This is a genomic window from Novosphingobium capsulatum NBRC 12533 (assembly GCF_001598375.1).
GTDB lineage: Bacteria > Pseudomonadota > Alphaproteobacteria > Sphingomonadales > Sphingomonadaceae > Novosphingobium > Novosphingobium capsulatum.
In genome coordinates, this window is record NZ_BCYV01000008.1 from 1 (window position 1) to 57671 (window position 57671).

General features: G+C 66.2%; 51 protein-coding genes and 1 tRNA gene. 38 read left to right on the top strand and 14 right to left on the bottom strand.

Going from position 1 to position 57671, the window contains the following annotated elements; translation table 11 throughout:
* Positions 1-28: 28 nt before the first annotated feature.
* Both SCA01S_RS06995 and SCA01S_RS07000 read right to left on the bottom strand, forming a co-directional pair.
* Positions 29-883 (bottom strand): bifunctional 5,10-methylenetetrahydrofolate dehydrogenase/5,10-methenyltetrahydrofolate cyclohydrolase, encoded by an 855-nt coding sequence (locus tag SCA01S_RS06995; RefSeq protein WP_022677267.1) that lies wholly within the window; start codon positions 881-883, stop codon positions 29-31.
* A gap of 462 nt (positions 884-1345) precedes the next feature.
* Positions 1346-2983 carry an NAD(P)/FAD-dependent oxidoreductase gene (locus tag SCA01S_RS07000; protein ID WP_062784338.1) on the bottom strand — a complete coding sequence of 546 codons (1638 nt, stop codon included), beginning with the start codon at positions 2981-2983 and terminating at the stop codon, positions 1346-1348.
* A 52-nt stretch (positions 2984-3035) separates the two neighbouring features.
* On the opposite strand from SCA01S_RS07000, the gene SCA01S_RS07005 reads away from it, so the two are divergent.
* From SCA01S_RS07005 to SCA01S_RS07095, 19 genes are read left to right on the top strand one after another with little or no spacing between them, the layout of a single operon-like run.
* Entirely contained in the window at positions 3036-4277 is a 1242-nt protein-coding gene (locus tag SCA01S_RS07005) for a dipeptidase (protein WP_062784340.1), read from the top strand.
* A 46-nt stretch (positions 4278-4323) separates the two neighbouring features.
* Entirely contained in the window at positions 4324-4545 is a 222-nt protein-coding gene (locus tag SCA01S_RS07010; protein ID WP_062784342.1) for a hypothetical protein, read from the top strand.
* Positions 4542-5894 (top strand): AtzE family amidohydrolase, encoded by a 1353-nt coding sequence (locus SCA01S_RS07015; RefSeq protein ID WP_062784344.1) that lies wholly within the window; start codon positions 4542-4544, stop codon positions 5892-5894. Before SCA01S_RS07010 ends, SCA01S_RS07015 begins: the two co-directional genes overlap by 4 nt.
* Positions 5895-5902: 8 nt before the next feature.
* The gene (locus SCA01S_RS07020; protein ID WP_412103038.1) at positions 5903-7216 is read left to right on the top strand and encodes an NCS2 family permease; all 1314 of its coding nucleotides are present in this window, start codon (positions 5903-5905) and stop codon (positions 7214-7216) included.
* Between the two features lie 8 nt (positions 7217-7224).
* On the top strand, positions 7225-8160 hold the full coding sequence (locus tag SCA01S_RS07025; protein ID WP_084390863.1) for a 5'-methylthioadenosine/S-adenosylhomocysteine nucleosidase: 936 nt from the start codon (positions 7225-7227) through the stop codon (positions 8158-8160).
* Positions 8161-8168: 8 nt separating this feature from the next.
* The gene (locus tag SCA01S_RS07030; protein WP_062784348.1) at positions 8169-9758 is read left to right on the top strand and encodes a gamma-glutamyltransferase family protein; all 1590 of its coding nucleotides are present in this window, start codon (positions 8169-8171) and stop codon (positions 9756-9758) included.
* Positions 9752-10984, top strand: a complete 1233-nt coding sequence (locus SCA01S_RS07035) for an allantoate amidohydrolase (protein WP_062784350.1) — start codon at positions 9752-9754, stop codon at positions 10982-10984. The genes SCA01S_RS07030 and SCA01S_RS07035 overlap by 7 nt, the downstream gene beginning before the upstream one ends.
* 43 nt (positions 10985-11027) lie before the next feature.
* Positions 11028-12221 (top strand): pyridoxal-phosphate-dependent aminotransferase family protein, encoded by a 1194-nt coding sequence (locus tag SCA01S_RS07040; RefSeq protein ID WP_084390864.1) that lies wholly within the window; start codon positions 11028-11030, stop codon positions 12219-12221.
* Positions 12218-13114, top strand: coding sequence for an allantoinase PuuE (gene puuE, locus SCA01S_RS07045; RefSeq protein ID WP_062784354.1), 897 nt, complete (start codon positions 12218-12220; stop codon positions 13112-13114). Before SCA01S_RS07040 ends, puuE begins: the two co-directional genes overlap by 4 nt.
* Positions 13111-13491, top strand: coding sequence for an oxalurate catabolism protein HpxZ (hpxZ, locus tag SCA01S_RS07050; protein WP_062784356.1), 381 nt, complete (start codon positions 13111-13113; stop codon positions 13489-13491). Before puuE ends, hpxZ begins: the two co-directional genes overlap by 4 nt.
* Positions 13488-13928 (top strand): 2-oxo-4-hydroxy-4-carboxy-5-ureidoimidazoline decarboxylase, encoded by a 441-nt coding sequence (gene uraD, locus SCA01S_RS07055; RefSeq protein WP_062784358.1) that lies wholly within the window; start codon positions 13488-13490, stop codon positions 13926-13928. The genes hpxZ and uraD overlap by 4 nt, the downstream gene beginning before the upstream one ends.
* Positions 13925-15379, top strand: a complete 1455-nt coding sequence (locus tag SCA01S_RS07060) for an NAD(P)-binding domain-containing protein (RefSeq protein ID WP_062784360.1) — start codon at positions 13925-13927, stop codon at positions 15377-15379. The genes uraD and SCA01S_RS07060 overlap by 4 nt, the downstream gene beginning before the upstream one ends.
* The gene (uraH, locus tag SCA01S_RS07065) at positions 15376-15702 is read left to right on the top strand and encodes a hydroxyisourate hydrolase (RefSeq protein ID WP_062784738.1); all 327 of its coding nucleotides are present in this window, start codon (positions 15376-15378) and stop codon (positions 15700-15702) included. The genes SCA01S_RS07060 and uraH overlap by 4 nt, the downstream gene beginning before the upstream one ends.
* Before the next feature lies 1 nt (position 15703).
* On the top strand, positions 15704-17140 hold the full coding sequence (gene xdhA, locus SCA01S_RS07070; RefSeq protein WP_062784362.1) for a xanthine dehydrogenase small subunit: 1437 nt from the start codon (positions 15704-15706) through the stop codon (positions 17138-17140).
* Entirely contained in the window at positions 17133-19451 is a 2319-nt protein-coding gene (gene xdhB / locus SCA01S_RS07075; RefSeq protein ID WP_062784364.1) for a xanthine dehydrogenase molybdopterin binding subunit, read from the top strand. The genes xdhA and xdhB overlap by 8 nt, the downstream gene beginning before the upstream one ends.
* The gene (gene xdhC, locus SCA01S_RS07080) at positions 19448-20401 is read left to right on the top strand and encodes a xanthine dehydrogenase accessory protein XdhC (RefSeq protein ID WP_062784366.1); all 954 of its coding nucleotides are present in this window, start codon (positions 19448-19450) and stop codon (positions 20399-20401) included. The genes xdhB and xdhC overlap by 4 nt, the downstream gene beginning before the upstream one ends.
* Positions 20394-21716 (top strand): guanine deaminase, encoded by a 1323-nt coding sequence (gene guaD / locus SCA01S_RS07085; protein ID WP_157088883.1) that lies wholly within the window; start codon positions 20394-20396, stop codon positions 21714-21716. The genes xdhC and guaD overlap by 8 nt, the downstream gene beginning before the upstream one ends.
* Positions 21709-22725 (top strand): adenosine deaminase, encoded by a 1017-nt coding sequence (locus tag SCA01S_RS07090; protein ID WP_062784368.1) that lies wholly within the window; start codon positions 21709-21711, stop codon positions 22723-22725. Before guaD ends, SCA01S_RS07090 begins: the two co-directional genes overlap by 8 nt.
* Positions 22706-23818: a nucleoside hydrolase gene (locus SCA01S_RS07095; protein WP_084390841.1), complete on the top strand. Its 1113-nt coding sequence runs from the start codon at positions 22706-22708 to the stop codon at positions 23816-23818. The genes SCA01S_RS07090 and SCA01S_RS07095 overlap by 20 nt, the downstream gene beginning before the upstream one ends.
* Positions 23819-23833: 15 nt before the next feature.
* Here SCA01S_RS07095 and SCA01S_RS07100 read toward each other — a convergent pair whose 3' ends face one another.
* Entirely contained in the window at positions 23834-24355 is a 522-nt protein-coding gene (locus SCA01S_RS07100; RefSeq protein ID WP_062784372.1) for a phosphoribosyltransferase, read from the bottom strand.
* A 93-nt stretch (positions 24356-24448) separates the two neighbouring features.
* The gene (locus SCA01S_RS07105) at positions 24449-25366 is read right to left on the bottom strand and encodes a LysR family transcriptional regulator (RefSeq protein ID WP_062784374.1); all 918 of its coding nucleotides are present in this window, start codon (positions 25364-25366) and stop codon (positions 24449-24451) included.
* Between the two features lie 167 nt (positions 25367-25533).
* Here SCA01S_RS07105 and SCA01S_RS07110 point away from each other — a divergent pair, with 167 nt between their 5' ends.
* From SCA01S_RS07110 to SCA01S_RS07140, 7 genes are all read left to right on the top strand, one after another.
* Positions 25534-26655, top strand: a complete 1122-nt coding sequence (locus tag SCA01S_RS07110; protein ID WP_062784376.1) for a purine-nucleoside phosphorylase — start codon at positions 25534-25536, stop codon at positions 26653-26655.
* Positions 26639-28243: an adenosine deaminase family protein gene (locus SCA01S_RS07115; protein WP_062784378.1), complete on the top strand. Its 1605-nt coding sequence runs from the start codon at positions 26639-26641 to the stop codon at positions 28241-28243. Before SCA01S_RS07110 ends, SCA01S_RS07115 begins: the two co-directional genes overlap by 17 nt.
* 96 nt (positions 28244-28339) lie before the next feature.
* Complete coding sequence (locus SCA01S_RS07120) at positions 28340-30832, top strand: TonB-dependent siderophore receptor (protein WP_062784380.1); 2493 nt, start codon at positions 28340-28342, stop codon at positions 30830-30832.
* A gap of 56 nt (positions 30833-30888) precedes the next feature.
* On the top strand, positions 30889-32028 hold the full coding sequence (locus SCA01S_RS07125) for a purine nucleoside permease (RefSeq protein WP_245652480.1): 1140 nt from the start codon (positions 30889-30891) through the stop codon (positions 32026-32028).
* Positions 32025-33392 (top strand): 8-oxoguanine deaminase, encoded by a 1368-nt coding sequence (locus SCA01S_RS07130; RefSeq protein ID WP_245652481.1) that lies wholly within the window; start codon positions 32025-32027, stop codon positions 33390-33392. Before SCA01S_RS07125 ends, SCA01S_RS07130 begins: the two co-directional genes overlap by 4 nt.
* Positions 33393-33422: 30 nt before the next feature.
* Positions 33423-34790 carry a uracil-xanthine permease family protein gene (locus SCA01S_RS07135; RefSeq protein WP_062784746.1) on the top strand — a complete coding sequence of 456 codons (1368 nt, stop codon included), beginning with the start codon at positions 33423-33425 and terminating at the stop codon, positions 34788-34790.
* Positions 34791-34896: 106 nt separating this feature from the next.
* Positions 34897-35943: a Rieske 2Fe-2S domain-containing protein gene (locus SCA01S_RS07140; RefSeq protein ID WP_062784748.1), complete on the top strand. Its 1047-nt coding sequence runs from the start codon at positions 34897-34899 to the stop codon at positions 35941-35943.
* A 15-nt stretch (positions 35944-35958) separates the two neighbouring features.
* Here the strand turns inward: SCA01S_RS07140 and SCA01S_RS07145 are convergent.
* Positions 35959-36046: transfer RNA gene (locus SCA01S_RS07145), tRNA-Ser, on the bottom strand.
* Positions 36047-36254: 208 nt separating this feature from the next.
* Between SCA01S_RS07145 and SCA01S_RS07150 the strand changes: the two genes are divergently transcribed.
* From SCA01S_RS07150 to SCA01S_RS22120, 9 genes are read left to right on the top strand one after another with little or no spacing between them, the layout of a single operon-like run.
* Positions 36255-37316 carry a lytic murein transglycosylase gene (locus SCA01S_RS07150; protein ID WP_084390842.1) on the top strand — a complete coding sequence of 354 codons (1062 nt, stop codon included), beginning with the start codon at positions 36255-36257 and terminating at the stop codon, positions 37314-37316.
* The gene (locus SCA01S_RS07155) at positions 37300-38343 is read left to right on the top strand and encodes an SPOR domain-containing protein (RefSeq protein WP_245652482.1); all 1044 of its coding nucleotides are present in this window, start codon (positions 37300-37302) and stop codon (positions 38341-38343) included. The genes SCA01S_RS07150 and SCA01S_RS07155 overlap by 17 nt, the downstream gene beginning before the upstream one ends.
* 39 nt (positions 38344-38382) lie before the next feature.
* Positions 38383-39567 carry a D-alanyl-D-alanine carboxypeptidase family protein gene (locus SCA01S_RS07160; protein ID WP_245652483.1) on the top strand — a complete coding sequence of 395 codons (1185 nt, stop codon included), beginning with the start codon at positions 38383-38385 and terminating at the stop codon, positions 39565-39567.
* Complete coding sequence (gene tmk, locus SCA01S_RS07165; protein ID WP_062784382.1) at positions 39564-40214, top strand: dTMP kinase; 651 nt, start codon at positions 39564-39566, stop codon at positions 40212-40214. Before SCA01S_RS07160 ends, tmk begins: the two co-directional genes overlap by 4 nt.
* Positions 40193-41173, top strand: a complete 981-nt coding sequence (locus SCA01S_RS07170) for a DNA polymerase III delta subunit-related protein (protein WP_062784384.1) — start codon at positions 40193-40195, stop codon at positions 41171-41173. Before tmk ends, SCA01S_RS07170 begins: the two co-directional genes overlap by 22 nt.
* A 17-nt stretch (positions 41174-41190) precedes the next feature.
* Positions 41191-42759, top strand: a complete 1569-nt coding sequence (metG, locus tag SCA01S_RS07175; protein WP_062784386.1) for a methionine--tRNA ligase — start codon at positions 41191-41193, stop codon at positions 42757-42759.
* A complete protein-coding gene (locus tag SCA01S_RS07180; RefSeq protein WP_062784388.1) occupies positions 42759-43544 on the top strand; it encodes a TatD family hydrolase in 786 nt (261 codons plus the stop codon). The genes metG and SCA01S_RS07180 overlap by 1 nt, the downstream gene beginning before the upstream one ends.
* Complete coding sequence (locus SCA01S_RS07185) at positions 43541-44308, top strand: MBL fold metallo-hydrolase (protein ID WP_062784390.1); 768 nt, start codon at positions 43541-43543, stop codon at positions 44306-44308. The genes SCA01S_RS07180 and SCA01S_RS07185 overlap by 4 nt, the downstream gene beginning before the upstream one ends.
* A 21-nt stretch (positions 44309-44329) precedes the next feature.
* Positions 44330-44506 (top strand): hypothetical protein, encoded by a 177-nt coding sequence (locus SCA01S_RS22120; RefSeq protein WP_157088884.1) that lies wholly within the window; start codon positions 44330-44332, stop codon positions 44504-44506.
* A gap of 77 nt (positions 44507-44583) precedes the next feature.
* Here SCA01S_RS22120 and SCA01S_RS07190 read toward each other — a convergent pair whose 3' ends face one another.
* Positions 44584-44910, bottom strand: a complete 327-nt coding sequence (locus SCA01S_RS07190; protein WP_062784392.1) for a transcriptional regulator — start codon at positions 44908-44910, stop codon at positions 44584-44586.
* Positions 44907-45353: a hypothetical protein gene (locus SCA01S_RS07195; RefSeq protein WP_062784393.1), complete on the bottom strand. Its 447-nt coding sequence runs from the start codon at positions 45351-45353 to the stop codon at positions 44907-44909. Before SCA01S_RS07195 ends, SCA01S_RS07190 begins: the two co-directional genes overlap by 4 nt.
* A 143-nt stretch (positions 45354-45496) precedes the next feature.
* On the opposite strand from SCA01S_RS07195, the gene mazG reads away from it, so the two are divergent.
* Positions 45497-46315, top strand: a complete 819-nt coding sequence (mazG, locus tag SCA01S_RS07200; RefSeq protein ID WP_062784395.1) for a nucleoside triphosphate pyrophosphohydrolase — start codon at positions 45497-45499, stop codon at positions 46313-46315.
* Here the strand turns inward: mazG and hflX are convergent.
* The 7 genes from hflX to dusB form a co-directional block, all read right to left on the bottom strand.
* Positions 46277-47614, bottom strand: a complete 1338-nt coding sequence (gene hflX, locus SCA01S_RS07205) for a GTPase HflX (RefSeq protein WP_062784397.1) — start codon at positions 47612-47614, stop codon at positions 46277-46279. The genes mazG and hflX overlap by 39 nt on opposite strands.
* Positions 47611-48201 carry an RNA chaperone Hfq gene (hfq, locus tag SCA01S_RS07210; protein ID WP_022678471.1) on the bottom strand — a complete coding sequence of 197 codons (591 nt, stop codon included), beginning with the start codon at positions 48199-48201 and terminating at the stop codon, positions 47611-47613. Before hfq ends, hflX begins: the two co-directional genes overlap by 4 nt.
* A 217-nt stretch (positions 48202-48418) precedes the next feature.
* A complete protein-coding gene (gene ntrX / locus SCA01S_RS07215; RefSeq protein ID WP_022678473.1) occupies positions 48419-49804 on the bottom strand; it encodes a nitrogen assimilation response regulator NtrX in 1386 nt (461 codons plus the stop codon).
* A 56-nt stretch (positions 49805-49860) separates the two neighbouring features.
* Positions 49861-52128 carry a sensor histidine kinase gene (locus SCA01S_RS07220; RefSeq protein ID WP_022678474.1) on the bottom strand — a complete coding sequence of 756 codons (2268 nt, stop codon included), beginning with the start codon at positions 52126-52128 and terminating at the stop codon, positions 49861-49863.
* A gap of 74 nt (positions 52129-52202) precedes the next feature.
* A complete protein-coding gene (locus SCA01S_RS07225; RefSeq protein WP_062784756.1) occupies positions 52203-53648 on the bottom strand; it encodes a sigma-54-dependent transcriptional regulator in 1446 nt (481 codons plus the stop codon).
* 4 nt (positions 53649-53652) lie between these two features.
* Positions 53653-54771: a two-component system sensor histidine kinase NtrB gene (locus SCA01S_RS07230; RefSeq protein ID WP_022678476.1), complete on the bottom strand. Its 1119-nt coding sequence runs from the start codon at positions 54769-54771 to the stop codon at positions 53653-53655.
* Entirely contained in the window at positions 54768-55784 is a 1017-nt protein-coding gene (gene dusB / locus SCA01S_RS07235; RefSeq protein WP_062784399.1) for a tRNA dihydrouridine synthase DusB, read from the bottom strand. Before dusB ends, SCA01S_RS07230 begins: the two co-directional genes overlap by 4 nt.
* Positions 55785-55912: 128 nt before the next feature.
* Between dusB and SCA01S_RS07240 the strand changes: the two genes are divergently transcribed.
* Positions 55913-57088, top strand: a complete 1176-nt coding sequence (locus SCA01S_RS07240) for a bifunctional 2-C-methyl-D-erythritol 4-phosphate cytidylyltransferase/2-C-methyl-D-erythritol 2,4-cyclodiphosphate synthase (protein ID WP_062784401.1) — start codon at positions 55913-55915, stop codon at positions 57086-57088.
* Positions 57085-57666, top strand: coding sequence for a hypothetical protein (locus SCA01S_RS07245; protein ID WP_062784403.1), 582 nt, complete (start codon positions 57085-57087; stop codon positions 57664-57666). The genes SCA01S_RS07240 and SCA01S_RS07245 overlap by 4 nt, the downstream gene beginning before the upstream one ends.
* The last annotated feature ends 5 nt before the right edge of the window (positions 57667-57671 follow it).

The window sequence follows — 57671 nt, forward strand, 5'->3', positions numbered from 1 at the left end:
CCTCTTCAGAGGAGGGGGCTTTTTACGGTCATGCGTGCCGTGCGGCCTGCACCGTGTTGCTCAGCAGGCAGGCGATGGTCATCGGCCCGACGCCACCGGGCACCGGCGTGACGGCACGGGCATGGGCCATTTCGTGCGCGGCGCAATCGCCCACCAGGCGCGTAGTACCATCGGCCTGGGCCACGCGGGTAATGCCAACGTCAATCACCACCGCGCCCGGCTTGATCCAATCGCCCTTGACCAGTTCCGGCGCACCGGCGGCGGCCACCACGATATCGGCCTTGCGCACGATATCGGGCAGGCCCTGGGTGGCAATGTGGGTGACGGTGACGGTGCACTCGCGCTCCAGCAGCAGCATGGCCACCGGCTTGCCGACGATGTTGGACTTGCCGATGACCACGGCATCGAGCCCGCGATAGTTGTCGATCACCGTATCGAGCAGCATCATGCAGCCCAGCGGCGTGCAGGGCACCAGGCCGCCGGTGCCGGTGGACAGGCGCCCGACATTGACCGGATGGAACCCATCCACGTCCTTGGCCGGATCGATCGCGTCGAGCACCTTGCCGGCATCGATCTGCGCCGGCAGCGGCAACTGCACCAGGATGCCATGCACCGTGGCATCGGCATTGAGCGCGGCGATCAGGGCGAGCAGGTCTTCCTCTGCGGTATCGGCGGGCAGGCGATGCTCGATCGAATGGATGCCGACCTTGGCACACTGGCTGATCTTGCGCCCGACATAGACCTCGCTGGCCGGGTCATTGCCGACCAGCACCACGGCCAGGCCAGGAGCGCTGTGGCCTGCAGCCACCATCTGCGCCACCGCCTCTGCCGTCGTGACCGACAGTGCGCGGGCGATTGCCTTGCCATCGATGAGCGTTGCCATGTTCTCTCCCTTGACAGTTTGCCAATGCGGCTTGGTGCAGCACGCGCTCCTATCGCAAACATTGTATGTGTTGCATACAAATTTCGCCATCTCGCGCAGGCTACGGACAAAAAAAGGGCCGGTCGGAAATCCGATCGGCCCGGGAAGTTTTGGGAGAGGATGCCTGAAAGGCCTTATCTGGATGACCCAATCGCCGCGGCGAGGCAAATGCGTTTCACGCAACGCAACATGCATTTAATGCAATTCACTTCCTTGAAAACGCTGGATTGACAGCGGCGGCCAAGCAGAATCCCTGAAAATGCAAACGATTTTATGATTTTGCAGCGCAGCGCTGTCAGACCGCGATCCAGCCCAGAAAAAATACCAATCCAAAATGCATTGGTATGCATCTGTGGCCGCAACTGGCCGCAACGGCCTTGCAGGATGGCTCCTGCCGTCGCGCACCGTCGCCAAGGCCGCGAATCACCCGGCCAAAAGGTCCTGCGCCAGCGCTTCTGCCGCGCGAATGCCGTCGACCGCCGCCGAAAGAATGCCGCCGGCATAGCCAGCGCCTTCGCCTGCCGGATAGAGCCCCCGGGTATTGAGGCTTTGCAGATCCTTGCCGCGGGTGATCCGCACTGGCGAAGACGTGCGCGTTTCCACCCCCGTCATCACCACATCGGGATGATCATAGCCCGCCATCTGCCGACCGAAGACGGGAAGCGCCTCGCGCAGCGCGTCGGTGACGAAATCGGGCAGGCATTCTTCCAGCGCGGTTAGATGGACGCCCGGCTGATAGGATGGCACGATGCTGCCGAACGCGCTGCTGGGCTTGCCGGCCAGGAAATCGCCCACCTTCTGGCCCGGCGCCTGATAGTTCGATCCGCCGGCCACGAAGGCCCGCTCTTCCCAATGGCGTTGCAGCGCAATGCCGGCCAGCGGATGGCCGGGGAAATCGCGCTCGGGCGTGATGTCCACCACCAGGCCTGAGTTGGCGTTGAATTCGGCGCGGGAATATTGGCTCATCCCGTTGGTCACCACGCGGCCTTCCTCGCTGGCGGCAGCGACCACGCGGCCGCCCGGGCACATGCAGAAGCTGTAGACCGAACGCCCATTGCTGCACTGGTGCGCCAGGGCATAGGCCGCCGGCCCCAGGATGGGATGCTTGGCACAGGCGCCATAGCGGGCCTGGTCGATCAGGCTTTGCGGATGCTCGATCCGCACGCCGATGGCGAAGGGTTTGGCCTCGATATGAACGCCGCGCTGATACAGCACTTCGAACGTATCGCGCGCCGAATGGCCGACCGCCATGATGACGCGGCGCGCGGGCAGGTATTCACCGTTGGACAAGTGCAGGCCGGCAAGGCGGCGCTCGCCGGCGGCGTCGGTCTCGACCGCAAAATCGTCCACCCGCGTGCCAAAGCGGTATTCGCCGCCCAGTTTCTCGATCGTCTCGCGCATCGACATGACCATCGTGACCAGGCGGAACGTGCCGATGTGGGGGTGCGCCTCGGTCAGGATATCATCGGGCGCGCCGGCTTTCACGAACTCCACCAGCACCTTGCGGCCCAGGTGGCGCGGGTCCTTGATCCGGCTGTAGAGCTTGCCATCGGAAAAGGTGCCGGCGCCGCCTTCACCGAACTGCACGTTGGATTCCGGCGTCAGCACCGATTTGCGCCACAGCGCCCAAGTGTCCTTGGTGCGTTCGCGCACGGCCTTGCCACGCTCGATGATGATCGGGCGCAGGCCCATCTGCGCCAGGATCAGCCCGGCCAGCAGGCCGCACGGGCCAGCACCGATCACCACCGGGCGCTCGCCTTCGCCCGCCAGCCACCCTTCGGGCGCGCGCACGGGAAAACGATAGGAGGTATCGGGCGTGGGGCGTACGTGGTTGTCGCCAGCCAGGCGGACAAGCACTTCGGCCTCGTCCTGCGGGCTGAGCGTGACGTCAACCGCATAGACCAGCTGGATGGCATTCTTGCGGCGCGCATCGTTGCCGCGCTTGGCCACGGCATGGCGCAGGATCTGCGCTTCGCCCACGCCAAGGCGCGCGGCAATCGCCGGCAGCATGGCTTCGGGGGCGTGGTCGAGCGGCAGCTTGAGTTCGGTAAGACGCAACATGGGGTGCGCCTCTACCCCTTGCGCCGTCAGAGGGAAAGCCGGATGAAGGGCCATGCGCTTCCTCCCCCTCGCGTTCGCTCCGCTTGCCGCCCTGCTGGCCTTGCCGGCCATGGCCGATGCCCCTGTGCCCACCAAGGCAGAGCGCACGCTGCACGAACGCCTGCTGACGCTCGATACCCACCTCGATACGCCGGCCTCGCTGGTCTTGCCGGGGTGGTCGATCGTGCAGCGCCACAGCGCCGGCGATGATTATACCCAGGTTGACGTGCCGCGCATGGTCGCGGGCGGGCTCGATGGTGGGTTCTGGGCGATCTATACGCCGCAGGGACCGCTCGATCCGGCCAGCACGCGCGCCGCGCGCGATTATGCGCTGCGCCGTGCCGTGGCGATCCACGCGATGGTCGCGGCCCATCCCCAGGACTTTGCCCTGGCAGACCGCGCCGCCGACGCCGCGCAGATCGCCGCCGGTGGCCGCCGCGTGGTCTATCTGTCGATCGAGAATGCCTGGCCGCTGGGCGATGATCCCACGCTGCTCCAGGCGTTCTACGCGCTGGGTGTGCGCATTTCCGGCTTTGCCCATTTCAAGACCAACCAGTTTGCCGACAGCAGCACCGACACGCCCAAGTGGGACGGGCTGAGCCCGGCAGGGGTGCAACTGCTGGCGGAAATGAACCGCCTGGGCGTGGTGCCCGATCTTTCGCACAGTTCCGACGCCGCGCTCGACGATGCGCTGCGCCTGTCAAAGACGCCGATCATCCTGACCCATTCGGGCTGCAAGGCGGTCTATGACCATCCGCGCAATATCGACGACGCGCATTTGCGCGCGCTGGCAGCGCAGGGTGGCGTCATCCAGATCAACTCGGTCTATGTCAAAAAGCTGGTGCAAAGCCCGCAACGCAAGGCCGCGCTCGATGCGCTGGAGCAACGCTTTCCCGAAGACCGCGTGTTGAGCGCGGCAGAGCGGGCCGATTACCTGGCCCAGCGCCACGCAATCGACCGGCAGTGGCCCGAAGTGCGCGCCAGCTTTGACGATGTGATGGCCAACCTGTTGCACGCCCTGAAAGTGGCGGGTGTCGATCATGTCGGCATCGGGCTGGATTGGGACGGCGGCGGCGGGGTGGCAGGCCTTGATGACGTGGCGGATCTGCCCAAGCTGACGTCTGCACTGCTGCATGCCGGCTATAGTGAGGCGGACGTGGCCAAGATTTGGTCGGGCAACGTGCTGCGCGTGCTGGCCGCTGCGCAAGCGGAGGCTGCGCGCGAACAGGCAACGGCCGGCACCACCCTGCGCTAATTTTTGCAACGATCCGTTCCGATCATTGCGTTGGATCGATAGGGGGGTGGCAGCTATCATCGCCACCGACATGGCCGATCCCGTCCCGAACCACCGCGCCGCAGCGCCGCACGACGCCCAAGCGCTGCCCCGTACCGAGGCAGAGGCGCAAGCCCGCGCCGGGCAAGACGGGTGGCAGATTCCGGCGCCGTGCCTGCCCGGCGTTATGGCGAATCTCGCGCTGCTGGCGCGCCATGCCGCGATCTTTGCCGGGGACGACCACGCATGATCGCAGCATTGGAGCAGGCGGCGGCAGTGCGCGCCGGGCGCGTCCGCGCGGTCGATCTGGCGCAGACGGCGCTTTCGCGCCTGGCGGCCGATCGCCATGTTGCGGTTACCCGCCTGCTGCCCGCCCGCGCGCTGGACGAAGCCGCGCGGATCGATGCCCAGGTGGCGCACGGGATCGATCCCGGCCCGCTCGCCGGGGTGCCCTATGGCGTCAAGGATCTGTTCGATGTGGCGGGTGAGGTAACCACGGCCGGTTCGGCGGTGCGTACCCATGCCGCGCCGGCCACCAGCGATGCTGTGGCGATCACGCGCTTGCGCGATGCCGGCGCCGTGCTGGTGGCGACGCTGAACATGGACGAGTTCGCCTATGGCTTTGCCACGATCAACGCTCACCATGGCACCACGCGCAACCCGCACGATCCCACGCGCCTGGCGGGGGGATCATCCGGCGGATCGGCGGCGGTGGTGGCAGCCGGGCATCTGGCCTTTGCCCTGGGATCGGACACCAATGGTTCGATCCGCGTGCCGGCCAGCCTGTGCGGGCTTTATGGGCTGAAGCCCACGCATGCCGATCTGCCGTTGGACGGCACCTTTCCCTTTGCCCACAGCTTTGACGACATCGGCCCGTTTACCGACAACCTGGCCGATCTGCGCGCGATCTGGATGATCCTGTCAGGCGATGCCGACGCCGCGCCCTTGGCGCCGCCGCGTGTGGGCATGCTCGGCGGCCGCTTTGCCGAAAACCTAAATCCGGCACAGCGCATGGCGATCGCCGCTGTCGTGGGGCAGGGGCCGTGCCTCACCTTGCCCGATCTGGCGCGGTATCGTTCGGCGGCGTTCCTGATCACGGCCTATGAAGGCGGCGCCCTGCATCGCGCCGATCTGGCGCGCGTCGCGATGGAGTATGATCCGGCGGTGCGCGATCGGCTGATTGCCGGCAGCCTGCTGCCCCGCGCGCTCTATGATGCGGCGCAGGCGTTGCGGGCGCAGGCGCGGGCCGATATCGACGCGCTGTTCGAAGCGCAGGGCGTGGATGTGCTGGTCGCGCCCGCCGCACCCTGCGTCGCGCCGCTTATCGCCGATCCACGCATCCTGATCGATGGCGCCATGATGCCGGCGCGGGCCGATCTGGGTATTCATACCCAGCCGATCACTTTTCTGGGGCTGCCCGCGTTGTGCGTGCCCTTGGCGCGGCCCGGGCAATTGCCGCTGGGGCTGCAACTGATCGGCAGGCGCCATGGCGAAACGGCTCTTTTCGCGTGTGCACAAATGCTGGAAGAACAGGGCGTGGTCGGGGCAACCGCGCCGGGGGCACTCGCGCCACAAGAATTCGCAGGGGAACGGCAATGACAGGTGGCATGGCGCAACGGATCGGCGCCTATTTCGATTTTTCCGGGCGCGGCACGAACCTGCGCACCGAAGTGGTGGCGGGGGCCACCACGTTCCTGACCATGGCCTATATCGTGCTGGTCAATCCCTCGATCCTGGGCCAGGCGGGCATGCCGGTGGCGGCCGTGGCGGCGGCCACCTGCTTTGCCGCGGCCTTTGCCTCGATCCTGATGGGGTTTGCCGCCAATACGCCGCTGGCCCTGGCACCGGGCATGGGCCTTAATGCCTATTTCGCGTTCACCGTGGTGGGGCAGATGCACGTGCCGTGGCAGGTGGGCCTGGGCTGCGTGATGATTTCGGGGCTGGTGTTCCTGATCCTGACACTGACCGGCGTGCGCCAGTTGATCGTTGCGGTCATTCCCAACTATCTGTTTGCCGCCGTTGCCGGCGGGATCGGCCTGTTCATCGGCTTTATCGGCCTCAAGGATGCGGGCATTGTCGTGGGCAATCCCGCCACACTGGTGGCACTGGGCGATCTCAAGAGCGCGGGGCCGGCACTGGCGCTGCTCGGGCTGCTGATCATCGGCGTGCTGTCGGTGTGGAACGTGCGCGGTGCCATGCTGCTGGGCATCGTTGCCACCACGCTGGTCGGTTGGTTTGCCGGCATGGTTCACGTGACGCCGCAGCCCTATTCGCTCGATGCGCTGACGGCGACTGCCTTCAAGCTCGATCTGCCCGGCGTGCTCAAGCTGTCGGGCGGGGTGGTCGAGATTGTCTTCGTGTTCCTGTTCGTCGATCTGTTCGACAATATCGGCACGCTGGTGGCGGTGACCAAGCGCGCCGGCCTGATGGACAAGGCCGGGCGCATTCCCGGCCTCAACCGCATTCTCATCACCGATGCCGTCGCCACCATGGTAGGCGCGCTGGCCGGCACCAGCACGGTGACGTCATACGTTGAAAGCGCGGCCGGCGTGCAGGCTGGCGGGCGCACGGGCCTGACCGCGATCGTCACCGGCGTGTTGTTCTTCGCGACGATGTTCGTGGCGCCCTATGCCCAGCTCGTGCCGCTAGCGGCCACCGCCCCGGCGCTGATCATCGTGGGCGGCCTGATGCTGCTGCCGCTGACCGAGGTGGAATGGGAAGACCCGATGGCGGCGATCCCGGCATTCCTGACCGTGGCGATGATCCCGCTGACCTTCTCGATCGCCAATGGCCTGGCGCTGGGCATTACCGCCCATGCCGTGTTGACCCTGCTGCGTGGCCGGGCGCGCAAAAGCGACTGGTTCCTGTTCGTGCTGGCGGCGCTGTTCGTCGCCCGCTTCGTGTGGATGGGGGCAGCGTGATGCGGCGGATGAAAACGATCCTGGCAGCGGCTGCTGCGCTGCTCGCCCTGCCGCAGGCGGCCCACGCCACGGCCACTGTGCTCGATCCCACGCCGCGCACGCTGGTGCTCACCGCCTATGCCCCGGAATGGGAAGCCATGGCGGCGGTGATCACCCATGGCCGCCGGGTGAAGATCAACGATCGCGAGATCGTGCTGGGTACGCTGGCCGGGCGCCCGGTGATCCTGATGTCCAGCGGCGTCAGCATGGTCAACGCGGCGATGAACACCCAGCTGGCGATCGACCATTTCAAGGTCAAGCGCGTGGTCTTTTCCGGCGTGGCTGGCGGGGTGGACCCGGCTCTCAACATCGGGGACGTTGCCGTGCCCGAACACTGGGGCCAGTATCTGGAAGTGATGTTTGCCCGCCAGACCGATCACGGCTGGCAGACCCCGGCGCCGAGCCCGGCCGGCGCGCCGGAAAACTGGCAGTTCATCTTTCCCAATGGCACGCGCGTGGGCAATGCGGCGCAGCCTGCCGCCAACCACATCCTGCTCGACGCTGATCCCGCGCTTGTCGCGCTGGCCCGCAAGGTGACGGCCGGCCTCACGCTCAAGCGCTGCGTGGCGCCTTCGGCCGGGATGAGCGCAGAGGCCAAGCTGTGCCTGCCGCATGATCCCAAGGTTGAGGTGGGCGGCACCGGCGTTTCGGCCGGCGTCTATGCCGACAATGCCCAGTTCCGCGAATACCTGTTCCGCGCCTGGCATGCCCGCCTGCTCGACATGGAAAGCGCCGCGGTGATCCAGGTGGCCTATGCCAACCGCGTGCCGGCGATCGTGTTCCGCTCGCTGTCTGACCTGGCGGGAGGGGACGCCGATCGCAACATGGAATACGTGTTCGATCACCTCGCATCGGTGAACGCGGCCACCGTGGTGCGCGCGTTCGTTGCCGGCCTGCCGGATTGAGCGGCGCCATGGCACGAACTCTTCATACAGTCCGCGGACGTGGCGGCATCGTTACCGCGCCGCATTACCTGGCCGCAGAGGCCGGCCTCGCTGTGCTGAAAGACGGCGGCAGCGCCGCGCAGGCGACGATCACCGTCGCCGCGACGCTCGCTGTCGTCTATCCGCACATGACCGGGATCGGTGGCGATGGCTTCTGGCTGATCCGCGAAAACGACGGGCGCGTCCATGGCGTGCATGGCGTGGGCGGCGCGGCGCAAGCTGCTGATCTGGCGCTTTATGCCGGGCATGCTACGGTGCCGTGGCGTGGGCCGCTGGCGGCGAATACCGTGGCGGGCACGCTGTCTGCCTGGCAGGCCGTGCTCGCCAGCGAACCGGCGCCACTGCCGCTCAGCCGCCTGCTTGCCCCGGCCATTGCCCATGCCGAAGCTGGCGTGGCTGTCACTGCCGGCCATGCCGCGCTGGCCCTGGCCAAGGGGCCGGAACTGCGCGCGCAGCCTGGCGCCTACGCGGCCACGTTCGAGCCAGACGGACGCCCGCTGAATGAGGGCGAGGTGCTGCGCCAGCCCGCCCTGGCGCAGACACTGCGCCGCCTGGCCGAGGCGGGGATCGAAGATTTCTACACCGGCGCGCTCGGCGATCTGGTGGCGGCCGATCTTGGCGCGTTGGGTAGCCCGGTGGGCGCCGCAGACCTGGCCGCCCATCGCGCGCTGCGGCCTGCGCCGCTCTCCGTGGCGACCCAGGCCGGGCGACTTTACAACAGCGCGCCGCCCACGCAGGGTATCGCCTCGCTGCTGATCCTGGCCCTGGCGGAACAGGCCGGCTGCGGCCCTGGCGAAAGCTTTGGCCATGTCCATACGCTGGTGGAAGCGACCAAGCAGGCCTTCCTGTGGCGTGACGCGCACTGCGGCGATGCGGCCTATATGGCGCGTGATGCGCAAGGCCTGCTCGATGATGCCGACGCACGCGCCGCGATGGCCGCGCAGATCGATCCGGCCCGTGCGCTGCCCTGGCCGCAGCCTTCGCAATGGGGCGATACCTGCTGGTTTGGCGCGGCCGATGCGCAGGGGCAGGTGGTCTCTGCCATCCAAAGCACCTATTTCGAATTCGGCTCCGGCCTGGTGCTGCCGCAGACTGGGATCACCTGGCAGAACCGGGGCGCCTCTTTCCGCCTGGCCGAAACCGGCTGGAACGCCCTCAAGCCTGGGCGCAAGCCGTTCCATACGCTCAACCCCGCATTGGCCGAACTGACCGACGGACGCGTCATGGCCTATGGCACGATGGGCGGGGAAGGGCAGCCGCAGACCCAGGCCGCCGTGTTCTCGCGTCATGTCTGGCACCGCATGGACCTGCAGGAGGCCATATCGGCACCGCGCTGGCTGCTGGGCCGCACCTGGGGCGAGGACAGCACCACGCTCAAGATCGAGGATGGGTTCGATCCGGCCGTCTATGCCGCGCTGGAGCAAGCCGGCCATGTGGTGGAGCGCGTCGGCCCGCTGACCGCGATGATGGGCCATGCCGGCGCGGTGGTGCGCGAGGCCGATGGCGCGTTGTATGGCGCGACCGATCCGCGCAGCGACGGGGGCGTGGCCGCATGGTGAGCAGTGGCGGGATGCGCGCGGTGGAGCGCTGCCAGGCCTTGGGCCAGGCACCCTTTTCCGACATGGCCGGCGGGCTTTATCGCGGGTGGCTGTCCCCCGCGCACCGCGCCAGCGTGACACAGCTTGCCGCGTGGATGGCAGAGGCAGGCATGACCACCCATGTCGATGGCGCAGCCAACCTGATCGGGCGCTATCCCGGCACGGGCAACGGGCCACCGCTGATTATCGGCAGCCACATCGACAGCGTGCGCGATGGCGGCGTCTATGATGGTCCGCTTGGCGTGATGCTGGGCATCGAATGCGTCGCCGCGCTTCATGCCGCCGGCCGCCATATGCCCTTCGCGATCGAGGTGATCGCCTTTGGCGACGAGGAAGGCAGCCGCTTTCCCGCCGCGATGTTGACCAGCAAGGCACTCGCCGGCCTGCTCGATACGGTGCCCGACATGGCCGATGCCCAGGGCGTCACGCTGGCGCAGGCGCTGGGCGAATGGGGCCTTTCCCCGCAAACCCTGCGTGCCGCGCGCCATCCCGGCGCCTTGGCCTATCTCGAGGCGCATATCGAGCAGGGACCGGTGTTGGAAGCCGAGGGGCTGGCGCTGGGCGTGGTGACTGGCATCGCCGCGCAACTGCGCTACGAAGTGACGGTCATGGGCCTGGCCGGCCATGCCGGCACATCGGCCATGCCGCTGCGCCGCGATGCGCTGGCAGGTGCGGCCGAGATGATCCTGGCGATCGAGCGTATCGCCCAGGCCGACGCCAGCGATCTGGTGGCCACGGTGGGCCGGATCGAGGCAGCGCCTGGCGCGGCCAACGTGATCGCCGGGCAGGTGCGCTTCACTATCGATGTGCGCGCTGGTGAGGCCGTGCGGCGTGACCGCGCGGCGGCGGCCATCCTGGCCGAGATCGCGACGATCGCGGCGCAGCGCGGCCTGGGCGTCAGCCACCGCCTGATCCACGATCTTCCGCCTTCGCCCTGTGATTCGGCGCTGATGGAGCAGTTGGAAGCCGCGCTGGTGGCCGCCGGCCATCCGCCGCGCCGCCTGGTTTCCGGTGCCGGTCACGATGCCATGAACCTCGCGCATCTGGCCCCCACGGCCATGCTGTTCATCCGCTGCCGCGACGGCATCAGCCACAACCCCGCCGAGCATGTGGAACCGGCCGACGCGCAAGGCGCCTTGGCGGTGATGCTGGGCTTTATCGACAATCTGGGAGCGTCCTGTGCTTGATCCCCTGCTTTTTGGCGAAATCGACCCGCCGCAGCGCCTGTTGATGGGGCCTGGGCCGGTCAATGCCCACCCGCGCGTGTTGCGCGCGATGAGCGCCGATCTGCTGGGGCAGTTCGACCCGGAAATGACCGGCTACATGAACCAGGTCATGGCGCTCTATCGCCCGGTCTTCGGCACGCAGAACCGCTGGACGATGCTGATCGACGGGACCGCCCGTGCCGCGATCGAGGCATCGCTCGTCAGCCTGATCCAGCCCGGCGAAACCGCCTTGGTAATCAATTTTGGGCGCTTTGGCCTGCTCTTGCAGGAAATCCTGCTGCGAATTGGCGCGCGCTTCGAAACGGTGGACGCGCCCTGGGGCGAAGTCGTCCCGGCAGAGGCGATCCGCGCGGCAGCGAAACGGGTACAGCCGCGCCTGATCTGCACCGTGCATGGCGATACCTCAACCACCATGGCCCAGCCGCTGGACGATATCGGCGCGATCGCGCGCGAGGTGGATGCGCTGGTCTATGTCGATGCCACGGCCACGCTGGGCGGCATGGAGATTGCCGCCGATCGCTGGGGCGCCGACGTGATCACCGGTGGCCTGCAGAAATGCCTGGGCGGCCCATCGGGCAGTGCGCCGATCACCGTGTCCGATGCGGCGGCGCAGGCGATCTTTGCCCGCCGCCACGATGAAAAGGGCATCCGCGCTGCCAATGCGGTGGATGGCGCGGGGCCGCGCATCCCGTCGAACTATTTCGACCTGGCGATGATCATGGATTACTGGAGCGAAAAGCGCCTCAACCATCATACCGAGGCGACGACCATGCTGTATGGTGCCCGCGAATGTGCACGGGTGGCGCTGGGCGAGGGGCTCGACGCGCGCTTTGCCCGGCACAAGGCGGCGGGCGCCGCGATGAGCGCGGGCCTCCGCGCCATGGGCCTGACGCTGTTTGGCGACGACGCGCACCGCATGACCAACGTGACCGGCGTCTATATCCCGCAAGGCGTCGATGGCGAGGCGGTGCGCGCCATGATGCGCGAGCAGTTCGAGATCGAGATCGGCACTGCGTTCGGCCCGCTGATCGGCAAGATCTGGCGCTTGGGCGCGATGGGTTACAACGCCATGAAGCACAAGGTGCTGATCACCCTGGCGGCGCTGGAAGCCTGCCTTGCCGCCCAGGGCGTGGCCTTGCCGATGGGGGCGGCCGTGCCCGCAGCGCTCGCGGCCTGGGACGAGGTAATGGCGGCATGACGCGCGATCTGATCGGCCATGGCCCGGTGCCGCCAGCGGCCAACTGGCCCAGCGGCGCGCGCGTCGCGGTGAACTTTGTCATCAACTATGAAGAGGGCGCGGAAAACTGCGTGCTCAACGGGGATGCGCTGTCCGAAGGGTTCCTGTCAGACATGGTCGGCGCCGCGCGTCATCCCGGTCGGGCCATGGCAATGGAAAGCCTTTATGAATATGGCAGCCGAGCCGGGTTCTGGCGGCTGCACCGCCTGTTTGCCGAACGCGGCGTGCCGGTGACGGTGTTCGGCGTGGCGGCGGCCATGGCGATGAACCCGGCAGCGGTCGACGCCATGCTGAACGCCGGGTGGGAAGTGGCCAGCCACGGCTATCGCTGGATCGATTACCAGGACGTGGCGGCAGAGGTAGAGGCCGCGCACATCGCGCAGGCCATCGCCATTCATACCCAGCTGACCGGCAGCCGCCCGCTGGGCTGGTATCAGGGCCGCACCAGCCCCAACACCGCGCGCCTCGTCGCGCAGGAAGGCGGGTTTGTCTATGATGCCGACAGCTATGCCGACGACGTGCCCTATTGGGACGCCAGGCACGGCCGGGCGCAGCTGATCGTGCCCTACAGCCTTGATGCCAACGACATGAAGATGGTCGCGCTCAATGGTTTTACCGAGGGCGAGCAGTTCTTCCGCTATCTGCGCGATACCTATGACCAGCTTGCCGAAGAAGGTGGGCGGATGATGAGCGTGGGCCTGCATGGGCGCATTGCCGGGCGGCCGGGCCGGGCGCGGGCGGTGGCGCGGTTTGTCGATCATGTCATGGCCGATGGGCGCGCGTGGATCGCCACGCGGCTCGATATCGCCCGCCACTGGATCGCTACCCACCCTTATGTGGAGCAACCGGCATGACGATCAACGATCCCCTCCTGCTGGCCGAGGTGGAGGCTGCCTTTGCCGCCTATGAGCGCGCGCTGATGGCCGATGACATTCCGGCGATGGACGCGCTGTTTCACGATGCCCCCACCACCAACCGCTTTGGCGTGGGCGAAGTGCTCTATGGCATCGACGCGATCCGCGAGTTTCGCAAAGGGCGCGGCGGATCGCCGCAACGCCGCCTGGGGCGCGTGGCGATCACCGTCTATGGCGATGGTTTTGCCACAGCCGACGCCGAATTCTTTCGCGAAGGGTCTGAACGGCGCGGCCGGCAGAGCCAGGCCTGGGTCAAGTTTGCCGATGGCTGGAAAGTCGTGTCGGCCCATGTCAGCCTGGAAGGGAACAGCCATTGACCGCCCTGTTCGAGCATTCGCCCTGGGTTGAGGAACGCGCCGATGCCGCGCCAGCGTCGGGCGATCGCCATGCCGATCTGATGGCGGTGGTATATGCCGCCACGCGTGAAGAGCAGCTTGCCCTGATCCGCGCGCACCCCGAACTGGCCGGCAAGGCGGCGATCGATGGCACGCTCACGCAGGCTTCGGCCGCCGAGCAGGCCTCGGCCGGGCTCGACCGGCTGACCCCGGAGGAATTCGCCCGCTTCCACGCGCTCAACGCTGCCTATCGCGCCGCGCACGCCATGCCGTTCATCATCTGCGTGCGGCTAACCGACAAGGCCGGCATCCTGGCCGCTATGGCGGCGCGAACGCAGCACGACACCGATACCGAAATCGCCACGGCGCTTGCCGAAATCGGCAAGATCACCCGGCTCCGATTGGAGGACATGGCATGACCGACCTGCACGCGATCGATACCCAGGCGCTTGCCGCGCTGGAAGCCGAACTGGCACGCCAATTGGCGCTGGTCGATTGCTTCGGCCCGGACTGGACCCGCCCGCGCACGGCACCGCAGGGCCATGTCTATGACGTGGTGATCGTGGGCGGCGGGCAGAGCGGCCTGGCCACCGCGTTCGGGCTGCGGCGCGAGCGGATCAACAACATCCTGGTGCTCGACGAGAATCCGGAAGGGTTTGAAGGGCCATGGGAAACCTATGCCCGGATGATCACGCTGCGCACGCCCAAGGGGCTGACGCCGATCGATTATGGCATTCCGGCTTTGACGCCGCAGGCCTGGTTTAGCGCGTGTTTCGGCGCAGCGGCATGGGATGCGCTCGACAAGATCCCGCGCGGAGTGTGGATGGAATATCTGCGCTGGTATCGCCGCGTGCTCAACCTGCCGGTGCGCAACAGCGCCAAGGTCACGGGAATCACGCATGTGGGCGACGGCCTTTATAGCGTGGAACTGGGGGATGGAAGCACAGTGCTGGCCCGCAAGGTCGTGCTGGCCACCGGCATTCAGGGCGGCGGGGAATGGCACACGCCGGACATGATCCGGCAGAGCCTGCCGCGCCAGGCCTATGCCCACACCAGCGAGCCGATCGATTTTTCGCGTCTGCAGGGCAAGCGCATTGGCGTTCTAGGTGGCGGCGCCAGCGCGTTCGACAATGCCAACTGGGCGCTGGGCGAGGGCGTAGGCGAAGTCCACGTGTTCATGCGCCGCAGCGTTTTGCCGCGCATCAACCCGATCCGCTTCATGGAGCGTGTGGGCTTCACCGCGCGCTATCCCGCGCTGTCTGACGCCGAAAAGTATCGCGCGATGGCGGCATTCCTGTCGCACAACCAGCCGCCGACCAACGATACGTTCAACCGCGCGGCAAGCTGGCCGGGCTTTGCCCTGCATCTGGCCAGCCCGTGGGAAAGCGTCGCCTATGAAGACGGGCAGGTGATTGTGACGACGCCACACGATCGCTTTGCCTTCGACTTCGTGATCCTGTCGACAGGTCTCGTTTCAGACCCCCGCCTGCGGCCTGAACTGGCCGCACTGGCGCCGCACATCGCGCTATGGGGCGATGTCGTGGCCGTGCCCGACGGTGAGCGTAACCCGCTGATCGACGCGCATCCCTACCTCGGGCCTGCGTTCGAGTTCACCCCGCGCCACGCGGCCGATGCGCCGCTGCTGCACGGGCTGTTTGCATTCAACTATTCGGCGCTGATCAGCCTGGGGCTGTCCGCTTCGGCGCTGTCGGGGATGAAGAACGCGCTGCCCCGCCTGGTGCGTGGCATCGCCGACCAGCTGTTCCTGGACGACCGCGAGGAACTGCTCGCGCAATTCGTCGCCTATGACGAGGAAGAGTTCGTGGGCCAATGGCCACGCCCGGCCTCTGTGGCGGAGGCAGCGGCATGACGACGCTATCCACCCATGTGCTCGACACCACGAGCGGCCGCCCGGCGCAGGGGATGCGCGTGATGCTGTGGTCGGCAGACAGCCTGCTGGCCGAGGGCGAGACCGACGCTGATGGACGCCTGCGCGATTTTCCCGCGCTGGAGCAGGGCGCCTATACCCTGGCATTCCACGTCGCCGACTATTTCCGCGCGCAGGGCGCAGAACTGCCCGATCCGCCGTTTCTCGATGTCGTGCCGATCCATTTCGGGGTGAGCGTGCAAGGGCATTATCATGTACCCTTGCTGGCCTCGCCCTATGCCTATTCCACCTATCGGGGCAGCTGACATGGCGTTGCGCTTTGTCTGCGATGGTCAGTTGGTAGAGCTCGATGATGTCGCGCCCGGCGACACCGTGCTCGATTTCATGCGCGGGCGGGCCGGCAAGACCGGCACCAAGGAAGGGTGCGGCGAGGGTGATTGTGGCGCCTGCACCGTGCTGGTGGGCACGCCGCTGGCGCGCGAGGATCGGCTGATCTGGCGCGCGGTCAATGCCTGCATCCAGTTCCTGCCAATGCTGCATGGCAAGGCGGTGTTGACTGTGAACGGGCTCGGAACCGGACTCAACCCGTTGCAGCAGACCATGGCCTGCAACGGCGCATCGCAATGCGGGTTCTGCACGCCCGGCTTCGTCATGTCGCTCCATGGCCGCGCGATTGGCGCGGTGGGGGCAGACCTGCCGGTGGGCGACGTGCTGGCCGGAAACCTCTGCCGCTGCACCGGCTATGGACCGCTGCTGGACGCTGGCGCACAGCATGCGCAGTTGGCGCAGGACGATGCCGCGCTGCTCGCCCTGCTGCGCCAGGTGGCGGTAGCCGGGCCGGCTTGCGGCCAAGCGCGGCTGCCCGATGGCGGCACGGCGCGCTGGTTCATTCCCGACAGTGCCGATGCCCTTGCCACGCTGCTGGCACAATATCCCGAGGCGCGCATCGTCGCCGGTGCCACCGACGTGGGCCTGTGGGTGACCAAGAAGCTGATCGATCTCGAAACGGTGATTTTCGTGGGCGACGTCGCCGAACTCGGCACGATCGCGGAAACCGACCAGGGCCTGACGATCGGCGGCGCGGTGCGCTATGCCGATGCCCACGCGGCGCTGGCCCGGCTCAGTCCCGATCTGGGCGAACTGGTAAGGCGCATCGGCGGTTTGCAGGTGCGCAACGCCGGCACCATCGGCGGCAATATCGCCAATGGCTCACCGATCGGCGATGGCCCGCCAGCGCTGATCGCGCTAGGCGCCATGCTAACGCTGCGATCGGTGCGCGGGCGGCGGACCATGCCACTCGACGATTTCTTCATCGCCTATGGCCAGCAGGACCGCAGCCCCGACGAATTCGTCGAAAGCCTGTTCATTCCGCGCCCCGGCCCGCAGGATATCATACATATTTCCAAGCTTTCGAAACGCTTTGACAGCGACATCTCGGCCGTGTGCGGTGCCTTTTGCCTGCGCGTGGAACAGGGCGTGATCACCGCTGCGCGCGTGGCCTTTGGCGGCATGGCAGCCACCCCGCGCCGCGCACACCAGGCCGAGGCGACATTGACCGGCGCGCCCTTTGCGGCAGAGACGATCGCCGCTGCGGCCGAGGCGATCCGTAGCGATTTCGCGCCGCTGAGCGATGTGCGCGGCAGCGCGGCCTATCGGCTGGAAGCGGCCGGCAATCTGGTGTGGCGCCTGTGGCATCAGGCCCAGGGTTTGCCGGTCCGCGTGCAGGAGGTGGCCCATGGCTGACACTCTGACACGCCCACCCGCCGGCCCGGTAGTCGGCATGGGCCAGCGCCACGATAGCGCGCATCTGCACGTCGCGGGCCAAGCGCGCTATATCGATGACGAGCCGGAACTGCCCGGTCTGCTGCACCTGGCATTCGGCACATCGACCAAGGCCCGCGCACAGATCGTGGCGATGGACCTTGCCGCCGTGCGCGCGGCGCCGGGCGTAGTCGCGGTCTATACCGCCGGCGATATTCCCGGCGCGAACGACGTTTCGCCCGTGGCCGGGGACGATCGCCTGCTGGCGCAGGACGAGGTGGTATGGCTCGGCCAGCCGGTGTTCCTGGTCGCGGCAACCAGCCGCCGCGCGGCGCGCCAGGCCGCCCGCCTGGGCAAGATCACCTATGCCGCGCAAGAGCCGATCCTGACGGTGGAACAGGCGCGCGCGACGCAGAGCCTGATCGAGCCGACCCAGCGCATGGCGCGGGGCGATGCAGCAGCCGCGCTTGCCGCCGCGCCGCATCACCTGGCCGGGCAACTGACCATGGGCGGGCAGGATCACTTCTATCTCGAAGGGCAGATTGCGCTCGCCCGGCCACTCGAAGACGGCCAGATCCACGTGCTGTCGTCCACCCAGCATCCCAGCGAGGTGCAGCATCTTGTCGCCCACCTGCTCGGTCGGTCTTCGGCCGATGTCACGGTAGAGGTGCGGCGCATGGGCGGCGCGTTCGGGGGCAAGGAAAGCCAGGCCGCGCTCTATGCCGCCGCCGCTGCGCTCGTGGTGCATCACACCGGCCGCCCGGCCAAGTTTCGCGCCGATCGCGACGATGACATGGTCCAGACCGGCAAGCGCCACGATTTCGTGGTGGATTACGAGGTCGGCTTCGATGGCGAGGGGCAGATCGAAGGCCTGCAGTTGCGCCTTGCCTCGCGCTGCGGCGCCACGGTCGATCTCTCGCCGGCGATCAACGACCGCGCGATGTTCCATGCCGATAACTGCTATTTCCTGCCGGCGGTGGAAATCGTTTCGGAACGACTGAAGACCAACATGGTCTCGGCCACCGCGTTTCGCGGCTTTGGCGGGCCGCAGGGCATGCTGGCGATCGAGCGGGTGATGGATGCCGTTGCCGGGCACCTCGGCCGCGATCCTCTCGCGGTGCGTGTCGCCAATCTCTATGGCCCCGGGCGCGACGTGACGCCCTATGGCATGGTCGTGGCCGACAATATCGCGCCAGACCTGATCGCGCGGCTGCGGGCAGAGGCCGGGTATGACGAGCGGCAGGCGGCCGTTGCGCGGTTCAACGCCGCAAGCCCGATCCTCAAGAAAGGGCTCGCGCTCACCCCGGTGAAATTCGGGATCAGCTTTACGACCACCCACCTCAACCAGGCGGGCGCGCTGCTGCACGTCTATGCCGATGGCTCGATCCAGATCAACCATGGCGGCACCGAGATGGGCCAGGGCCTCTATACCAAGGTGGCGCAGGTGGTGGCGCAGGCCTTTGGTGTGGGGCTGGACCAGGTGCGGATCACCGCCACGCGCACTGACAAGGTGCCCAATACCTCGGCCACGGCGGCCTCTTCGGGGGCAGATCTCAACGGTATGGCCGCGCTCGATGCGGCGCAGACGATCCGTTGGCGGCTCGCCGAATTCTGCGCGCGGACCTTTGGCGGCGCGGCGCAAGACGTGGTCTTTGCCGATGGGCAGGTTAGCGCCGGCGGCGAGACGATCCCGTGGCCGGTGCTGTGCCGCCGCGCCCATATGGCGCGCATCTCGCTCTCGTCCACCGGCTTTTACGCCACACCGGATCTGCATTATGACCGCGCGGCACACCAGGGGCAGCCGTTCTATTACTTTGCCTATGGCGCGGCGCTGGTCGAAGTGGTGATCGATACGCTGACCGGCGAACACCGCGTGCTGGCCGCCGATATCCTGCACGATTGCGGACGATCGCTGAACCCGGCGATCGACAAGGGGCAGATCGAGGGCGGCTTCATCCAGGGGCAGGGCTGGCTGACCAGCGAGGAACTGGTCTGGAACGACGAGGGCGCGCTTTTGACGCATGCGCCGTCCACCTACAAGATCCCCACTGCCAACGACCGGCCCGTTCGCCTGACCGTGGCCCTGTGGGACGGCGCCAACCACCGGCCGACGATCCATCGCTCCAAAGCGGTGGGAGAGCCGCCGTTCATGCTGGCCAACGCCGTATTCTCCGCGCTGGGGGCCGCGATTGCCGCCTGCAACCCGGCGGCGGGCTGGCCCACGCTCGATGCCCCCGCTACGCCCGAACGCATCCTGGCCGCGCTGGCGCGGCAGCGGGGCACGGCATCATGATGTGGTGGGACATGGCGCGCGGCTGGGCGCAGGAAGAGCCGCTGGCGATGATCACCGTCCTGGCGTGCGAAGGATCGGCGCCGCGCGGGCCGGGCACGCGCATGCTGGTCAGCGCCACGCGCGCCTGGGGCACGATCGGCGGCGGCGCGCTGGAATTCCAGGCGCAGGAACAGGCGCGCCGCGTGCTCGAACTGCCGGCCGGCGCCTGGCGCATCCAGGATTATCCGCTCGGCCCGCTGCTGGGCCAATGCTGTGGCGGGCGGGTGCGGCTGCTGGTCGAACACCTCGACGCGCAGGGCCTGGCGCCCTTGCAGGGCATGGCCGAGGGCGCGCTGCTGGTCAGCCATTTCGGCGCCGGACGGATTGACCGGCACTGGATCGCCGAAGGCCAACCCACCGCGCTTTCCGCGCGGGGCGAGCGGCCCACAGCCGGCACTCGCATCCTCGAGGCAGTGGGGCAGTGGCGGCGGCCGGTCTATCTGTTTGGTGCAGGCCACGTCGGCCAGGCGATTGCGCGGCACGTGGCCGGCCTGCCGTTGCGGCTGTGCTGGTTCGATACCCGGCCGATGTTCGAAAGCCTGGACGGTGTCACCATCGTGCCGGAAGACACGATCGCCACCTGCGTGACCGAGGCACCGGCGGAGGCGGCGATCGTGATCCTGACGCATGACCATGCGCTCGACTATCAGTTGACCCGCGCCGCGCTGCAGCGCCAGGCGCGTGGCTATGTCGGCCTGATCGGCTCGGCCACCAAGCGGGCGCGCTTCGTGTCGCGTCTCCAAGCCGAAGGCCTGGATGCAACCACGCCCGGCCGGCTCACCTGCCCGATCGGCATGAGCGGTATCACCGGCAAGGAGCCGGACGTGATCGCGATTGCGGTCTTGGCACAGCTTCTTCAATTGCCGCAGGAAGCGGCAGAAAAGAAAGAGAAAGTTTCGATCCTTGGGTAACCTGCGCGCCTTTCGTGGCGAAGTCCTGAGCGTGGGCGATGATCCGCTGCACGCGCCCGATGCCGTCGCCTACCACGCCGATGGCCTGTTGGTGGTGGAAGACGGGATCATCGTCGCACGCGGCGATCATGCCAGGTTGGCTGCGCGTTTTGCCGATGTGCCGGTGACGCCGATCGCAGGCCTGATCGTGCCCGGCTTCATCGATGCCCATGTGCACTATCCGCAAATGGATCGCATCGCATCGCACGGCGAACAGCTGCTCGATTGGCTGGAGCGGCACATCTTCCCCGCCGAAAAAGCCTTTGCCGATCGGGCGCATGCCGATGCCCTGGCCACGGTGTTCCTCGACGAACTGCTGCGCCATGGCACGACATCGGCGCTGGTCTTCCCCACCGTCCACGAAGGTTCGGTCGATGCGCTGTTCGAAGCAGCGCTGGCCCGCAAGATGCGCGTGGCGTCGGGCAAAGTGCTGATGGACCTCGGGCCCGATGGCCTCAAAGACACCGTGGAAAGTGCCCGCCACGAAACCGAGGCGCTGATTGCGCGCTGGGCGGGCCGGGGGCGCTTGTCCTATGCCATCACCCCGCGCTTTGCGCTGACCTCGTCCGACGCGCAACTCGCCATGGCCGGCGCGCTCCTCGCCGCGCATCCCGATGTGCTGCTCCACACCCATCTGGCGGAAAACCGCCACGAGTGCGCGGCGGTGGCAGCCCGCTTTCCCCATGCCAGCGATTACCTCGACGTGTATGACCGCTTTGGCCTGGTGGGCGAACGCAGCGTGTTTGCCCACGGCATCCACCTGTCAGACGCCATGTGCACGCGCCTGGCGCAAAGCGGGGCGGGCATTGCCGTTTGCCCATCCTCCAACCTGTTCCTGGGATCGGGCTTCTTTCATTTTGGCCAGGCAGACCGGCACGGGGTAAAGCTGGGCCTGGGCACCGATATTGGCGCCGGCACCAGTTTTTCCATGCTCTACACCCAGGGGCAGGCCTATCAGGCGGCCTTGGCGCGCGAAGAACGGCTCGATCCGTTCCGGGCGCTCTACCTTGCCACGGCGGGCAGCGCGCGGCTGCTGCATATTGCTGACAAGGTGGGCGCCCTGGCGGTGGGGCAAGAGGCAGATTTCGTGGTGCTGGATGCGGCAGCAACCCCGTTGCTGGCACGGCGCTGCGCCGGGGCGAGCCTGGCTGAGCGGCTCTTTGCCATGCAGATCCTGGGGGATGACAGGGTGGTTGCGCAAACCTGGATCATGGGCGAATGCGCGTGGGACAAGCGCGCCGCCCCCGCGCGCCAGGAAGGAGCATTGTGTGGTTGATCTTGAAGCCTTTGTGCGCGGCCTGCCAAAGGCGGAACTGCACCTGCACATCGAAGGCAGCCTTGAACCGGAACTGATGTTCGCCCTGGCCAAGCGCAATGGCATCGCGCTGCCCTATCCCAGTGTTGAGGCAGTGCGCGCGGCCTATGCCTTTTCCAACCTCCAGGATTTCCTCGATATCTATTACGCCGGCGCGGGCGTGTTGCAGACCCGGCAGGATTTCCACGATCTGGCCATGGCCTATTTCGATCGCGCGGCCGCCGATGGCGTACGCCATGCCGAAATCATGTTCGATCCGCAGACCCATACCGATCGCGGCGTGCCCTTTGCCGAAGTGATCGAAGGCCTGCTTTCGGCCAAGGCCGAGGCGCAGGCCCGCCATGGCATGACCAGCGCGCTGATCATGAGTTTCCTGCGCCATCTCTCGCAAGATGCGGCCTTTGCCACGCTGGCCATGGCCGAACCCTGGCTGGACCAGATCACGGCCGTAGGGCTTGATTCCTCGGAAGTGGGGCATCCCCCGCGCAAGTTCGAGCAGGTCTTTGCCGCCGCTGCCGCCAAGGGCCTCAAGCGCGTGGCCCATGCAGGGGAAGAAGGCCCGCCGGCCTATGTGCACGAAGCGCTGGACCTTTTGCATGTCGACCGTATCGATCACGGCAACCGCGCGCTGGAAGACGAAGGCCTGGTCGCCCGCCTGGCCGCGCAGGGCATGACGCTGACGGTGTGCCCGCTGTCGAACCACAAGCTGTGCGTCGTGGAAGACCTGGCTGATCATCCGCTCGATCGCATGCTGGCCCTGGGCCTTGCGGCCACGGTCAATTCCGATGATCCGGCCTATTTTGGCGGTTACGTGGTCGACAACTACCTCGCCGTGGCGCGGGCGCGCGGCCTGTCGAATGAACAACTGACGCAGCTGGCGCGCAACAGCTTTGCTGGGTCATTCCTGCCGCAAGAAGTGATTGCCGGCCATATCAAGGATATCGATGCCTATGCTGTTGCAGCGCATTAAGCAGGGCGCGGCGCGCCTTTTGGCAGCAAGCGTGCTGCTGCTGGTGGCCAGCGCCGCCCACGCCGCGCCGGAGCGCCGCAAAGTGATCATCGACGATGATGGCTTTGGCCTGATGCAGGTCATGCTGCTGTCAGCGCCCGATGTGGAGGTGCTGGGCCTGACCACGGTGTCTGGCAATGCCTGGGCCAACCGCGTGACGGCGCAGGCATTGCGCGGGCTGGAATGGATTGGCCGCACCGATGTGCCGGTGGTGGCGGGCGCCACGTTTCCGCTGCTCAATTCCGAGGTAGCGACCGAGCGATGGGAGCAGACGCACGGGCCGCTGGTGTTCAAGGGCGCGTTCATGAAGCGCTGGGTAGAAGATACGCAGCAAACGCCGCCGCCCTATCACGGCCCGTTCGATGCCGTGGACCTGCCCGGCGGCAACCCCAAAACCCATGCCACCGACGAGATCGCCGCCAATTTCCTGATCCGCATGGTGCACAAGTATCCCGGCCAGATCACGATCGTTGCCTGCGGGCCGATGACCAACCTGGCCCTGGCGCAACGGCTCGATCCCGCCTTTGCCGGCCTGGCCAAGGAACTGGTCTACATGGGCGGCAGCCTTGCCCCGCGCCAGGTGCTGAACAACCGCGCGGCGGCCGATTTCGCCCGTGAGTTCGTCAACAATCCGCGGCGCGAGTTCAACATCCGCTTCGATCCCGAAGCGGCCAGCATCATGGCGCGATCGCCCTGGCGCAAGATCACCATGGTGCCGGTCGATCCGTCGACGGCGACGCAATTGAGCCCGGCCCTGATCGCCAGGCTGGGCCAGGCTGCGCGCCCAGGTGTCGATCGCTTCATCAAGCAGTTGGAGCCGGGCTTTCCGCTGTGGGATGAAATCGCTGCCGCCGTCTGGCTCGATCCCGCCGTGGTTGCCACGCACCGCCGGCTGTGGATCGATTTCGAAAGCCAGCAAGGCGCCGGCTATGGCGACACGTTGAGTTGGGACGAAGCCTATCATCCCGGCCTGGGTGAACAGGCGCAGGACGTGGTGCTGGCGATCGACGTGCCGAAAATGGAAACGATGCTGGCGCGCCTGGTGGGCAAGTAGACCAGGCGGCCGAGGTCAGGCCAGGCGCTCGGGCACTTCGTTGGCCTGGCCGGTGAGGGTTTCGGTGGTCGCGACCGCTTCCCACGGGAACACGAACCAGCGCTTGTCGGTGGTGCGATCGATCGTCTGCACCGCATAGTCGACCGTTTCCTGCGACACCGCGTTGTTGATCATCACGGCAAAACGCAGATTGTCTTCCACCGTGTCGTGCGCGCGGAGCAGGCGGCGGACCTGGGCAATGGTGCGGCCGGAATCGTTGATGTCATCGATGATCAGGATGCGCTGGCCGGCCTTGGTCATCGTGGCCAGTTTGACCAGAAGTTCGTCGGCAAAGCCGGGAACCTTGGCGGACTGGTCGATCGACAGCATCGGCACGTTGAGAATCTGGCTCATGTAAACCGCCGGTACCAGGCCGCCGCGGCCGATGCCGACGACGAAATCCGGCTTCCAGTCACCCGTGCCCACGGTTTGCGACAGCGTACGCACGATCGCCAGGAAATCCTCATAGGCGATGTAATCGAAAACCGGCTGGGTCATGGCGCATGTCCGCGTGGAAAGGGGAAGGTCTGGTGGCGGATGCCTGCCGATGCGGCGGCCCCCGATTCGAAGAAGCCGCCCTTACAGGCTTGCTCAACTCGGGTCCATATAGTCCAGCGCGGCAAAGCTGTTCTGGATTTCCTGCAGCACGACATCGGCGGCATAAGACGTTGCGCGGGAGGTAGCCGTACACAGCGCCAGCGTCATCGGCTTGAGCACCGGATCGGTGAGCGGCACGAACGCCAACTGGCCGGCGCGCACTTCGTTGGCGACGTCGAGCGAGGTCAACAGGCCGATGCCGACCCCTTCGAGCACCAGAGAGGTGATCATCTGGATATTGTCCGACGAAGACTTGCGATCCAGCGGCATCTTCGATGTTCCGGCCAGCACCTGGACCTGCTGGGCCACCGCGAGTGGCGGGGCGGGCAGGATCATCGGCATGCCGGCGCAGGCGGAAAACCGGGCGGAACCTTGCCGCGCAAACGGGTGATCGGCCGGCACGACAAAACCCAGGCGGATATTGGCATAGGCCAGCACGGTGAGATCGCGAAACGTCTGCGGATCAAAGCAGATGCCGAAATCCACCTCGCCACTGGCGATCGCCCCGCGAATATGTTCGTTGGCCATGACCCGCACATCCACCGAAATGCCGGGATAGCGGTTCTGGATCGTGCGGAGGCGCGCGGGGATATAGCCCTTGGTCAGCGCGTCCATGATCGCCAGCGTCACATGCCCGCGCTTGAGCCCGCGCAGATCCTCGATCTGGGCGCGCACCTCGCTCAGTCCCTTTTGCCAGCGGGCGCCGGCCGCCATGACAATTTCACCCGCTGCCGTCAGGCGCAGGCCGGTGGGCAGGCGCTCGAACAGCGGCATGCCCAATTCCGCCTCGGCATTGAGGATCTGGCGGTCGATGGCCGAGGCCGAGACATTGAGCTCGTCGGCCGCCTTGCGGATCGAACCGAGCCGACCAACGGTCATGAAATAGCGCAGGAAGCGGGAAAACGCTGGCATCTAGGGCTCTCTAATTTTTGCAACGCTCTGTCAAATTCATTGTGATTGATTGCAACACACTATGTCCTTTAGCAAGTTCCAGACACAAAATATCATTCAGGGAACGTGTTTTGGGGCGTATCACGGCAAGACTCTCCGGCAGGCCGGCCGGGGGCAGGAAAAGGCTTGTGGCCAGAAGCCGTGCGGTCTGCGCGGCGCTGGCCCTGGGCCTTTTTGCCGTTGCGCCTGCCGTGCGCGCTGCCGAGCCGGCGCTGCCGGTCGTACCGGCAGTGCAGCCGATCCCGGTCAAAGTCATGGTCATCGCCAACTTCGAACCGGGCGCCGACACCGGCGATGCCCCCGGTGAGTTTCAGCTCTGGGCCGAGCGGGAGCATTTGGACGAGGTGATCCCGGTGCGTGGCGCGTTGCACCCGCTGCGCCGCAATGCGGCGGGCCTCTACGGCATGGTCTGGGGCGACGCGCATTCGCTGGTGATGACGCCAGAGGTGCAGCTGATGGCCCTGCTGCTCGATCCGCGCTTTGATTTCACCCACACGTATTGGCTGTTTACCGGCATTTCCGGCGTCGATCCGCAGGTCGCCTCGGTCGGCAGCGCAGCCTGGGCGCGTTGGGTGGTGAGCGGCGACGCATTGCGCGAATTTGCCGAGAGCGAGGTGCCCAAAGGCTGGCCTTATGGCCTGTTCGCGATCGGCGCCAAGGCGCCCGGGCAATTGCCGCAGGCGGCAGACAGCTTTGCCGGGATGAGCGATACCGGTTCACTGGGCATGGCCGTGCCGCTCAACCAGGGCTTGGCGAACTGGGCCTTTGCGCTGAGCAAGGACACACCGATCCTCGATACACCGGCGCTCAAGACGGCGCGCGCGCAATGGAAAGGCTTTCCCCAGGCGCAGCGTCCACCGTTCGTTCTGATGGGCGAAACGCTGGGCACGCTGCGCTATTGGCACGGCGCCGGGCGCACGCAGTGGGCGCGCGACTGGGTTAAGCTGTGGACCCACGGCCAAGGCCGCTTTGTGATGACCAACATGGAAAGCCAGTTGATGGCCGGCACCATGCTCGCCGCCAGCCAGGCTGGCCTGATCGACATGAAGCGGGTGATGGTGCTGCGCAGCGCCAGCAACCCGTCGATGCCGCCGCCGGGCCATTCGCCGCTCGCCAGCGTGGGTGACGAAGGGCCGGGGCAGGTGGCGGCGTACGAGGCGAACTATCGCGTGGGCGCGGTGGTGGTGCACCGTCTGCTTGCCGACTGGGTCCGTTATCGTGACAGCGTGCCCGATGCGGCCCAACCATGAACGGCACCCGGTGACCCACCGACGCGCCATGGTGTCGCTGGCCCTGGCCGGCATGGCATTGGCCCTTGCCAGCGCGGCGCCCGTCGCGGCGCGTTCGCTTGCTGGCAGTGCCACGCGCAGCGCGCAGGTTGCGGCGATCATGGCCAAGGCCGCGCGCGATCCGGGCGAATTGCGGCTGTTCCTGCACCGCATGCCCAAAGGCGGCGATCTGCACAATCACCTGTCAGGCGCGCTCTATGCCGAAGACATGATTGCCTGGGCGGGCACCAAGGGTCTGTGCCTGTCGGCCGACGGCAGCGGCTTTGCCGCGCCCCCCTGCGCGCCCGATGCCGATATCGCGACGCTGACCCGCACCGAGCCGGCGCGCTATGCCCGGCTGGTGGACAGCCTTTCCACGCGCGGCTGGCAGAACGGCGTGGGCGCCGCTGTCATCAGCGGGCACGACCAGTTCTTTGCCACGTTCGATCGCTTCACCCCCGCGTTGCTGGGGCAGGAGGCCGAGGCGATGATCGCGGCGCGGCGCCAGGCGGCGGGCGAGGGATTGCTCTATCTGGAACTGGATCACAACCCGCCCGGCCTGCTCGAAACCGCCCTGGCCGCGCCATTGCCGCCGCTCGACAGTGCCAGCCTTGCCGCGTTCCACGCCGCCGAGGCGCCGCGCCTGCTGGCGCAAGTGCCCGCCTTGCGCGCGCAGATCGATGCAGAGGAAGCCGCTGCGCGCACCGGCATGCACTGTGCCACGCAGCAGGCCGAGCCTGGCTGCGGCGTGGCGGTGCACTATCTTGCCTGGGCGCTGCGCGACGTGGCCCCAGCCGCCGTGTTTCGTGCGCTGATCCTGGCGTTTGCCTTGGCAGAGGCCGATCCGCGCTTTGTCGGCGTCAATATCGTCCAGCCCGAAGACTGGCCAGTGGCGCGCGCCGATTATGATCTGCACATGGCGATGTTCCGCTTTCTGGCGCAGCGTCATCCGGGCGTCGCCATCTCTATGCACGCCGGCGAACTCGCCTTCGGCCAGGTGCCGCCGGCAGACATGCGCGATCATATTGCCAAGGCGGTGGCGGCCGGCGCCCGGCGCATCGGCCACGGCGTGGATATCGCGTTTGAAGACCAGGGCCGCGAGACGCTGGCGCAGATGGCGCGCCAGGGCGTGGCGGTGGAGATCAACCTCACCAGCAACGCCGTGATCCTGGGCGTGAAAGGGCCGGCGCATCCGCTCTCGCTCTATCGCCGCCACGGCGTGCCGGTGGTTCTTGCCACCGATGATCAGGGCGTGCTGCGCACCGACATCACCAACGAGTTCCAGCGCGGCGTGCAAGAGCAGGGCCTGACCTATGGCGATCTCAAGGCCATGGCGCGCGCTTCGCTGGAATACAGCTTCGTGCCCGGCGCCAGCCTGTGGCGCGATCGCCATGTCGGGCAATGGGCCGCGCCGTGCAGTGGCACGGGGCAGGCTGCCTCGGCCTCGCCGTGCCGCGCGCTGCTGGCGGCTAGCGAGAAGGCGCGCCTGCAGATGGCATTGGAACAGCGGCTGGAGGCGTTTGAGGACGACGCCATCAAGGCCGCCGCAATGAATAATAAAAAGTCATAAAAACAAGATCATGCCCAGGGAGGGGCGTGAAGGCAGAAAAACAGCAACGGACGGCACGCCCACAGCGGCGTGGCCCGATCATGGGGGTTACGAAGAATGAGCATGTTTCAAGCACGGCTGCACCAGCCCAAGCCCGCGCGCCGCGCGATGGTCGCTCTCGCTCTGCTGGCGGGAACCGCGCTGGCCCGGCCGGCGCTGGCCGACCAGGCCGCACCGGCACCCGAAGCCGGCGATGAAAAGCCCGAAATCGTCGTGTCGGGCTCGCTCGGCGCGCTGCCGCTGAAGGATGTCGGCTCGGTTTTCGGGTTCGACAAGACGCTGGCCGAAACGCCGCGCGCGGCATCGTCGGTAAGCTCGGAACAGCTCGAACGCTTTGGCATCACGCAGATCTATGACCTGGTCAGCCAGGTACCCGGCACGTTTACCAGCTCGTTCTTCGGCACCGGCGGCGCGCTCGACATCCGCGGCACGCCCGGCGAAGTCTATTTCCGCGGCATGCTGCGCCTGGAAAATCCCGGCAACTATCCCACCCCGATTGCTGCCGCCGATCGCATCGACATCGTGCGCGGCCCGGCCTCGCCGATCTATGGCCCGTCCAAGACCGGCGGCTACATGAACTTCGTGCCCAAGACGGCGCGCGCCGCCAATGGCACCTATGCGCCCGATCCGCATGGCTTCATCGCCTATGACACCGGCAGCTGGGCCCGCAGCGTGCTCAAGGGCAGCATCACTGGACCGGGTCGGATCGGCGATCACCAGTTCGGCTACAGCCTCTATGCTGAGTCCGAGGATTCGGGCAGCTATTACCGCAACATCCACCCGCGCAACCTGGTGCTCTCGGCCGCGTTCGACACCGACATTACCAGCAACCTGCGCACCGAATTCGGCGGCATGTATCAAAAGTTCCGCGGCCAGCAAAACGGCGGCTGGAACCGCCTGTCGCAAGACCTGATCGACAACGGCAATTACGTCACCGGTAATGCCAGCAATTACATCACTGACAAGAATGGCAACCTGGTCAATATCGCTGCCGACGGAATGATCACGCGCGCCGAAGCGCGGGCGGCCAACGGCGGCAAGGGCCTGAGCATCTTCGGTTCGTTTGGCTGCGGCGGCGGCATCGGCGCTTCGGGCTGGACCGACGCCTGCCTCAAGGCCAACTATCCCGACCTCGCGCTGGTCAACCCCGGCACCACCAAGCTGAGCAAGCGCGACACGCTGACCGGCCCCAATGACAAGCTCAACAACGATCAGAAGACGTTCTATTTCGACCTGATCTGGACCGGGCCGGGCAAGCTGGAGATCAAGAACCAGGTCTTCTACGACGGCACCAAGAACCTCAACGAGAACTACTACGGCTTCTCGCAAAAGATCGATTCCTACGTTCTGGAAGACAAGGTGGTGATCAGCGACAGCTTCACCACGTCTGCCGGCAAGTTTTCGATCCAGGCAGCCCCCTCGCTGCGCTACACCAAGTTCAACTTTGCCGATGACTTTGGCGTCGAACTGTGGAACCGTCCCGATATCACCACGGGCTATACCGCGGCATCCACCCGCCAGCTTTCCACCGACTGCGATTGCAACTATTCCGACTATCTCAAGGGCCACTATCTCGACGTCGGTCTGGCCGGGCTGGTCGATGCCGATTTCGATTTCGGCCTCGACGTGATTGCCGGCCTGCGCTGGGACCATGTCCACGCCACGTCCACCGCGCTGCTTACCAAGTATGATCCGGCCGATTATCCCAGCGTGGCGCAAGCCACCGGCAACAACAGCGGCCTGTCGTGGAACGCCAGCGTTTCCTACAAGACGCCGATCGGCATCATTCCCTATGTCACCGCGTCGCGCCAATCGACGGTGGTCGCCGGTGAAGGCGCCGAAATCCAGCCGACCGCGATTGCCGGGGGCACGTTCCTGTCGGCCTCGCGCCTCTATGAAGCCGGCATCAAGGGTGAGTTCCTCGACAAGCGGCTCTATGCGGCGCTGTCGGTCTACAAGCAGGAGCGCACCGACGTCGTTTCCGATAGCCCGCTGACCAACCAGTCGATCCGCACCAAGGGCGTGGAAGCGGAACTGCGCTGGGCGATCGACAAGCACGCGCTGGTCACCGCGAACTACACCTATATCGACGTGGTGAATATCTCGGCGCTCACCAGCGGCGGCTATTTCAACTACTTCGGCATCGGTGACATGGTGAACGTCAAGGATCCGTCGCTCTATCTCGGCGGCAGTCAGATCGGCTACCTGTTCCCCTCGACTAACGCCGAAGCGCGGCGTCCCGGCATTCCGCACAACGTGGTGTCGGCAACCGGCACCTATGCCTTTGACAACGGCATCGCGATCAACGCCGATGTCAGCCACGTGGACTCGGTGTTCTCCAGCTATAGCCAGACGGTGCGCCTGCCGGCCTATTGGCTGGTCAATGCCGGTGCTTCGTTCACCACCGGTCACTGGATGTTCCGTGCCGTGGTCAAGAACCTCAACAACGCGCGCTATTTCCGGGCCGGTGGCCAGGATCTGTTCGGGGCCGATATCGCCCTGCCGCAGGTGCCGCGCAATTTCCAGGCGACCATCCAGTACAAGTTCTGATCCTCAGTACAGGGCGGCGATATTTTGCCGCCCTGTCAATTGCCTATCGGATATTCATGATGTTGCAGATGAAGGGCCTGCGCCACGCGGCCATCGCCTTGGCGCTCGCTGGCATGGCCACTGGCGCCCGTGCCGCCACCACTCCGGCCGTTCCGCCTGCGGTGGCCAAGGCCTTGCGATGTGCGCCGGGCGCAGCCTGCGCGGCCAAGATTCCAGTCAAAGTGGTGGTCGTCACCATGTTCGAAGTGGGGCAGGACACGGGTGACGCGCCGGGCGAATTCCAGTTCTGGCGCGAGCGGCGCAAGCTGGACGTGCGCATCCCGTTCCCGCAATCACACCACGATCTCTTCTACAATCCCGACAGCCAGATCCTGGGCATGGTGACGGGCATGGGCTCGATCCGCTCGGCCACGGCCACGCTGGCACTGGGGCTCGATCAGCGGTTCGACCTGTCGCACGCCTATTGGCTGGTCGCCGGCATTGCCGGGGTTGACCCGCACCAGGCGACGATCGGCTCGGCCGTGTGGGCGCATTATCTGGTCGATGGCGATCTGGCGCACGAGATCGATGCCCGCGAAATTCCTGCCGATTGGAAGAGCGGCTATTTCGCGCTGCATTCCAATGGGCCCAATGACACAGTGCGTGACAAGCGGCCGCAACAGGCGAACGAGGGCGAGATGTTCGCGCTCAACCCCGCGCTGGCCGATTGGGCCTATGGCCTGACCAAGGACATCGCGCTGCCCGACAGCGCGCAACTGGCCGCCGCGCGCGCGCCGTTCACCGGCATGGCCCCGGCGCAGTCGCCGCCGCGCGTGATGACCGGCGACAATCTGGCCGCGATGACCTTTTGGCACGGCGGCTTGATGACGCAGTGGGCGCACGATTGGGTGGATTTCTGGACCGGCGGCAAGGGCGTGTTCGTCACCTCTGCCATGGAAGAAACCGGCACGTTCCAATCGATCGACTATCTTGCGCGGATCGGCCGGGCCGATCGCAACCGGGTGATGGTGCTGCGCGGCGCGTCCAACTTCACCATGCCGCCGCCCGGTGTGGCGCCGGCCGACTATCTGCTCAAGGAAAACAACAACTATTCCGGCATGCGCGCCTCGCTCGAAGCGCTCTATACCGTCGGATCGAAAGTGGTGGACACGCTGCTGGCGGATTGGCCGCGCTATGCCAAGGCGCCGCCCAAGTGAGCAGCGGCGGCCTGCATAGCGGGGCGATCATCCATGCCGATGTGCTGGCAACGATGGACGATGCCGGCACCGAGATTGCCGATGGCGCGCTGATCTGGCGCGACGGCGCTATCGTGGCCTGCGGCCCGACCGCCGATCTGGCGCCGCAACTCGCCGGGATCGAGGCAATCGACGCGCGTGGCTGCGTCGTCACGCCTGGCCTGGTCAACACGCACCACCACCTCTACCAGTCTCTCACCCGCGCGGTGCCGGGCTGCCAGGATGCCTCGCTGTTCGGCTGGCTCAAGACGCTGTACCCTATCTGGGCGCGCTATACGCCCGATGATGTCTTTGCCGCCACGCGGCTGGGCCTGGCCGAACTCGCGCTGTCGGGCTGTACGCTGTCTTCGGATCACCTCTATCTCTTTCCCAACGGCGTGCGCCTGGAAGACACGATCGCCGCGGCGCAGACCATCGGCATCCGCTTTCACCCCACGCGCGGGGCGATGAGCGTGGGCGAAAGCCTGGGCGGCCTGCCGCCAGACAGCCTGGTCGAGGCCGAACCGGCCATCCTCGATGACATGATCCGCGTGATCGATGCGTTCCATGATGCCGGCGAGGGCGCCATGGTCCGCGTCGGCGTGGCGCCGTGCTCGCCCTTTTCAGTAAGCCGCGAACTGATGCGCGATGCCGCGATCCTGGCGCGCGACAAAGGCGTGATGATGCACACCCATCTGGCCGAAGACGCCGACGACGTGCGCTACAGCCTGGAGAAGTTCGGCTGCCGCCCCGGCGACTATGCCGAGAGCCTGGGCTGGACCGGGCCGGATGTGTGGCATGCCCATTGCGTGCAGCTCGATCCCAGCGAAATCGCGCTGTTTGCCCGCACCCGCACCGGGGTGGCGCATTGCCCCTGTTCGAACTGCCGCCTGGGATCGGGCATCGCGCCCGTGCGCGCCATGCTCGATGCCGGAGTGCCGCTGGGCCTGGGCGTGGATGGTTCCGCCTCCAGCGACAGCGGGCACCTTTTGGCCGAAGCGCGCCAGGCCATGCTGCTGCAACGCGTGGCTGGCGGGGCCGGTGCGCTTTCCGCGCGCGAAGCCCTGCGCATGGCAACAAGGGGCGGGGCCGAAATTCTCGGCCGCCCCGATTGCGGCCAGTTGCAACCGGGCAAACGCGCCGACCTGGCCATCTGGCCCGTGGCGCAGATCGCCTCGACCGGCAGTTGGGACGCGCTGGCAGCGCTGGTCTTTGCCCCGCCGGCAGGGCCGCGCGATGTCTTCGTCGAAGGGCGCGGTGTGGTGCGCGGCGGCGAACTGGTGCTGTCGGCCCAGACAGAGGTCGTGGCCGGCGCGCAAGCGGCGCTCGCCCGGCTGATGGCATAGGAACGGATGATCGGCATGACGGAGGCAGCCATGGCAACAGCAGCGATACCCGAAAGCGCCGCGCCCCTATCCGGGCCGACCGAAAGCGAGCGGCGTGATCCTGCCTATGTGCCGCCGCTGCCCATGGCCGTGGCACTGGGCGTGCAGCACGTGCTGGCGATGTTCGTTTCCAACATCACGCCGCCGATCATCGTGGCCGGGGCGGCCGGGTTCGGCTTTGGTTCGGCCGATCCCTCGGCGCTGATCTACATGATCCAGGCGGCCATGCTCTTTGCCGGGGTCGCCACCTTATTGCAGACCGTGGGGCTGGGGCCGATCGGCGCGCGGCTGCCACTGGTGCAGGGCACCAGCTTTGCCTTCATTTCGGTGATGATCCCGATCGTGGCTGGCAAGGGCGTGGAGGGCATGGCCGCGCTGACCACTGCCGCGTTCCTGGCCGGGCTGCTCCATGCCGGGCTCAGCCGCCTGGTCGGGCCGATCCGCTTTGCCCTCCCGCCACTGGTCACCGGGCTGGTCGTGCTGATGATCGGGCTGTCTTTGGTGCGCGTGGGCGTGGAATATGCCGCAGGCGGGGTGACGCTGCGCGGGCTGCCGGCCTATGGCGCGGCGTCGAGCTGGCTGCTGGCGGGCGTTGTCGTGTTCGCCACGCTTGGCCTCAAGTTCTTCGGGCGCGGGGTGTTTTCAACCGCAGCCGTGCTGCTTGGCCTGCTCGCTGGCTATGGCGTGGCGCTGGCCATGGGCCGCGTGGACTTTGCCCCGGTGGCGCAGGCGCACTGGCTGATGCTGCCGCGTTTCCTGGCCTTTGGCTGGGAACTGTCGCCCTCGGCGATCCTGGGTTTCTGCCTGATCGGCTTCGTCTCGTCGATCGAATCAATCGGCGATGTCGAGGCGATCTGCGAAAACGGGGCAGGGCGGCGCGCCACCGATCAGGAAGTGATGGGCGCGGTGGCCGCCGATGGCGTGGGCACCGCTTTGTCGGCCCTGTTTGGCGCCATGCCCAATACCACGTTCAGCCAGAACGTGGGCCTGATCGCCATGTCGGGCCTGATGAGCCGCTTCGTGGTGACACTGGGCGCGTTGTTTCTGATCCTGTGCGGCCTGCTGCCCAAGATCGGCGCGGTGATCACCACTGTCCCGATCGAAGTGCTGGGCGGCGGGGTGATCGTGATGTTCGGCATGGTCGCGTCCTCCGCGCTCGCCATGCTCTCCAGCGTCGCATGGAACCAGCGCAACATGCTGGTAGCCGGCACCGCGCTCTCGGTCGCGTTCGGGCTCCAGCTTGAGCCTGAGGCGCTGGGCCACCTGCCGGAAACCGCCCGGATACTGCTGTCATCGGGCGTCATGCCGGTGGCCGTGATTGCGCTGGTGCTCAACCTGGTGCTGCCCAAAGAGATTTGACCGCGCGCATTTTTGCAACAGCGCGTGAGAATCATTGCGTTTGATCGCACACCATCGCGCCGCCATCATATTGCCATCGCGTTGAAACGATAAGGTAATGCTGCCCATGGCCACGGCCCCGCTCGCATCTTTCGAACCGGTCCTCCCGCATGGTTGCACCTTTACGCCGCAGGATGGGGCGATCCTTGCGCGCCATTGGTATCCCGTTGCCATGGCGCGCGAGGTAGGCGAGGCACCGATCAAGGCGCGGCTGCTCGATCAGCCTTTGGTGCTCTATCGCGCCGAGGATACGCTGGTCATCGCACCCGACCGTTGCCCCCATCGCGGCGTTCCGCTCAGCATGGGGCGGGGCAACGGGCGCGGGGTCGAATGTCCCTATCACGGCCTCACCTTCGGCGCTGGTGGGCGCTGTGTGCATGTGCCCGCGCAGCCGCAACGGTCGATCCCGGCGCAGTTCCACCTTCACACCTACCCGGCAGTGGAACGCTACGGCCTGATCTGGACCTGCCTTGATCCCGCAGCGACCGCGCCGGATACTGACGCGATCATTGCCATGCCACATTGGGACGAGGCTGGCTTTCAGCAGATCGTCTGCCCGTGGATCGATATTCGCGGCTCGGCCGGACGGCAGATGGAGGGCTTTCTCGACGTCGCGCATTTTGCCTTCATCCACAGCGAAAGCTTTGCCGATCCCGATAATGCCCAGGTGCCCGATTATCGCCCCCGCCGCACGGCGCAGGGTTTCGAGGCGGAATACTGGAGCAACGTGGCCAACTACCCCAAAGGCGTGGACAAGGCGCCGCCGGGTTTTCGCTGGCTGCGCCACTTCCGCTGCCATGTCCCGTTCACGGCCACGCTCGAAGTGCATTTCCCCGGCGATGATCGCCTGGTGATCCTCAATGCGGCATCGCCGGTTTCAGCCACCGAAACCCGCCTGTTCGTGCCGATTGCCCGCAATTTCGATACCGATCAGCCGGTGCAGGGCGTCTATGACTTCAACCGCCAGGTGTTCGAGGAAGACCGCGCCATGGTAGAGGCGCAATGGCCCGCGCAACTGCCGCTCGATCCCAGCGCCGAAGCGCACCTGACCGCTGACATGAGTTCGATGTTCTATCGCCGCGCGTTGCGCGACCTCGGCCTGTGTGGTGGCTGATCCGACAGGGCAGGGTGGCGGAAGGGGTGGGATTCGAACCCACGGATGCTTGCACATCGGCGGTTTTCAAGACCGCTGCAATCGACCACTCTGCCACCCTTCCGGCGCGCCGCCGATAGCGGTTGTCATGCGATGCGCAAAGAGGTTTTGCACTGCCATCCCCGCAAAATGCGCAAATGGGGCGATTTTCGGCAGGCTTGGCGCCTCACCTGGGCGCGGGGGTGTTCCATTGTCGGGCAAGGCATGCAAGACAGCCTGCAATGATGGCCCAACCGATCCCTTTCGTTTCAACCGTTAATTCTTCGCGTCCGATGCCGCCCGCCGCGTGGGGCCGCCGGGCCTGGCGCCGCGTGGCGATGGGTGCCGCGCTGGCATTGGCCGCGCTGGCTGGCCCAGCGGTGGCGCAAGATAGCGAAGAAGCCGGCTTTCAGGGCTACCTGCAACTCCTGGCCGCCAAGGCGCGCGGCGCTGGGGTGCGCGAGCAGACGATTGCCAGCGTTCTGCCCGGGCTCACGTTCAACCCGCGCGTGATCGCATTCGATCGCAGCCAGCCGGGCGGCGCGCAGTCGGGCGGGGGTACGCCCTCGTTCGAGCCGTATCGCCGGCGCCATGTGGATTCGGTGCGGATTGCCAAGGGGCGGCGCATCTATGCCGAATCGATGCAGCAGATCGAGGCCGTCAGCCGCCGCTATGGCGTGCCCGGCCCGGTGATCCTGGCGATCTGGGGGCATGAGAGCAATTTTGGCAGCTACACCGGCGATTTCGATTTGCCGCGCTCGCTCGCCTCGCTCGCCTTTGAAGGACGCCGGCGCGATCTTTTCGCTGATGAGTTCGTCGCGGTGCTCAAGATGATCGATCGCGGCGTGCCCCGGCAAAAGCTGGTCGGCAGCTGGGCCGGCGTCTTTGGCAATCCGCAGTTCCTGCCCAGCGTCTATCTGCGCGTGGCACAGGATGCCGATGGCGACGGCCTTCCTGATATCTGGGCGAGCCGGGCCGACACCATCGCCTCGATCGCCAACTATTTCCGCGATGCCGGCTGGCGCCCGGGCGAACCCTGGGGCTTTGCCGTGACGGCGCCGGCCGGGCTCGACCGCAGCCGCCTGGGCACCGCGCTGGCCAGCCCGCGCTGCCCGCTGGTGTTTGCCCGGCACAGCCGCTGGCGCACCCTGCGCGAATGGCGGGCGATGGGCATCATGCCCCAGGCCGGCGTCTGGCCTGCGGGCGACGATACGCTCGCCACGTTTTTCGAGCCGGACGGACCAGGGCGCACCGCCTATTTGCTAACCGGAAATTATCGGGTCATCCTCGATTACAACTGCTCGAACTTTTACGCCCTGTCCGTGGGATTGCTCGCCGATGAAATCAGCCGCTGATCGCCTTCGCCTGACCGCCGCCGCCCTGGCCATTCCCCTGATGCTGGGCTGCGGCACAGCGCAGATGGCCCTGGCCCAAGCGGTAAGCGGCCCGGCCGCCGATTACCCCATGGTGCTGGGCGCTCCGTTCGCGGTTGGCGGGGTGACCTATACCCCCGCCGATACGATGAACTATGATGCGGTAGGCTATGCCGTGCCCGATGCCGAAGGCGGCGGCGGGATCAGCGGCGCGCATCGCACGCTGCCTTTGCCGAGCTATGTCGAAGTGACCTCGCTCGATACCGGGCGCACGATCCTGGTGCGGCTGGAACGACGCGGGCCGATGGAGGGCGATGGGCTGGTGGCGCTTTCGCCCGGCGCGATCGCCCAGCTTGGCCTGAGCGGCCCGCATTCGCCGGTGCGCGTGCGCCGCGTCAACCCGCCGGAGGGCGAACGCGCGCTGCTGCGCGCCGGGCAACAGGCGCCGGCCCGCATGGATACCCCGCCCGGACTGCTCACCGCGCTCAAGCGCAAGCTCGGCATTCTCCCGCCGGCCGAGCCCAAGCCCGAATTGCTCGCCGCCGCCCTGGCCGGTAAGCAGCCGCCAGCGCCAACACCAACGCCGCCGGCTCCGGCGCCCAAGCCGGTCATGCGTAACACCACGCCGATGCCCGCGCCGCGCCCGCCAGCGCCGTCAGCCCCCTCGGCGGCGCCAAAGGCCGTTGCCGCAAAGGCGCCGGCGCCCAAGCCCGTCACGCCTCGGCCCGAACCCAAGGCGCCGGCAAAGGCAGAGCCAAAGCCGGCGCCCAAGGCCGAGCATCAGGCCACCGCATCAGCCCATTCGACGGCCTATGTCGTGCAGGTTGGCGCGTTTTCTACGCGCGCCAATGCCGACAAGGCCGCACGCGAAGTGGGCGGAACCGTGGCGCCGGCCGGCAAGTTCTTCCGCGTGCGCATTGCGGCCGGCTCACAAGACGAGGCCAAGGCGGCTCTGGGCAAGGCGAAGCGGGCGGGCTATGCCGATGCCCAGATCCAGCGCGCGCCATAAGGCAGGCGGGCTGGTCCCATCGTGAATTCGGGGTTTTGCTTGCGCCGTCTGCTTTCCGTTGCCGTTGCCCTGGCCGCTGTGGCCACCGTTGCCGTGCCTGCCCAGGGCATGAAGTCTCCGCACGTGCAGGTGTCGGCCGATCCAGCCCATCCGCCCGAGGTGGTGGCGCCAATCGCTCTGCTGATTGACGTCAATTCCGGGCGGGTGCTGTTCGAGCGGCAGTCGCACCGCCGTTTCGTGCCGGCTTCGCTTACCAAGATCATGACCAGCTATGTCGCGTTCGAACTGGCCGCGCAGGGCAAGCTCAAGCTCGATGCGAGCTTTGCCATGCGGCCTGAAACGTTCCGCCAGTGGCATGGCGTGGGCAGCACGATGTTCCTGGAAAACAACAGCCAGACCCGCGTGGCCGATCTGCTGGAAGGCATCGTCACCGTCTCGGCCAACGATGCCTGCGTCGTGCTGGCAGAGGGCGTTGCGGGCAACGTGCCCGGCTTTACCGCGCTCATGAATGCGCAGGCCCGCACGCTGGGCATGCGTGACACCCACTACAACACGCCCAATGGCTGGATGGACGAAGGCCGCACCTATGTTTCGGCGGCAGACCTTGCCACGCTGAGCACCGCGCTGATCACCCGCCACCCCGATTTCTATCGCCGGTTCTATGGCCACGAAACGATGATCTGGAATGGGATCGAGCAGCGCAACCACAACCCGCTCTATGGCGTGGTGACCGGCGCAGATGGGGTGAAGACCGGTTTTACCAACGAGGCCGGCTATGGCCTAGTCGGTTCGGCGCAGCGCAACGGCCGCCGCCTGATGATGGTGGTGGGCGGCTATGACCGGCCGCAGGACCGCGCCCGCGATGGCGCGGCGCTGATCGAATGGGGCTTTGCCGCGTTCGATGAAAAGCCGCTGTTCGCTGCTGGTGACCATGTTGGCAGCGCGCGGGTGCAGGGCGGCACGGTAGCCAGCGTCGGCCTGGTGGCGCCGCGCCAACTGGCGATGCTCGTCGGCCACGGCCAGACGGTGCGGCCCACGCTGTCTATCCGCTACAAGGGGCCGCTGCGCGCGCCGATCGCCAAGGGCCAGGAAGTGGCCACGCTGGTGGTGCATGCGCCCGGCCAGCCCGACGCACGCCTGCCATTGGCGGCGGCCGAGGCGGTGCCCAAGGGCGGCCTGTTCGATCGCCTGCGCAATGGCTTTGCCGCGATGACCGGACGATGAGCGACACCGCCACGACCGGGCGCTTCATCGTGTTCGAAGGGGGCGAGGGCGCCGGCAAGTCGACCCAGGCGCGCCTTCTGGTCCAGGCCCTGGCCGCGCGTGGGATCGGCGCGGTGCTCACCCGCGAACCGGGCGGAACCCCCGGCGCCGAGGCGATCCGCAACCTGCTGTTGAGCACGCAAGGCGAAGGCTGGGGCACCCGGGCCGAGGCGCTGCTGTTTGCGGCCGCGCGTGCCGATCATGTCGAGCGGTTGATCCGCCCGGCGCTGGCGCGCGGCGACTGGGTGATCTGCGACCGCTTCATCGATAGCAGCCGCGCCTATCAGGGCGGCGGCAACGGGCTGTCCGATGCCGATGTCATGGCACTGCACGCCATTGGCAGCGAAGCGCTGCTGCCCGATTGCACGATCCTGTTGGAACTACCCGCCGAAGAGGCCGCCGCCCGCTGCGCACTGCGTGACCAGGGCCAGGCAGACCGGATCGGCGGGCGCGATGCCGCCTATCATGCGCGCGTTGCCGCCGCATTCGATGGCTTCGCCGCTGCCGAGCCAGGGCGCTTTGCCCGCGTTTCCGCGCTAGGCACCCCCGAAGCAGTCGGCGCGCGCATTCTTGACGCGCTGGCGCCATGGATGCCGCCAGCATGCTGATCGGCCACGAACACCCCTGGGAAACCTGGAACGCAGCCATGGCCGGGCAGCGCATGCACCACGGCTGGCTGCTGGCTGGTCGTGAAGGGCTGGGCAAGGCCAGCTTTGCGCTCGAAGCTGCAGCCAAGCTGGTGGCCGAGCCGGGCGTGCCGCAGCCACCGGCGTTGCATCACCCCGATATCCTGGTGCTCGAGCCGCTCCCCGCCAACGATGATGAAGCGAAGAAGCGTGACGACGGGCGTCCCTATGCCCGCAAGCGCAATATCAACGTCGATCAAATCCGTACGATGCTCCATCGCCTGCACACCCGGCCGACACTGGGCGCGCGCCGCGCGGTGATCGTGGACGCGGCCGATCATCTGGAAAAGGGTGCGGTCAACGCGCTGCTCAAGGGGTTGGAAGAGCCGCCCCAGGGCACTTTCTTCCTGCTTGTAGTGCATCAACTCGGCCGCCTGCTGCCCACGGTGCGCTCGCGCTGCCAGGTACTGCGCTTCCGCCCGCTCGATCTCAAGGAAATGAACGACGCCGTTTCATTATCCGCGCCCGAACTCGATGCCGAAACGCGCGCTGCCGCCATTGCCGTGGCGCATGGCTCGCCCGGCGCGGCGCTGACCTTTGCGACGCAGGATCTTGGCCGCCCGCTGGCGCTGCTGCGCCGGATCCTTCACACCGGCGATCCTGACCTGGGCCTGCGCGGTGAACTGGGCAGCGCCTTGGGCGCAAGGCCCGATCGCGAGCGATTGCTGGCAACGATCGAGGCGGCGCGCACCGTTCTGGCCGAAGAAGTGACCCAGGCCGGCGCCGACAACCGCCTGGCGATCATCGCGGCGCACCAGCATCTCGTCGACCTAGCGCGCGAAGTGCCGACGCATAACTTTGATCCGGCATTGCTGGTTATGGAAATCGGCGGGTTGCTGGCGCGCGCTGCGCGCACTAGAGCGGGGGCAACATCCCGCTGAAGGAAGCGACTGTCGCCATGGGCGAACCCTATTACATCACCACCGCCATTTCCTATCCCAACGGCAAGCCGCATATCGGCCACGCCTATGAAGCGATCGCCGCCGATGTGATCGCGCGGTTCCACAAGGCGATGGGCCGCGACGTGCGCCTGCAGACCGGCACGGACGAGCACGGCCTGAAAATGGCGCAGAAGGCGCGCGACCTGGATCTGACGCCGGCGCAGCTGAGCGATCAGATGTCGCAGCATTTCATTGATATGTGCGCCGCATTGAACGTCAATTATGACGTATTCCTGCGCACCACCGAGCCACGCCACCACACCGCTAGCCAGGAAATCTGGAAGCGCATGGAAGCCAACGGCGATCTCTATCTCGATCGCTACGAAGGTTGGTACTCGGTGCGCGACGAGGCCTATTACGACGAAAGCGAACTGGTCGAAGGGGAAGGGGGCAGCAAGCTCTCGCCCCAGGGCACCCCGGTGGAATGGACCGTGGAGGAAAGCTGGTTCTTCCGCCTGTCGAAGTATCAGGACAAGCTGCTCGCGCTCTATACCGACAATCCCGATTTCATCCGGCCCGAGGCGCGCCGCAACGAGATGATCGCGTTTGTCTCGCAGGGACTGCGCGACCTTTCGGTCTCGCGCACCAGCTTTGACTGGGGGGTCAAGGTTCCGGGCAGCGACAACCACGTGATGTACGTGTGGGTCGATGCGCTGACCAACTATCTTACCGGCCTCGGCTGGCCGGAAGAAACCGACGCCTTTGCAAAGTATTGGCCGGCAAACCTGCACCTCATCGGCAAGGACATCGTGCGGTTCCACACGATCTACTGGCCCGCCTTCCTGATGAGCGCCAACCTGCCGGTGCCACACCAGGTGTTCGGCCATGGCTTCCTGCTCAACCGGGGGCAGAAGGAATCGAAGTCGCTTGGCAACGTGACCGACCCGATCGCGCTGGCCGAACGCTTTGGTGTCGACGCGGTGCGCTATTTCTTCATGCGCGAGGTGGCGTTCGGCCAGGACGGCTCGTGGTCGGCCGAAGCGATCGTGACGCGCTGCAATGCCGAGCTGGCCAACAGCTATGGCAACCTGGTGCAACGGGTTCTTTCCATGATCTTCAAGAACATGGACGGCAAGCTCGACACCTTTTCGAGCACGGAGGCCGACGATGTTTTAACCGGGTTCGTTCGTTACGCTTGCTCTGTGGAAGTCACACGCGAATTTGCCGCGCTCAATTTCTCCGCCGGGATCGATGCGTGGATGCGCGCGGTCTTTGCCTGCAACGCCTATATCGACGAGCAGGCACCGTGGACGCTGCGCAAGACCGACCCGGAACGAATGCGCGCCGTGCTGCTTACCCTGTTCATGGCCATTCGCGACCTGACCATTGCCATCGCCCCGATCGTGCCGACGGCGGCGGGCAAAGTGCTTGACCAGCTCGGCATTCCGGCCGGCGAGCGCGGCTATGGCGCCTTGCACCATGCGGGCTGGTACATGGAGCGCGTGGCCACCGGGGAAGCCTTGGCGCAGCCGGTCGGCGCGTTCCCACGGCTTGAGCTGCCGGCCGAGGAAAGCGCGAGCGCCTGATGCTGATCGATTCCCATTGCCACCTCATTTACGAAGGCCTGGTTGATCGCCAGGCCGAGGCACTGACGGCAGCCCGCGCGCGCGGTGTGCGCGGCTTCCTCAACATCTCGACACGGCAGCGGGAGTGGGAAGAAGTCGTGGCCGTGGCCCATCGTGAGCCTGACGTGTGGGCAAGCGTGGGCATCCATCCGCACGAGGCGGATAGCCATGCTGATCTGGGCGCTGCGGTGCTGGCAGCGGCCACGGCAGACCCGCGCGTGATCGGCATCGGTGAAACCGGGCTCGATTACTTTTACGATCATTCCGACCGCCAGGTGCAGCAGGACTTGTTCCGCATGCACATTGGGGTGGCGCGAGACACCGGCTTGCCGTTGATCATCCATACGCGCGATGCCGAGGACGATACGCTGCGCATCCTGACCGAAGAAATGGGGAAGGGCGCCTTCCCGGCGTTGATCCATTGCTTCACCGCCAGCGCCGGCTTTGGCCGCGCGGTGCTCGACCTGGGCTTGACGATCTCGATTTCCGGCATCGTCACGTTCAAGAACGCCAAGGACTTGCAAGGCTTTGTTGCCGACATTCCCGATGATCGCCTGCTGGTGGAGACCGATGCGCCGTTCCTCGCGCCGATCCCCCATCGCGGCAAGAAGTGCGAACCAGCCTTCGTGGCCGATACCGCCGCGTTTGTCGCCGCGCTGCGTGGCGTCACGATCGAACAACTTGGCGCGGTGACCACCGACAACTTCTTCCGCCTGTTCAGCAAGGCCGAAAGGCCAGCGGCATGAAGCTGGTCATGCTGGGATCGGGCACCTCCACCGGGGTGCCGCGCATCGGCAACGACTGGGGGGAATGCGATCCGGCCGAGCCGCGCAACCGCCGCACCCGCGTGGCGATCGTGGTGGAAGGCGCCGATGGCGCACGCATCCTGGTCGATACGCCCACCGATCTGCGCCACCAATTGCTCGCTACCGAAATCGACCGGATCGATGGCGTGGTGTGGACGCACGACCATGCCGATCACACGCACGGCATCGATGATCTGCGCCCGCTGCGCATGGGCCGCGGCGCACCGATTCCGGGCTATGCCGCCGATGAGACCGTGCGCCGGCTGCGCCAGCGCTTTGGCTATGTCTTTGCCGGGCAGCACGGCTATCACACGATCTGCAACCTCGATAATCTCGATCGCGTGCGCATGGTCGCCGGCATTGCCATCAGCCATTGCCAGATGGCCCATGGCCCGGCGCAATCAACCGCGTTCCGGTTCGACCAGAATGGCAAGTCCATTGGCTATGCGACAGATTTTTCTGAAATAAATGATGAGATGATCAACCTGTTCTATCGGGTTGACGTGCTGGTAGTCGATGCCTTGCGGCGGCAGCCGCATCCCACGCATGCCCATCTGGCGATGGCGCTGGAACTGATCGACACCTGCCGGGCAGGCCAGGCGGTTCTGACGCATCTCGACAAGTCGATGGATTATCGCACCTTGTGCGGCGAAACGCCCGACAACGTCCAGCCAGGCTATGATGGCCTCGAAATCAGCCTGTGAGCGCACTGAAAGGATAGCGCCATGATCACGCCCGATCGCATCGCTGCCTTGATTGGCCTGATCATGGCGCTGGTCCTGGTATCGCGCAACGGCGCGCTGCGCCGCGTGCAATGGCCGGCACGGCTCCAGATGGCGCTGATCTGGGGCGTTATCATCGTACTGACGGCCTTGGTATATACTTGGCTCAAAGCCCGCTGATCCGGGCTTCAAGCCAAGTGCATTTTACATAATACATCTTATCTGTATGGCGGAATACTCCCGGCGGGCGGTGCCGATCACACTGCCGCACCCGCCAGGATCTGCTTGAGCGCGGCGACGTGTTTGCCAAAGCGCATGCGCCCGGTTGCGGTGATCCGCGCCCAGGTGCGCTGCCGCCCATCGACCGGCGCCTTGCGTAGTGCGATCAGGTCTGCATCAGCCAAGGCCGACAGATGCTTGGACAGCACGGAATCGCTGCACTTGGTAATCTCGCGCAGCCGGGCGAATTCGGCATCCTGCACGTGGCTCAACACTGCCATGACTTGCAGCCGCGCTGGCGCCTGGAGCAAAGGTTCCAGCCCATCGAGATCAGCCGTGGTTTCAGCCTCGGTCGCCACGCTCATGCCTCTTGCATTTCGCGCACGAACACGCGCTGCCACGTCACGCTGCCCCAATAGCTGATGCCAAAGGTGATGACGGCCAGCGCCAAGCTGAGCAGCGGCATGCCAGCATGCAGGCTGGCCCAGACACTGGCGATGTAGAGCGCGGCGATACCCAGCAACAGCAGCAGCGCCACGCGCCGCGTGCGCCCACGGCGATAGCCATTGATGAACACACCGAGCCGGCGGCGGTCGGACATCACGCAGGCGATGATCCCGGCCATGACGGCGACAAACAGCGCGATGCGCCAGCCAAACGCCACCGCTGGCGTCGCCACCAGCACCGCTTCGCACAAGGCGAAAGCCGCGTGGCGCCAGGGCGGACAGGCGAGCGTGGCCAGCTCGCGCTGGGCGCCAACGACGGCACCCAAGGCGGCGCGGGCTTCATCTTTTCCAATTGCGCTCATCATGTCATTCCTCACTTTCCATGTTGGAAAGCGATACAGCAGACTTTCCGATTCGGAAAGAGATAATTTTCCAGAATGGAAAGTGATCATGTCGGATTGCTAGAGGGGTGCCATTTGACCGTTTGCAGCCTAGAAACAGCGTCATGTCTGACTCCGTTTCCGCTCCCGCCGTATCGTCTCCCTCGCTGATCCGCCTTTTGGCGATCATGGCCCGCCTGCGTGATCCGCACGGCGGCTGCGAATGGGATCTGGCGCAGGATTTCGCCTCGATCGCGCCCTACACGATCGAGGAAGCCTATGAGGTGGCGGATGCCATCGCGCGGGATGATATCGCCGCGCTGCGCGAGGAACTGGGCGATCTGCTGCTTCAGGTGGTGTTTCACAGCCGCATGGCGCAGGAGGCTGGCCATTTCGCCTTTGACGATGTTGCCGCCGCGATCGCCGACAAGATGGAGGATCGCCATCCGCACATCTTTGGCGGCGAGGACGATCACGGCCAATCGCGCGAGGAACGCTGGGAAAACCGCAAGGCTGCCGAACGCGCCGCCAAGGGCGCGCAGAGTGCGATGGATGGCGTAGCCCTCGCCCTGCCCGCACTGATGCGTGCGGAAAAGCTGCAGAAGCGCGCCGCGCGCGTGGGGTTCGACTGGCCCGATACGGCCGGCCCCACCGCCAAGGTGATCGAGGAACTCGACGAGCTGGCCGCGGCGCAAACCACAGCGGAACAGCTGGATGAAGCCGGCGACCTGCTGTTTGCCGCCGTCAACGCCGTGCGCGCCTATGGCATTGCCCCCGAAGACGCGCTGCGCCACGCCAATGCCAAGTTCGAGCGGCGTTTCCGCGCGATGGAGGCATTGGCGCAAGGACGCTTTGCCACGCTGGACCTCGATGCCCAGGAAGCACTGTGGCAGGCGGTGAAAGTGTCAGAGCGTGGTGAAGCGGCCGATATCAGCGAGGCTTAACCGCACGCTGAGGCGCAGTGCCGTCTGGTCTTCGTTGGGCTCTTCGCGCAGCACTTCACCATGGGCGTGCAGCCAGGCGAGGCGCTGGCCATCGCTGACGGGCACAGTGAGTTCCAGCACTTGCGCATTCCCGGTCAGCATGTCGCTCAAGACACTGAGCAGGGTATCGGTGCCCTCCCCCGTCATCGCGGAGATCGGCACGACCTTCTGCTCGGGCACGCCATGGGCGATCATTGCCTCGCGCATGGCGCGTTCGTCTTCGGCGAGCAGATCCCACTTGTTCCAGGCCTCGACGATCGGGATCTCGCTGCCACCCTCCCCGATCACGCCCAGGTCCGTAAGGATTTCTTCCACCTCGGCCTTTTGCTGGGCCGCCGCCGGGTTGGCGATATCGCGCACGTGCACGATCACGTCGGCCGCCGTCACTTCTTCCAGCGTGGCGCGGAACGCCGCGACCAGCTGCGTGGGCAGATCGGAAATGAAGCCGACCGTGTCTGACAGGATCGCCTTTTCCACCCCCGGCATGCGGATGGCCCGCATGGTGGGATCGAGCGTGGCGAACAGCAGGTCTTCGGCCATCACCGCAGCGCCGGTCAGGCGGTTGAACAACGTGGACTTACCAGCGTTGGTATAGCCGACCAGGGCAATCACCGGCCATGGCGCGCGCTGGCGCCGTTCGCGGTGCAGGCCACGGGTGCGGCGCACCTGTTCCAGTTCGCGGCGCAAGCGGCCCATGCGGTTGCGGATCATCCGCCGGTCCGCCTCAATCTGGGTTTCACCAGGGCCACCCAGGAAGCCAAAGCCGCCGCGCTGGCGTTCGAGGTGGGTCCAAGAGCGAACCAAGCGCCCGGCCTGGTAATCGAGATGGGCGAGTTCCACCTGCAGCCGCCCTTCGGCGGTGGCGGCGCGTTCGCCAAAGATTTCAAGGATCAACCCGGTGCGGTCGATCACCTTGCGCTTGAGCTTGTCTTCCAGGTTGCGCTGCTGGATCGCCGACAGCGCTCCATCAATGATGACCAGTTCGGCCTCGTTCTGCGTGGCGCTCACAGCCAGGCGTTCGACCTGCCCTTCCCCAAACAGCGTGCCGGGGCGCACCGCGCGGATCGGCACGATGAACGCGTCGACCACTTCGATGCCGATGGCGCGGGCCAGGCCCTGCCCTTCTTCCAGGCGCGCTTCGGCATCCTCGCCCAAGCCGCCGCGCTGGCGAATATCGGGCAGAACAACAATGGCGCGCGCGCCACGGGTGACTTCGCCTTCGATGTCACCCGCATTGCGTCCAAATTCGAAAGTGCTCAGTTCGCTTCGCCTTCCCAGTCACCCGTCAGATCGACATGGCCGGCCGGCTGAATCGTCGAGACGGCATGCTTATAGGCAAGCTGCACATAGCCTTCGCGTTCCAGCAGCATGCAAAAAAGGTCGTAGGCCGCGACCTTGCCCTGCAGCATGACGCCGTTGACGAGGAACATGGTAACCTGCACGCCGGCATCGCGCACGCTCGACAGGAACACTTCCTGCAACAGGCGCTTCTTGCCGTTTTCGTCGTTGCCGCTCTGGAAGTGGGCAACCGAAAGCTGCTGGCCCGGCATGATCGTGGAGATCGCATGCTTGTAGACCAGCTGCGACTGACCATCGCGGCGCAGCAGGATCGAGAAATTGTCAAACCAGGTGACGATGCCTTGCAGCTTGACGCCCTTCACCAGAAACATGGTGACAGGAATCTTATTCTTGCGCAGATGGTTGAGGAACACGTCCTGAAGGTTCTGCCCCTTCACCGCGCCTCCGCTGGCGACAGGTGCGGGCGTCGTCGCAGGCGCAGCGGCCTCGGCAGGGGCTGCGGCTTCAGACTTGGCGCGGGGACGCGCAGACAGGGTCTTTCCGGTCATTCTTGTGACTCCGTTCTATTGGCGGGCCCCGGTCCTTTCGGCGCTATTCCGGGGCTTCGCGATCTGGCTCACGATCATTGCGGTGCAAGATGACACGACAATGGCCATGGGCCGGCTTCGAACCTTGTCTTATGGCCGCTTTGCGGCTGCGTAAACCGGGTTTTTGTCGCAAACGTTCGCTTGTGCGTAAAAGCCTGGTGGATCGCCCGCCAGGCGGTCAGTCGTCTTCCTCGTCCTCGCGCCGCTCGGCCATGCCCAACAGCTTGAGCTTGCGATGCAGGGCAGAGCGTTCCATTCCGATGAAGCTGGCGGTCTTTGAGATGTTGCCGGAAAAGCGCCGGATCTGCACCTTGAGGTACTCGCGCTCGAAATTCTCGCGCGCCTCGCGCAGCGGCACGCCCATCAACGCCGAGGTGCCGGTATCGGCGCCAAGCCGGGTGGAGACGATTTCGGCGGGCAGCATGTCTGCCTCGATCCGGGCCAGGCGCTCGCGCGGGGTGAGGATGATCGTGCGCTCCACCACATTGCGCAGCTGGCGCACATTCCCCGGCCAATCATAACTTTGTAATGCGGCCATGGCCTCGGGCGTGATGCCCGGCGGCGAAACGCCCTGCTCGCTGGCATAGCGGGTGAAGAAATGATCGACCAGCGAGGGGATGTCGTCGCGCCGATCGGTCAGCGGCGGGATCGCGACTGGTACCACGTTGAGGCGGTAGAACAGGTCTTCGCGGAAACGCCGCTCGGCGATTTCCTTTTCGAGCGGGCGCGAGGAAGAGGAAACGACCCGCACGTCCACGCGGATCTGGCGATGGCCACCCACGCGCACGAATGCCTGCTCGGTCAAGACGCGCAGGATACGCGCCTGGCTCGAGGCCGGCATATCGGCCACTTCATCGAGGAAGAGCGTGCCGCCATCGGCCATTTCCAGCAAGCCGGCGCGCACCAGCTTGCCATCGGCCTCTTCGCCGAACAGTTCCTGTTCAAAGCGTTCGGGCGTGATGCGGGCGGAATTGACGGTAATGAAGGCGTTCTGCGCGCGCGGGCTCCAGCTGTGGAGCAGGCGCGCGGCCACTTCCTTGCCCGATCCGGCCGGGCCGGTGATCAGCAAGCGGCTGCCGGTGTTGGCCACCCGCTTGAGCGTGGCACGCACCTGGTTGATCGCCGCCGAATTGCCGGTGAACTCTTCCGAGGCGACGAAGCCCTGGCGCAGGCGCTGATTTTCCCGGCGCAAGCGTTCGGTTTCGGTGGCACGTTCCACCAGCAGCAGCAGGCGTTCGGCCTCGAACGGCTTTTCGAGAAAATCCATCGCGCCGCGGCTGATGGCCGAAACGGCGGTATCGATATTGCCGTGGCCGGAAAAGATGATCACCGGCAGTTCCGGCTCGCGCTTCTTGATCTCGTCCAGCACTTCAAGCCCGTCCATCGGGCTGCCGTGGAGCCACACGTCGAGCAGGACCAGGCTGGGGCGGCGTTCGTCCACCGCTGCCAGGGCCGAAGTGCTGTCACCGGCAAGGCGGCAGCCATAGCCTTCGTCGCTGAGCACGCCCGCCACGAGTTCGCGGATGTCACGTTCATCGTCGACGATCAGGATATCAAGAGCCATGGGAATTTCTGAGTCCTGTGGAAAAAGCCTGATGGAATCGTGCGGTCCAGAAAGGATCAATGCGGCGCGGCAGCCACCGTATCGACGGGCGGTGCATTGGCAGGGGCCACGCCCCCGGCCTGGGCCAGGGGATCGCGGGCAAAGCGCATGGTCACGCGGGTGCCACCTTCCGGCTCGTTGGCAAAGGCCATGTCGCCGCCATGCTCCTCGACAATCTTGTTGACGATTGCCAGGCCCAGCCCGGTGCCCTTTTCACGCGTGGTGACGTAGGGTTCGAGAATGCGCTCGCGCTCCACCGGCAGGCCAACGCCATTGTCGATCACGGTGACCACGACGGCCGCATCATCGGCATGCAGCTGCACCGCGATGCGGCCGCGGTAATCAAGGTCAGACACCTTTGCGCGCTGCTGCTCGATCGCCTCTACCGCGTTCTTGAGCACGTTGGTCATCACCTGGCCGAACTGGTGCCGATCGCACTGGAATGGCACGGCCGGCGCATCGCTGGTAAAGCTGAAGCTGACCTCGCCATGCGCCACTTCCTGAAGGAACAGCGCCTGGCGCACCAGATCGCTGGCATCCTCGCTGCGGAACACCGGCTTGGGCAGGCGCGCGAACGAGGAGAACTCGTCCACCATTTTGCGCAAGTCGCCCACCTGCCGGATGATCGTGGCAGTCAGTTCCTCGAACAGTTCGGGATCGGTCACGATCTGCCGGCGATAGCGGCGCTTGAGGCGCTCGGTCGCCAGCTGGATCGGCGTCAGCGGGTTCTTGATCTCGTGTGCGATGCGGCGGGCGACGTCCGACCAGGCCGCGCGGCGCTGGGTGATCAGCTGGCGGGTGATGTCCTCGAACGTGATCACGTGGCCGTGGCGATCGGCCCGTGCCTTGACCGCGAGGGTGAGCAGTTCACCCTGGCGGGCATATTGTACGATGCCGCTGCTTTCGCCGTTGGCAACAAGCTGCGCGATCTGTGGCGCGATTTCGGTCAGCGTGCGGCCATCGGCAGAGACGCGGGGATCTTCGAGCAGGAGCTTCTGCGCCGAAGAGTTCATCAGCTGGATGGTGCCATCCGGCCCAACCGAAACGATCCCGGCCGTGATCGATTCCAGCACGGTTTCGATGAACACGCGCCGCACGTCGAGCTGGGCGTTGGCATTGACCAGCGCCTGGGTCTGCCCTTCCAGTTGCGCCGTCATGCGGTTGAAAGCGCGGGTCAGCATGCCGACCTCGTCGATGTTCTTGACCGGTGCCACGCGCATGGCAAAATTGCCGCTGCCCACGCTGCGCGCGGCCTTGACCAGTTCGGCCAGCGGGGCAACCTGGCGATCGGCAAAGCGCAACGCCACCCACACCGCCAGCATTACCAGCGCCAGGCTGATCACGAACAGCGCGACATTGAAACGCAGTTGGATCGCGCGCGCACTGCGGCTGAGCATGTCATAGGCGGACAGCACGCTGTTGGCGCGCTCGAACTGGCTCAGCGCCAGCTTGTCGGAGTTGCGTGCCACATACAGATAGATGCCGCGCTGGTGATCGATTGGGGTGACCGCCTCGATCCGCTCGGCTGAGGCGTTGACGACGACCTGCTCCCCGGCATCGAGCTTGCGCAGTTCATCGGGCGTAACGCGCTCGCGGTTGTCCTTCGCATTGGGATCAACGATTGCAGCGGTACGCAGGGTGCCATCGCGGCCGCGCTCGATGATCGCGCTCTCGTCCATCTTGCGGCTGTAGACCTGCCAGGAATAGCCGGCGAGAAAGTCCTGGCTGGTGATCGGGGCCTGGTCGAAATAACCGCGCACGTCGCCGGCCATGGCCACGCTTTCGCGGCCGACATCGCGCAACTTGTCGGCATAATAGCCGCGGGCCAGGCTGTTGGCGTTTTCCAGCATGCCGCGGGAATCGCTGGAAAACCAGAATTCCACGCCAGATTGGAACAGCAGCGAGGCAAAGATCACGACCAGCAGCGTGGGGATCGCCGCGATCAGCGAAAACAGCCAGACCAGGCGCACGTGCAACCGCCCGCTGGTGCCAAGGCCGCTGCGCGCGGCCCGCGCCAGGGCCAGGCGGCGGCCCGCCAGCACGATCAGCGCCATGGCCGGCACCAGCGAGCCGATGAGCAGGACCGAGGTGAGCCGTGCCGGCAACAGTTGATTGGCGGCGCTGTTGGCGCTGACCGTCTGCCATGAGACCATCAGCATGGTGATCAGCGCGGTTCCGGCTGTCATTTCCAGCAGCAGGAACACGTTGGCGCGGCGCAGCGACACCAGCAGCCGTCGCCACCAGCGCGGCAGTCGTTTGCCCGAACGTGTTGCATTTGCGACCATCGTGGCGCCTTTACAACGCTGCTGTTGCAAAAATGCAAGTGCTTTTATGACACACCGCGTCTGGACGGGGCGCGTCAGCGACCACCCAAGGCATCTTCCGGCGCAATGCCCAGATCGACCAGGCGCTTGCGCAGCGTGTTGCGGTTGATCCCCAGCAGTTGCGCGGCTCGCAACTGGTTGCCGCCGGTCTGCGCCAAGGCATGAAGGAACAGCGGCCGCTCGAACGCGGCCAGCGCGCTGTCATAGAGCGTGCCCGGCTCGGGACGCGCCTGGATCAGGAATGCGTCGAGCGCCGTAGCGAAATCGGCCGGGGCGGCGTTGCCGATGCCCGCTTCGGGCTCGCCTGCGCGCTGGGCCGCGTTGTCGCTGGCCAGCAGCGGTTCGATCGTGGCGTCATCGACCACATCGTCGCGCGCCAGCAGGGCCAGGCGGAAGATGAAATTGCGCAATTCGCGCACGTTGCCGCGCCAGGGCTGGCGCGCGAGCAGCGCCGCACCTGCTGCCGACAGCTGCCGCCGGGGCAATCCCTCGGCCGCTGCCCGCGCCAGGAAATGGCGGGACAGCGCCTCCACGTCGTCAGCCCGCTCGCGCAGTGGCGGCAGTTCGATCGGCACAACGGCGAGGCGGTAGTAAAGGTCTTCGCGGAACGTGCCGGCGGCGATCATCGGCACCAGATCGCGATTGGTTGCCGCAATGATCCGACAGTTGAGCGCGATTTCCTCCGTGCCGCCCACGCGGCGGATGCGCCCGGATTGCAAGGCGCGCAGCAGGCGGGTCTGCGCCTCCAGCGGCATGTCGCCGATTTCGTCGAGAAACAGCGTGCCGCGCGCGGCCTGTTCGAACTTGCCGATCTGCCGGGCTACCGCCCCGGTGAACGCGCCCTTTTCGTGGCCGAACAGCTCGCTTTCGATCAACTCGTGCGGGATGGCAGCGGTGTTGACCGCCACGAACGGCCCGTCCCGCCGGTTGCCCAACTGGTGGATCGCTTCGGCCACGAGTTCCTTGCCGGTGCCGGATTCGCCCAGGATCAGCACGGTCAGATCATTGCGCAGCACGCGCGTGATCATGCGATAGACCGCCTGCATCGCCGCGCTGCGCCCGACCAGCGGCAGGCCCTGCCCCAGGTCTTCGGCAGCATCGGGCAGATCGCTGCCGTCCAACGCGCCCAGCGCCTGGCGCACGGTGCGCACCAGTTCTTCCAGGTCGAACGGCTTGGGAAAATATTCAAACGCGCCAGTATCGCTCGCCCGCACCGCGGTATCGAGCGTGTTCTGCGCCGACAGGATGATCACCTGCATGCGCGGAAACGCCGCGCGCACAGGGGGAAGCGTTTCGATGCCGTCACCATCGGTCAGCATCACGTCGGTCAACATCAGGCCATAGGGCTTGCTCGCCAGCAGGCAATCGCGCCCGGCAATGCTGTCGCAGCGGTCAACGTGCAGGCCCTCGGCCTCGAGCGCCGCGGTGATGACGATGGCGATGGAGGAATCATCCTCGACCAGCAGAATCGACTCTTTCATGCGCTCAATCATTCTGCACAGTGCCGGCAACGGGCAGATGCAGGCGGAAATGCGTCCACCCCCCCACCTCGTCGCGATCATGGGTAATGCGCCCGTTCATTTCCCGCACCAGCTTCTGCACCAAGGCGAGGCCCAGGCCCTGGCCGTTTTTCTTGGCGGTGACGAAGGGCTCGAAGATATGGTCGCGCAGCGCGGGGTCGATACCCGGGCCATTGTCGCTGACGCGCACCTCGATAGGCAAGCGCAGCGGCTTGCCCGCGCGCGAATGCACCTGAATGCCGCTGGCAAAGCGCGTGCGCACCACGATGCGGCGGTTGTCCTGCCCCTCGCATGCCTCGCGCGCATTGGTCATGAGGTTGAGCAGGATCTGCACCAGGGCATCGGGATTGGCCGTGACCGGGGGCAGCGAGGGATCGAATTCCTCCCGCACCACCACGCCACCCGGGTCGCTGGCGGCGATCACCGCCTGGGCGCGGCGCACCGCTTCGTGCAGGTTGCAGGGCACGGCCGGCTCGCGGATGCGGCGGGAAAGCGACTGCATGTGATCGATCAGCTTGGCGATGCGATCGACCTCGGCGGTGATCAGCCCGGTCAGCGCGCGGTCCGCCTCGCCCAGCTTGCGGTCGAGCAATTGCGCCGCGCCGCGAATGCCGGCGAGCGGATTCTTGATTTCGTGGGCCAGCACCTCGGGCGCGCGCAGGGCGCCGGTCTCGCCCGCACCGGCACCGGGCACGTCGTCGCTTAAGCCTTCCACACCGCTCATTTCGTGCAGGACCAGCATTTGCCAGCCCGGATGATGCTGGACCGGCGCGGTCATCACGTCGAGCGCGCGGGTGCTGCGGCCAGGCAGGCCAACGCGCACGCGCCGCGCCACCAGGTGAGTCTCGGCATCGGCAAGGCGATGCAGGATCAGCGGTTCTTCAAAGGCGAGAACGTCGATCAGGGCCTTGCCGACCAAGCGCCGCGCGCCCTGGCTCAGCAATTGTTCGGCCGCCGGATTGACCGCCGAAATCGTCATGTCGGGCGCCAGCAGCAATACGGCCAGCGGAAAGCTGGCAATCATGCGCTTGGGATCGGGCCGCACCAGATGCTCGGCGCGGGCGCGGTCCAGCCCTTGCGTCATGCCGCTTCGCGGTGGTGCAGCGGGGCGTAGAACGCTTCGAGATTGGCGAGCACGTCCTGCGCATCATCGATGAAGTTGACACGGTTGCGGAACTCGGCCGATCCCGGCAGGCCCTTGGTGTACCAGCCCAGGTGCTTGCGCGCCATGTTCACGCCGGTGACGGCGCCATAGTGGTCGAGCATCGACTGGTAGTGTTCCACGATCAGGCGGTATTGCTCCTCGATCGTGGGATCGGGGCGCACCTCGCCGGTCTGCAGCCAGTGCATCACCTGCCCCAGCAGCCACGGGCGGCCATAGGCACCGCGCCCGATCATCACGCCATCGGCACCGCTCTGCGCCACGGCCTGGGCCACATCCTCGATCCCGCAGATATCGCCGTTGACGATCACCGGAATGGTCACCGCTTCCTTGACCTTGCGAACAAACGCCCAGTCGGCGCTGCCCTTGTACATCTGGTTGCGGGTGCGGCCGTGCACGGTGATCATTTGCGCGCCAAGATCCTGCGCGATCCGTGCCAGTTCCGGGGCATTGAGGCTGTCATGGCACCAGCCCATGCGCATCTTGACCGTGACCGGAACCTTGACCGCCTTGACCGTCGCCTCGATGAGGCGCGCTGCCAGCGGCACTTCGCGCATCAGCGCAGACCCGGCATAGCCGTTGACCACCTTGCGCACCGGGCAGCCCATGTTGATGTCGATGATGGCCGCGCCGCGATCTTCCGACAGCTTGGCCGCTTCGCCCATCTGCTCGGGATCGCAGCCGACCAGCTGCATCGAGACCGGTTCCTCGGTGGGGTGCCACGCCCATTTCTGGATCGACTGGCGGGTTTCGCGGATCGCGGCGGGGCTGGCGATCATTTCCGTCACGTTAAGGCCCGAACCGAAGCGCCGCACCATCAGGCGGAACGGCAGATCGGACACGCCCGTCATCGGCGCCAGCACCACCGGGCAGCCAATGCGCACGGGGCCAACGTCGAGCGGGGCGAGAACGGGGGGAGTAGGAACCTGGGTCATGACCGAACGATACTGCCTAAAAAACAGGCAGCCCTTAGTCGAATACGCGCGAGTGGGCAAGCGCCCGTCCGGGATGGCCAAGCCGCCGCTTGGCTTCCCTGCGCCCTGCTGGTAGAGGCGCACCCGGAATGAACCCTGTCCCTCCCCCTTCAGACCAGCAACCCTTGAGCAGGACGGCCGCCGTCGTGGTCGCCGCCGGCAAGGGCCTGCGCGCCGGCGGCACGGTGCCCAAGCAGTTTGCCCTGTGGCAGGGCCAGCCACTGGTGCGCCACAGCGTGGAATCGCTGATTTCTGCCGGTATCGCGCCGGTGATGGTGGCGATCCCGCGCGGTTGGGAAGAGGTGGCGGCCGCGGCCCTGCAGGGATTGCCCGATGTCGTATTCGTCCATGGCGGAGAGACGCGGCGGGAATCGGTAGCGTGCGCGCTGGAAGCACTGGCTGACGATGCCCCGGACCATGTGCTGATTCACGACGCTGCCCGCCCGGTCCTGCCGCGCGCAGTGATCGATCGCCTCTCGGCGGCGCTGGCATCGGCGCCGGGCGCCATCCCGGCCCTGCCCGTGGTCGATAGCGTGGTGCGCGGCGCCGATGGCCAGCGCGAAACGGCTGTGGCGCGCGAGGGCCTCTATCGCGTGCAGACACCCCAGGCGTTTCATTATCCTGCCATCCTTGCCGCCCATCGTGGCTGGAACGGCGGCGCCGAAGCGGGCGATGATGCACAGGTGGCCGATGCCGCGGGCCTGGCCGTGGCGCTCGTTGCCGGAGACGAGGCCTTGCGCAAGGTCACCTTTGCCAGCGATCTGGAGACTGCCCCGATGCCAGCACCCCTTCCCCGCACGGGCATGGGTTTTGACGTTCACCGCCTGGTCACGGGGCAAGACCTGTGGCTGTGCGGCGTCAAGATCGATCATGCCAAGGGCCTTTCGGGCCATAGCGATGCCGACGTGGCGATCCATGCCCTGGTCGATGCGCTGCTCGGCGCCATCGCGGCGGGTGACATCGGCGATCACTTTCCGCCGTCCGATCCGCAGTGGAAGGGCGCATCGTCCGATCGCTTCCTCGCCCATGCCGCCGCGCTGGTGGCGCAGAGCGGCCATGCGATTGCCAATGTCGATGTGACGATCATTTGTGAAGCGCCCAAGATCGGTCCGCATAAGGCAACCATGCGCGCGCGCCTGGCCGAAATCCTGGGCCTGCCGATCGACCGCGTCAGTGTGAAGGCGACGACCACCGAGCGCCTGGGCACGACCGGCCGCGGTGAAGGCATTGCCGCGCAGGCCGTTGCCACCGTGGTGCCGCAATGATCAGCCTGACCCTTGCGCGCCGCAGCGCCGCCACGCTCGCCCTTGCCGGATTGCTCGCGGGGCAGCAGGCCTTTGCGGCAGACGCCCGCGCCTGCCTGGAGCCGGCCGATGTCGACGCCATGGTAGCCTATGCCCTGCCATCGGCGATGGACAGCGCGATCACGTTCTGCGCGCCGCACCTGGCGCCGCAGGGCTATTTCGCCCGCGAGGGCCAATCGCTGGTGCAGCGCTATGCCCAGGCCAAGCCGGCTGCTTGGCCGCGCGCCAAGGCAGCGCTGCTCAAGCTGGGCCAGGCCGACGCCAAGGGCGGTGACCAGACCATCGCGCAGATGGCCCGGTTGCCCGACAAGGCCTTGCAGCCGTTTGCCGATGGCATGGTGGGGCAGATGGTCACCGAATCGATCAAGCCGCAAAGCTGCGCGCCTCTGGAACAGATGACGCGCCTTCTGGCGCCATTGCCGCCGGAAAACACCGCCAGCCTGTTCACCTTCATCATCCGCATGGTCGATTCGCCATCGCGCAAGCCGGGCATCGTGCCCCGCAAACCCGGGCTGCCCCTGTGCCCGGAAACCCCATGACAACG

Bases quoted from the DNA above. Each gene is read 5' to 3' on its own strand.
- mazG (WP_062784395.1), top strand. From the start codon at position 45,497: ATGTCTGACTCCGTTTCCGCTCCCGCCGTATCGTCTCCCTCGCTGATC.
- xdhB (WP_062784364.1), top strand. From the start codon at position 17,133: ATGGCTGACACTCTGACACGCCCACCCGCCGGCCCGGTAGTCGGCATG.
- SCA01S_RS07015 (WP_062784344.1), top strand. From the start codon at position 4,542: ATGATCGCAGCATTGGAGCAGGCGGCGGCAGTGCGCGCCGGGCGCGTC.
- SCA01S_RS07100 (WP_062784372.1), bottom strand. From the start codon at position 24,355: ATGACCCAGCCGGTTTTCGATTACATCGCCTATGAGGATTTCCTGGCG.
- SCA01S_RS07120 (WP_062784380.1), top strand. From the start codon at position 28,340: ATGAGCATGTTTCAAGCACGGCTGCACCAGCCCAAGCCCGCGCGCCGC.
- dusB (WP_062784399.1), bottom strand. From the start codon at position 55,784: ATGACCCAGGTTCCTACTCCCCCCGTTCTCGCCCCGCTCGACGTTGGC.
- SCA01S_RS07005 (WP_062784340.1), top strand. From the start codon at position 3,036: ATGCGCTTCCTCCCCCTCGCGTTCGCTCCGCTTGCCGCCCTGCTGGCC.
- tmk (WP_062784382.1), top strand. From the start codon at position 39,564: ATGAGCGACACCGCCACGACCGGGCGCTTCATCGTGTTCGAAGGGGGC.
- SCA01S_RS07220 (WP_022678474.1), bottom strand. From the start codon at position 52,128: ATGGTCGCAAATGCAACACGTTCGGGCAAACGACTGCCGCGCTGGTGG.
- uraH (WP_062784738.1), top strand. From the start codon at position 15,376: ATGACGACGCTATCCACCCATGTGCTCGACACCACGAGCGGCCGCCCG.
- SCA01S_RS07040 (WP_084390864.1), top strand. From the start codon at position 11,028: ATGGGGCCTGGGCCGGTCAATGCCCACCCGCGCGTGTTGCGCGCGATG.
- SCA01S_RS07030 (WP_062784348.1), top strand. From the start codon at position 8,169: ATGGCACGAACTCTTCATACAGTCCGCGGACGTGGCGGCATCGTTACC.
- SCA01S_RS07035 (WP_062784350.1), top strand. From the start codon at position 9,752: ATGGTGAGCAGTGGCGGGATGCGCGCGGTGGAGCGCTGCCAGGCCTTG.
- SCA01S_RS07245 (WP_062784403.1), top strand. From the start codon at position 57,085: ATGATCAGCCTGACCCTTGCGCGCCGCAGCGCCGCCACGCTCGCCCTT.
- SCA01S_RS07020 (WP_412103038.1), top strand. From the start codon at position 5,903: ATGGCGCAACGGATCGGCGCCTATTTCGATTTTTCCGGGCGCGGCACG.
- ntrX (WP_022678473.1), bottom strand. From the start codon at position 49,804: ATGGCTCTTGATATCCTGATCGTCGACGATGAACGTGACATCCGCGAA.
- SCA01S_RS07170 (WP_062784384.1), top strand. From the start codon at position 40,193: ATGGATGCCGCCAGCATGCTGATCGGCCACGAACACCCCTGGGAAACC.
- SCA01S_RS07095 (WP_084390841.1), top strand. From the start codon at position 22,706: ATGCTGTTGCAGCGCATTAAGCAGGGCGCGGCGCGCCTTTTGGCAGCA.
- puuE (WP_062784354.1), top strand. From the start codon at position 12,218: ATGACGCGCGATCTGATCGGCCATGGCCCGGTGCCGCCAGCGGCCAAC.
- SCA01S_RS07185 (WP_062784390.1), top strand. From the start codon at position 43,541: ATGAAGCTGGTCATGCTGGGATCGGGCACCTCCACCGGGGTGCCGCGC.
- SCA01S_RS07000 (WP_062784338.1), bottom strand. From the start codon at position 2,983: ATGTTGCGTCTTACCGAACTCAAGCTGCCGCTCGACCACGCCCCCGAA.
- SCA01S_RS07195 (WP_062784393.1), bottom strand. From the start codon at position 45,353: ATGAGCGCAATTGGAAAAGATGAAGCCCGCGCCGCCTTGGGTGCCGTC.
- metG (WP_062784386.1), top strand. From the start codon at position 41,191: ATGGGCGAACCCTATTACATCACCACCGCCATTTCCTATCCCAACGGC.
- SCA01S_RS07225 (WP_062784756.1), bottom strand. From the start codon at position 53,648: ATGAAAGAGTCGATTCTGCTGGTCGAGGATGATTCCTCCATCGCCATC.
- SCA01S_RS07135 (WP_062784746.1), top strand. From the start codon at position 33,423: ATGGCAACAGCAGCGATACCCGAAAGCGCCGCGCCCCTATCCGGGCCG.
- SCA01S_RS07150 (WP_084390842.1), top strand. From the start codon at position 36,255: ATGCCGCCCGCCGCGTGGGGCCGCCGGGCCTGGCGCCGCGTGGCGATG.
- xdhC (WP_062784366.1), top strand. From the start codon at position 19,448: ATGATGTGGTGGGACATGGCGCGCGGCTGGGCGCAGGAAGAGCCGCTG.
- SCA01S_RS07180 (WP_062784388.1), top strand. From the start codon at position 42,759: ATGCTGATCGATTCCCATTGCCACCTCATTTACGAAGGCCTGGTTGAT.
- SCA01S_RS07125 (WP_245652480.1), top strand. From the start codon at position 30,889: ATGATGTTGCAGATGAAGGGCCTGCGCCACGCGGCCATCGCCTTGGCG.
- SCA01S_RS07230 (WP_022678476.1), bottom strand. From the start codon at position 54,771: ATGACGCAAGGGCTGGACCGCGCCCGCGCCGAGCATCTGGTGCGGCCC.
- SCA01S_RS07140 (WP_062784748.1), top strand. From the start codon at position 34,897: ATGGCCACGGCCCCGCTCGCATCTTTCGAACCGGTCCTCCCGCATGGT.
- SCA01S_RS07060 (WP_062784360.1), top strand. From the start codon at position 13,925: ATGACCGACCTGCACGCGATCGATACCCAGGCGCTTGCCGCGCTGGAA.
- SCA01S_RS22120 (WP_157088884.1), top strand. From the start codon at position 44,330: ATGATCACGCCCGATCGCATCGCTGCCTTGATTGGCCTGATCATGGCG.
- xdhA (WP_062784362.1), top strand. From the start codon at position 15,704: ATGGCGTTGCGCTTTGTCTGCGATGGTCAGTTGGTAGAGCTCGATGAT.
- hpxZ (WP_062784356.1), top strand. From the start codon at position 13,111: ATGACGATCAACGATCCCCTCCTGCTGGCCGAGGTGGAGGCTGCCTTT.
- SCA01S_RS07240 (WP_062784401.1), top strand. From the start codon at position 55,913: ATGAACCCTGTCCCTCCCCCTTCAGACCAGCAACCCTTGAGCAGGACG.
- hfq (WP_022678471.1), bottom strand. From the start codon at position 48,201: ATGACCGGAAAGACCCTGTCTGCGCGTCCCCGCGCCAAGTCTGAAGCC.
- SCA01S_RS07190 (WP_062784392.1), bottom strand. From the start codon at position 44,910: ATGAGCGTGGCGACCGAGGCTGAAACCACGGCTGATCTCGATGGGCTG.
- SCA01S_RS07025 (WP_084390863.1), top strand. From the start codon at position 7,225: ATGAAAACGATCCTGGCAGCGGCTGCTGCGCTGCTCGCCCTGCCGCAG.
- SCA01S_RS07155 (WP_245652482.1), top strand. From the start codon at position 37,300: ATGAAATCAGCCGCTGATCGCCTTCGCCTGACCGCCGCCGCCCTGGCC.
- SCA01S_RS06995 (WP_022677267.1), bottom strand. From the start codon at position 883: ATGGCAACGCTCATCGATGGCAAGGCAATCGCCCGCGCACTGTCGGTC.
- SCA01S_RS07105 (WP_062784374.1), bottom strand. From the start codon at position 25,366: ATGCCAGCGTTTTCCCGCTTCCTGCGCTATTTCATGACCGTTGGTCGG.
- SCA01S_RS07115 (WP_062784378.1), top strand. From the start codon at position 26,639: ATGCGGCCCAACCATGAACGGCACCCGGTGACCCACCGACGCGCCATG.